Annotated in this window: 50 protein-coding genes and 1 tRNA gene (2 of these 51 only partly in view); 26 read left to right on the top strand and 25 right to left on the bottom strand. The window is 61.3% G+C overall.

Features of this window, described 5'->3' with window-relative positions; all coding sequences use genetic code 11:
- The 4 genes from AArcS_RS08955 to AArcS_RS08940 all read left to right on the top strand — a co-directional run.
- On the top strand, nt 1-217 hold the 3' portion of the coding sequence (locus tag AArcS_RS08955; protein ID WP_238477082.1) for a lipid II:glycine glycyltransferase FemX. The gene continues 788 nt to the left of window position 1, outside the view; 217 of the gene's 1,005 nt are visible here — the last part of the coding sequence; the start codon falls outside the window, past its left edge; it ends in the stop codon at nt 215-217.
- A 16-nt stretch (nt 218-233) separates the two neighbouring features.
- On the top strand, nt 234-1,241 hold the full coding sequence (locus AArcS_RS08950; RefSeq protein WP_238477081.1) for a glycosyltransferase: 1,008 nt from the start codon (nt 234-236) through the stop codon (nt 1,239-1,241).
- A 5-nt stretch (nt 1,242-1,246) separates the two neighbouring features.
- Nucleotides 1,247-3,076 carry a hypothetical protein gene (locus AArcS_RS08945; protein WP_238477080.1) on the top strand — a complete coding sequence of 610 codons (1,830 nt, stop codon included), beginning with the start codon at nt 1,247-1,249 and terminating at the stop codon, nt 3,074-3,076.
- An 85-nt stretch (nt 3,077-3,161) separates the two neighbouring features.
- Nucleotides 3,162-4,139: an NAD-dependent epimerase/dehydratase family protein gene (locus tag AArcS_RS08940; protein ID WP_238477079.1), complete on the top strand. Its 978-nt coding sequence runs from the start codon at nt 3,162-3,164 to the stop codon at nt 4,137-4,139.
- A 347-nt stretch (nt 4,140-4,486) separates the two neighbouring features.
- Here AArcS_RS08940 and AArcS_RS08935 read toward each other — a convergent pair.
- Together AArcS_RS08935 and AArcS_RS08930 are read right to left on the bottom strand one after the other, a co-directional pair.
- Nucleotides 4,487-4,567: transfer RNA gene (locus tag AArcS_RS08935), tRNA-OTHER, on the bottom strand.
- Between the two features lie 108 nt (nt 4,568-4,675).
- Nucleotides 4,676-5,674, bottom strand: coding sequence for a glycosyltransferase family 2 protein (locus AArcS_RS08930; protein WP_238477078.1), 999 nt, complete (start codon nt 5,672-5,674; stop codon nt 4,676-4,678).
- Between the two features lie 261 nt (nt 5,675-5,935).
- Here AArcS_RS08930 and AArcS_RS08925 point away from each other — a divergent pair, with 261 nt between their 5' ends.
- Nucleotides 5,936-7,183, top strand: a complete 1,248-nt coding sequence (locus AArcS_RS08925; RefSeq protein WP_238477077.1) for a CARDB domain-containing protein — start codon at nt 5,936-5,938, stop codon at nt 7,181-7,183.
- Between the two features lie 82 nt (nt 7,184-7,265).
- On the opposite strand, the gene AArcS_RS08920 is transcribed toward AArcS_RS08925, so the two are convergent.
- Genes AArcS_RS08920 through AArcS_RS08910 form a run of 3 tightly spaced genes read right to left on the bottom strand, consistent with a single transcriptional unit; the run spans nt 7,266 to nt 10,735 of the window.
- The gene (locus AArcS_RS08920) at nt 7,266-8,660 is read right to left on the bottom strand and encodes a nucleotide sugar dehydrogenase (RefSeq protein WP_238477076.1); all 1,395 of its coding nucleotides are present in this window, start codon (nt 8,658-8,660) and stop codon (nt 7,266-7,268) included.
- 2 nt (nt 8,661-8,662) lie between these two features.
- Nucleotides 8,663-9,628 (bottom strand): Gfo/Idh/MocA family protein, encoded by a 966-nt coding sequence (locus AArcS_RS08915; RefSeq protein ID WP_238477075.1) that lies wholly within the window; start codon nt 9,626-9,628, stop codon nt 8,663-8,665.
- Nucleotides 9,629-9,646: 18 nt separating this feature from the next.
- On the bottom strand, nt 9,647-10,735 hold the full coding sequence (locus tag AArcS_RS08910) for a DegT/DnrJ/EryC1/StrS family aminotransferase (protein ID WP_238477074.1): 1,089 nt from the start codon (nt 10,733-10,735) through the stop codon (nt 9,647-9,649).
- A 376-nt stretch (nt 10,736-11,111) separates the two neighbouring features.
- Here AArcS_RS08910 and AArcS_RS08905 point away from each other — a divergent pair, with 376 nt between their 5' ends.
- A complete protein-coding gene (locus tag AArcS_RS08905; RefSeq protein WP_238477073.1) occupies nt 11,112-11,657 on the top strand; it encodes a DUF7344 domain-containing protein in 546 nt (181 codons plus the stop codon).
- A 381-nt stretch (nt 11,658-12,038) separates the two neighbouring features.
- Here the strand turns inward: AArcS_RS08905 and AArcS_RS08900 are convergent, their stop codons facing one another.
- Complete coding sequence (locus tag AArcS_RS08900; RefSeq protein ID WP_238477072.1) at nt 12,039-13,046, bottom strand: DUF1616 domain-containing protein; 1,008 nt, start codon at nt 13,044-13,046, stop codon at nt 12,039-12,041.
- Nucleotides 13,047-13,605: 559 nt separating this feature from the next.
- Here AArcS_RS08900 and AArcS_RS08895 point away from each other — a divergent pair.
- From AArcS_RS08895 to AArcS_RS08885, 3 genes are all read left to right on the top strand, one after another.
- Entirely contained in the window at nt 13,606-13,884 is a 279-nt protein-coding gene (locus AArcS_RS08895) for a winged helix-turn-helix domain-containing protein (protein WP_238477071.1), read from the top strand.
- A gap of 963 nt (nt 13,885-14,847) precedes the next feature.
- Nucleotides 14,848-15,498, top strand: a complete 651-nt coding sequence (rdfA, locus tag AArcS_RS08890; protein WP_238477070.1) for a rod-determining factor RdfA — start codon at nt 14,848-14,850, stop codon at nt 15,496-15,498.
- A 130-nt stretch (nt 15,499-15,628) separates the two neighbouring features.
- Entirely contained in the window at nt 15,629-17,584 is a 1,956-nt protein-coding gene (locus tag AArcS_RS08885) for an archaea-specific SMC-related protein (RefSeq protein WP_238477069.1), read from the top strand.
- Nucleotides 17,585-17,934: 350 nt separating this feature from the next.
- Here the strand turns inward: AArcS_RS08885 and AArcS_RS16005 are convergent, their stop codons facing one another.
- The 3 genes from AArcS_RS16005 to AArcS_RS08875 form a co-directional block, all read right to left on the bottom strand.
- Entirely contained in the window at nt 17,935-18,084 is a 150-nt protein-coding gene (locus AArcS_RS16005) for a DUF7563 family protein (protein WP_434803498.1), read from the bottom strand.
- A 123-nt stretch (nt 18,085-18,207) separates the two neighbouring features.
- Nucleotides 18,208-19,467 carry a digeranylgeranylglycerophospholipid reductase gene (locus AArcS_RS08880; protein WP_238477068.1) on the bottom strand — a complete coding sequence of 420 codons (1,260 nt, stop codon included), beginning with the start codon at nt 19,465-19,467 and terminating at the stop codon, nt 18,208-18,210.
- A gap of 88 nt (nt 19,468-19,555) precedes the next feature.
- Nucleotides 19,556-20,335: a sulfite exporter TauE/SafE family protein gene (locus AArcS_RS08875; RefSeq protein WP_238477067.1), complete on the bottom strand. Its 780-nt coding sequence runs from the start codon at nt 20,333-20,335 to the stop codon at nt 19,556-19,558.
- Nucleotides 20,336-20,851: 516 nt separating this feature from the next.
- On the opposite strand from AArcS_RS08875, the gene AArcS_RS08870 reads away from it, so the two are divergent.
- The 4 genes from AArcS_RS08870 to AArcS_RS08855 all read left to right on the top strand — a co-directional run bounded on the left by AArcS_RS08870 (nt 20,852) and on the right by AArcS_RS08855 (nt 29,180).
- Nucleotides 20,852-23,521 (top strand): hypothetical protein, encoded by a 2,670-nt coding sequence (locus AArcS_RS08870; protein WP_238477066.1) that lies wholly within the window; start codon nt 20,852-20,854, stop codon nt 23,519-23,521.
- Nucleotides 23,518-26,367, top strand: a complete 2,850-nt coding sequence (locus tag AArcS_RS08865) for a UvrD-helicase domain-containing protein (protein WP_238477065.1) — start codon at nt 23,518-23,520, stop codon at nt 26,365-26,367. The genes AArcS_RS08870 and AArcS_RS08865 overlap by 4 nt, the downstream gene beginning before the upstream one ends.
- Before the next feature lie 65 nt (nt 26,368-26,432).
- Nucleotides 26,433-28,469: a S9 family peptidase gene (locus tag AArcS_RS08860; protein WP_238477064.1), complete on the top strand. Its 2,037-nt coding sequence runs from the start codon at nt 26,433-26,435 to the stop codon at nt 28,467-28,469.
- 51 nt (nt 28,470-28,520) lie between these two features.
- A complete protein-coding gene (locus AArcS_RS08855; protein ID WP_238477063.1) occupies nt 28,521-29,180 on the top strand; it encodes a queuosine precursor transporter in 660 nt (219 codons plus the stop codon).
- Between the two features lie 97 nt (nt 29,181-29,277).
- Here the strand turns inward: AArcS_RS08855 and AArcS_RS08850 are convergent, their stop codons facing one another.
- On the bottom strand, nt 29,278-29,814 hold the full coding sequence (locus AArcS_RS08850; protein ID WP_238477062.1) for a PH domain-containing protein: 537 nt from the start codon (nt 29,812-29,814) through the stop codon (nt 29,278-29,280).
- A 2-nt stretch (nt 29,815-29,816) separates the two neighbouring features.
- On the bottom strand, nt 29,817-30,632 hold the full coding sequence (locus AArcS_RS08845) for a hypothetical protein (RefSeq protein ID WP_238477061.1): 816 nt from the start codon (nt 30,630-30,632) through the stop codon (nt 29,817-29,819).
- 123 nt (nt 30,633-30,755) lie between these two features.
- On the opposite strand from AArcS_RS08845, the gene AArcS_RS08840 reads away from it, so the two are divergent.
- A complete protein-coding gene (locus AArcS_RS08840; protein WP_238477060.1) occupies nt 30,756-32,039 on the top strand; it encodes an outer membrane protein assembly factor BamB family protein in 1,284 nt (427 codons plus the stop codon).
- Here the strand turns inward: AArcS_RS08840 and AArcS_RS08835 are convergent, their stop codons facing one another.
- Nucleotides 32,040-33,302 carry an outer membrane protein assembly factor BamB family protein gene (locus AArcS_RS08835; protein WP_238477059.1) on the bottom strand — a complete coding sequence of 421 codons (1,263 nt, stop codon included), beginning with the start codon at nt 33,300-33,302 and terminating at the stop codon, nt 32,040-32,042.
- A gap of 124 nt (nt 33,303-33,426) precedes the next feature.
- Between AArcS_RS08835 and AArcS_RS08830 the strand changes: the two genes are divergently transcribed.
- The 4 genes from AArcS_RS08830 to AArcS_RS08815 all read left to right on the top strand — a co-directional run bounded on the left by AArcS_RS08830 (nt 33,427) and on the right by AArcS_RS08815 (nt 37,950).
- Nucleotides 33,427-34,647 carry an outer membrane protein assembly factor BamB family protein gene (locus AArcS_RS08830; protein WP_238477058.1) on the top strand — a complete coding sequence of 407 codons (1,221 nt, stop codon included), beginning with the start codon at nt 33,427-33,429 and terminating at the stop codon, nt 34,645-34,647.
- A gap of 47 nt (nt 34,648-34,694) precedes the next feature.
- Nucleotides 34,695-35,444, top strand: coding sequence for a pirin family protein (locus AArcS_RS08825; RefSeq protein ID WP_238477057.1), 750 nt, complete (start codon nt 34,695-34,697; stop codon nt 35,442-35,444).
- 100 nt (nt 35,445-35,544) lie between these two features.
- Complete coding sequence (gene hflX / locus AArcS_RS08820; RefSeq protein ID WP_238477056.1) at nt 35,545-36,843, top strand: GTPase HflX; 1,299 nt, start codon at nt 35,545-35,547, stop codon at nt 36,841-36,843.
- Nucleotides 36,844-36,882: 39 nt separating this feature from the next.
- Nucleotides 36,883-37,950 carry a CobW family GTP-binding protein gene (locus tag AArcS_RS08815; RefSeq protein WP_238477055.1) on the top strand — a complete coding sequence of 356 codons (1,068 nt, stop codon included), beginning with the start codon at nt 36,883-36,885 and terminating at the stop codon, nt 37,948-37,950.
- Between the two features lie 18 nt (nt 37,951-37,968).
- Here the strand turns inward: AArcS_RS08815 and AArcS_RS08810 are convergent, their stop codons facing one another.
- Nucleotides 37,969-38,121 carry a hypothetical protein gene (locus tag AArcS_RS08810; protein WP_238477054.1) on the bottom strand — a complete coding sequence of 51 codons (153 nt, stop codon included), beginning with the start codon at nt 38,119-38,121 and terminating at the stop codon, nt 37,969-37,971.
- 176 nt (nt 38,122-38,297) lie between these two features.
- Here AArcS_RS08810 and AArcS_RS08805 point away from each other — a divergent pair, with 176 nt between their 5' ends.
- Nucleotides 38,298-38,456 (top strand): hypothetical protein, encoded by a 159-nt coding sequence (locus AArcS_RS08805; protein WP_238477053.1) that lies wholly within the window; start codon nt 38,298-38,300, stop codon nt 38,454-38,456.
- 20 nt (nt 38,457-38,476) lie between these two features.
- Here the strand turns inward: AArcS_RS08805 and AArcS_RS08800 are convergent, their stop codons facing one another.
- From AArcS_RS08800 to fdhF, 3 genes are all read right to left on the bottom strand, one after another.
- Nucleotides 38,477-39,646: a glutathione-independent formaldehyde dehydrogenase gene (locus AArcS_RS08800; protein ID WP_238477052.1), complete on the bottom strand. Its 1,170-nt coding sequence runs from the start codon at nt 39,644-39,646 to the stop codon at nt 38,477-38,479.
- A gap of 135 nt (nt 39,647-39,781) precedes the next feature.
- Nucleotides 39,782-41,524 carry an aldehyde ferredoxin oxidoreductase family protein gene (locus AArcS_RS08795; protein ID WP_375139600.1) on the bottom strand — a complete coding sequence of 581 codons (1,743 nt, stop codon included), beginning with the start codon at nt 41,522-41,524 and terminating at the stop codon, nt 39,782-39,784.
- 1 nt (nt 41,525) lies between these two features.
- On the bottom strand, nt 41,526-43,658 hold the full coding sequence (gene fdhF / locus AArcS_RS08790; RefSeq protein WP_238477050.1) for a formate dehydrogenase subunit alpha: 2,133 nt from the start codon (nt 43,656-43,658) through the stop codon (nt 41,526-41,528).
- Between the two features lie 156 nt (nt 43,659-43,814).
- On the opposite strand from fdhF, the gene AArcS_RS08785 reads away from it, so the two are divergent.
- Together AArcS_RS08785 and AArcS_RS08780 are read left to right on the top strand one after the other, a co-directional pair.
- Entirely contained in the window at nt 43,815-44,372 is a 558-nt protein-coding gene (locus AArcS_RS08785; protein ID WP_238477049.1) for a hypothetical protein, read from the top strand.
- 47 nt (nt 44,373-44,419) lie between these two features.
- On the top strand, nt 44,420-45,034 hold the full coding sequence (locus tag AArcS_RS08780; protein ID WP_238477048.1) for a molybdenum cofactor guanylyltransferase: 615 nt from the start codon (nt 44,420-44,422) through the stop codon (nt 45,032-45,034).
- A 3-nt stretch (nt 45,035-45,037) separates the two neighbouring features.
- Here the strand turns inward: AArcS_RS08780 and yqeC are convergent, their stop codons facing one another.
- The 4 genes from yqeC to AArcS_RS08760 form a co-directional block, all read right to left on the bottom strand.
- Nucleotides 45,038-45,784 carry a selenium cofactor biosynthesis protein YqeC gene (gene yqeC, locus AArcS_RS08775; protein WP_238477047.1) on the bottom strand — a complete coding sequence of 249 codons (747 nt, stop codon included), beginning with the start codon at nt 45,782-45,784 and terminating at the stop codon, nt 45,038-45,040.
- Nucleotides 45,785-45,792: 8 nt separating this feature from the next.
- Nucleotides 45,793-46,308: a cyclic pyranopterin monophosphate synthase MoaC gene (gene moaC, locus AArcS_RS08770; protein WP_238477046.1), complete on the bottom strand. Its 516-nt coding sequence runs from the start codon at nt 46,306-46,308 to the stop codon at nt 45,793-45,795.
- Nucleotides 46,301-47,743, bottom strand: coding sequence for an NAD(P)H-hydrate dehydratase (locus AArcS_RS08765; RefSeq protein WP_238477045.1), 1,443 nt, complete (start codon nt 47,741-47,743; stop codon nt 46,301-46,303). The genes moaC and AArcS_RS08765 overlap by 8 nt, the downstream gene beginning before the upstream one ends.
- Nucleotides 47,744-47,935: 192 nt before the next feature.
- Complete coding sequence (locus AArcS_RS08760) at nt 47,936-48,214, bottom strand: acylphosphatase (RefSeq protein WP_238477044.1); 279 nt, start codon at nt 48,212-48,214, stop codon at nt 47,936-47,938.
- Nucleotides 48,215-48,297: 83 nt separating this feature from the next.
- Between AArcS_RS08760 and AArcS_RS08755 the strand changes: the two genes are divergently transcribed.
- Nucleotides 48,298-49,458 carry an HD domain-containing protein gene (locus tag AArcS_RS08755; RefSeq protein ID WP_375139658.1) on the top strand — a complete coding sequence of 387 codons (1,161 nt, stop codon included), beginning with the start codon at nt 48,298-48,300 and terminating at the stop codon, nt 49,456-49,458.
- An 18-nt stretch (nt 49,459-49,476) separates the two neighbouring features.
- Here the strand turns inward: AArcS_RS08755 and AArcS_RS08750 are convergent, their stop codons facing one another.
- Nucleotides 49,477-50,040: a P-loop nucleotide/nucleoside kinase family protein gene (locus AArcS_RS08750; protein WP_238477042.1), complete on the bottom strand. Its 564-nt coding sequence runs from the start codon at nt 50,038-50,040 to the stop codon at nt 49,477-49,479.
- A gap of 114 nt (nt 50,041-50,154) precedes the next feature.
- Between AArcS_RS08750 and AArcS_RS08745 the strand changes: the two genes are divergently transcribed.
- Nucleotides 50,155-50,700, top strand: a complete 546-nt coding sequence (locus AArcS_RS08745; RefSeq protein ID WP_238477041.1) for a hypothetical protein — start codon at nt 50,155-50,157, stop codon at nt 50,698-50,700.
- 67 nt (nt 50,701-50,767) lie between these two features.
- Nucleotides 50,768-51,589, top strand: coding sequence for an inositol monophosphatase family protein (locus AArcS_RS08740; RefSeq protein ID WP_238477040.1), 822 nt, complete (start codon nt 50,768-50,770; stop codon nt 51,587-51,589).
- A gap of 2 nt (nt 51,590-51,591) precedes the next feature.
- On the opposite strand, the gene AArcS_RS08735 is transcribed toward AArcS_RS08740, so the two are convergent.
- Entirely contained in the window at nt 51,592-52,014 is a 423-nt protein-coding gene (locus tag AArcS_RS08735; RefSeq protein WP_238477039.1) for a universal stress protein, read from the bottom strand.
- 133 nt (nt 52,015-52,147) lie between these two features.
- Between AArcS_RS08735 and AArcS_RS08730 the strand changes: the two genes are divergently transcribed.
- Together AArcS_RS08730 and AArcS_RS08725 are read left to right on the top strand one after the other, a co-directional pair.
- On the top strand, nt 52,148-53,212 hold the full coding sequence (locus AArcS_RS08730) for an NAD(P)/FAD-dependent oxidoreductase (protein ID WP_238477038.1): 1,065 nt from the start codon (nt 52,148-52,150) through the stop codon (nt 53,210-53,212).
- Nucleotides 53,213-53,363: 151 nt separating this feature from the next.
- Complete coding sequence (locus AArcS_RS08725; protein ID WP_238477037.1) at nt 53,364-54,389, top strand: NAD(P)H-dependent amine dehydrogenase family protein; 1,026 nt, start codon at nt 53,364-53,366, stop codon at nt 54,387-54,389.
- Nucleotides 54,390-54,454: 65 nt separating this feature from the next.
- On the opposite strand, the gene AArcS_RS08720 is transcribed toward AArcS_RS08725, so the two are convergent.
- From AArcS_RS08720 to mutS, 3 genes are all read right to left on the bottom strand, one after another.
- Complete coding sequence (locus tag AArcS_RS08720) at nt 54,455-54,754, bottom strand: hypothetical protein (RefSeq protein ID WP_238477036.1); 300 nt, start codon at nt 54,752-54,754, stop codon at nt 54,455-54,457.
- Complete coding sequence (locus tag AArcS_RS08715) at nt 54,751-54,993, bottom strand: hypothetical protein (protein ID WP_238477035.1); 243 nt, start codon at nt 54,991-54,993, stop codon at nt 54,751-54,753. The genes AArcS_RS08720 and AArcS_RS08715 overlap by 4 nt, the downstream gene beginning before the upstream one ends.
- A gap of 130 nt (nt 54,994-55,123) precedes the next feature.
- Nucleotides 55,124-57,671: the 3' portion of a DNA mismatch repair protein MutS gene (gene mutS, locus AArcS_RS08710; protein ID WP_238477034.1), read on the bottom strand. The gene runs 179 nt beyond the window's last position; only the last 2,548 of its 2,727 coding nucleotides appear in the window; the start codon falls outside the window, past its right edge; the stop codon is at nt 55,124-55,126.

The following is a 57,671-nucleotide window of genomic DNA, read 5'->3' as shown; positions in this document are numbered from 1 at the left end:
GATCAACAGCCTGCTTCACTGGCACGTCATCCGCGACATCATCGAGGATCCTCCGATCGATTCGATCACTGGCTACGATCTGATGGGGGCCAACACCGAGCGGCTCTGTCAGTACAAGAGCAAGTTCGGCGCGGAACTGGTACCGTACTACGTCACCGAATCCTCGGGCGCTGGGATGGAGGTGGCCAAACGTGCCTATCGGATGGTGGCAAAATGATTCGGAGGAGTACAATATGAGTCGCTACGCTGAGGTTGACGTCGTTGAGACGAGCGCGGAAACCGTTGAATCTACCCCGAACACCGATCTCTCGGTGTTGAACCTGGTGACGACCGAGGAGGCTCGCTTTTTCAAACAGCAGGTTTCGATCCTGGAGGAACTGGGTGTCTCGTCGACGACTGTCTCTGTGCCCGACGAGCGCGTCACCGGAGAGGGTGCGCTCGCGGGTCGGTCCACGGTCGATTACCTCCGATTTCTCCCCCGGGCGATCAGGGAGTCGTTCGGTGAGTACGATCTTATCCACGCGAACTACGGGCTCACCGCGCCCGCAGCAGTGCTCCAGCCGAACCTGCCGGTGGTTATCTCGCTGTGGGGGTCGGACCTGTACGGCCGGTTCGGCCCGATGAGCAAGCTCTGTGCCCGTCTGGCCGACGCGACGATCGTCATGTCCGAACAGATGGCCACGGAGCTGGGCGGTAATCCGTACGTTATCCCGCACGGGATCGACCTGGAACGGTTCCAGCCCGCCGACCAGCAGGCTGCTCAAGAGGACCTCGGCTGGGATCCGGGGCGAAAGCACGTCCTCTTCCCGTACGCAAGAGGCAAGTCGGTGAAAAACGCGCCACTGGCCGAGCGCGTCGTCGCCGCTGCGCGAGAACGACTCGACGAACCGATCGAACTTCAGTTCGTGACCGGGGTCTCCCACGATGAGATGTCGATGTACATGAACGCGGCGGACGCCCTCCTGTTAACCTCCGACCGGGAGGGGTCGCCGAACTCGGTCAAGGAAGCGATGGCCTGTAACCTGCCGGTCGTTGCGACGGACGTCGGGGACGTTCGCCAGCGACTGCGCGGCGTTCATCACTCATTCGTTGCTCACGATGACGCCGATCTTGTGGACTGTCTGGTCTCCGTGCTCGACGCCGACGTGGAATCGAACGGCCGAGACGTCATCGCGGAACTCCGAATCGAGCAAATGGGCGAGCGGCTGCTCTCCGTGTACCGTGACGTTCTCGACGAGTGATCCCAATGGCAACTACATCCAAACAGACCGACCCGGCCGACACGCGTACGAGGAAAGTGTTGCTGGTTCTCGGCTTTCTCGCGCTGACCATCGGCATCGTTGCGGCCCGAACCAGGCCTGCCACCGGCTACGAGATCTCATTCTATGCCAGCACGCCGACACTCTTCTGGATCGGTGTCGGTCTCGCGGGGATCATCGGTACTGTGGTTGGCTTCGGGTCACCGCAGTACAGGCGAGTGTGGCAGGGATCGATCCTTCTGACCGGTTCTGCCGTGCTCTCGGTAATTGCGTTGCCCATCTTCCGTGGGTTCCATTTTTATGGTCCCGGTGACGCGCTGAGCCATCTCGGCTGGGTCCGGATGATCGAATCGGGCGCACTCCATCCTGCAAGTTTACGATATCCTGCCGTCCATTCGATCGCTACGATGCTCTCGAACGGCGCAGCACTTCCGGATACACACGCACTGATGCTGACTACCGTCGTGTTCTTCGCGCTGTTCCTGTTGTTCGTTCCGCTGTGTGTCGCCTCGATCACGAACTCCGGGCCAGCGATCCTGATCGGAGTCCTCTCGGGGCTTCTGTTGTTGCCGATCAACAACGTCGGCGTCCACACGACGGCTCATCCGACCTCCCAGACGATCATGTTCGTGCCGGTCGTCCTGTACTTGCTCTTTGGCTACGTGCGCGACCGTGGAGAACGCTATCCGATGGGATCGGTCTCCGGTATCGGGTTACTGCTCGGACTCTCGGCTATCGCGACAATGTTGATCCATCCACAGCAGTCGCTGAACCTGCTCGGGGCTTTCTTGCTAATCTCCCTCGTCCAGTACGGCTACTCGACGTTTCGGGATCCGGAACACCCGATCAACCAACAGCGATTGCTGTACGACCAGACAGCGCTCTTTACGCTCCTGTTCCTGCTGTGGGTCCCACGCCTCGAACGTGTTCGTGTTGCCGTCGTCGATATTACGACCGGCCTCATCACGGGCGGGACGCCTGGCACAACCGTTGCTGGTCGAACGGTATCGCTGGCTGTCCTCGGGGGGAGTCTCGAGGAGATGTTCGTGAAGCTGTTCAGTATCAGCCTGCTCTATGTGATCGCTGCGGGCTTGCTGGTTCTCACGTTACTGGTCGGCAAGCTCAGGCGCGTCGGTCCGAACGGTCGTGCGTTCATCCAGTATCTTGTGGTCGCTGGGATCCCGGCAAGTGTCTTTTTCGTTCTTTTCCTGCTCGCCGACGCCTCCGATCAGTATTTCCGATACTTCGGGTTTGTGATGGCTCTCGTCACTATCCTGGGTGCCGTGGCAGTCACTATCTCGATCGATCGCTTCGGTGACCTCGGTGCGAAGCCAGTTCTCTCGACGGGACTCGGGCTGATCTTTGTCCTGTTCCTCGTCATGCAACTGATCTCATTTCACCCGTCACCGTACATTTACCAGCCGAGCAACCAGATCTCGGACGGACAGATGAGCGGCTACGAGACGGCGTTTGACGACCGTGAGGAGGACGTCCAGTTTGCTGGCATCCGTTCCGGCCCGCGACGGTACGTCGACGCGTACTACGGAACGAACTCCCCGACCGCCGAGACGTTCCCGGGGAGCCGTGAAGTGATTCCGGAAGAGGAATTCAACGATAATCTCGCAGGGGCCTACGACGAACGGACCTACATGCCAGTGGCCTCGGCGGACTACGACCGCGAGGTCGGTCTGTTTCAGGAACTTCGGTATTCCGAAGAGGGTTTCCAGCAACTGGAGCAGAATACGGAGGTCGACCGCGTACAGTCTAACGGCGAGTTCGAACTGTATCTGATCGACCCCGATAACACCGACGGGTAGTCCCCAGACACAGACTGGCGTGTTCCACGCCAGTCCGGCACGGTAGCACGTCCATAACAAACCACAGACGCAGCCTCGTAGGCGTATGGACGGATCTCACGACACTTCGAGCCGGGCGTCCCCATCGACAGAGGGCACCCCACCGTCGGTGATCGACGACCGGACCGTGCTCGTCACCGGCGGTGCGGGATTCATCGGTGGCCATATCGCGGCGAGACTGGCCGCGGAAAACGATGTTCGTGTTCTCGATAACCTCTCGACCGGCAGTACCGACCACCTCCCGGCCGAGGTCGAGTTCGTTCAGGGGGACCTCCGGGACAGTTCGGCGCTCGACTGGGCGACCGACGGCGTCGACGTGATCTTCCATCAGGCGGGACTGGTGAGCGTCGACGAGTCGATCGAGGAGCCGGTGCGCAGCCACCGTACGAACGCGACCGCGACCGTCGAACTGCTCGAACGTGCGCGTCAGGAGGACGCACGGATCGTCGTCGCCTCTAGCTGTGCTATCTACGGCGACCCCGAGCAGACGCCGATTGCGGAGGACGCCCCGAAACGTCCGAAGTCGCCGTACGCCGTCGACAAGCTCGCGATCGATCAATATACCAGAACGTTCGCTGAGCTATACGATATCGACGCCATACCGTTGCGGTATTTCAACGTCTACGGTCCGGGACAGACCGGCGGCGAGTACAGCGGCGTGATCACCGCATTTCTTGAACAGGCCCGATCCGGAGAGCCGATCACCGTCCACGGTGACGGTGAGCAGACCCGTGACTTCGTCCACGTCTCGGACGTCGTCGATGCTAACCTGGCTGCTGCAACGACCGACCACACCGGGCGGGCGTACAACGTCGGGACGGGAACGAGTACGTCTATCCGCAAACTGGCTGAACTCGTCCGTGACGTGGTCGGATCCCGCTCCGAAATCGTCCACCGCGACGCCAGACAGGGCGACGTCCGGCATAGTGAGGCGGATCTCTCGCGCGCTCGTGAACTCCTCAAGTACGAACCCACGATCTCGCTCGAAAACGGGCTCGCCGAGCTCGTCACAGGTAGTCGATAAGAACGGCACGCTCTTTTGTGGTGTTCTGACGTCGGTATTCCCCGTGGACGCCTGGCTCCTCACGTCCGTTCACCGAAGCGACGTGTCGCTTCGGGCCGTCACTCACCCTGTTCGTGACGACGCCGCACAAGCGGACGGGGTGGGATTCGAACCACGCCAGGACGTGCCCGCTACGCTGCGCGCGACCTGTCTACTTCGAATCCCACGTGGACGCTTGGCTCGTCGCCTTCGCTTCTCGCACAAGCGGACGGGGTGGGATTCGAACCGGAGCAAGACTCGCTTTGCTCGTCTTGCAGGGCTCGAATCCCACGAACCCGTGCCACTCCTCACGTCCGTTCGTCGTGTCACGGAAGGGGTGGGATTCGAACCACACGAAGCCGTAAGGCCCCCACCGAGATGGTGGTGCTCTGCCACTGAGCTACCCTTCCAGTACGTCGCGGCGACATGGCCCCGTGCCACAGCCGCTATCCGATCTGTTGGTCGATCGCTGTATTGTTATTCTGTGGATACTGTCCGTATCCTCTTCATACCGGCACTCAGCCGATCTCTCGCTCTTCTAACTCCTCGTTTTCCACCATATCGAAGATCATTGCGAGGACGAGCATCAGCGTACCAAGCAACACGACTGGGAGCGAACTCTCGCGGTCGTGCTTGCGACGACGAACCACCCCGACCACGTTCCGAAGCCCCCTGAAAATCCCCACGAAGCTCGCCGCCGCACCGATCCCGTAGAGCAGGACAAGCGGGTGGAAGTTCCGTGTTAGGTACTTGACGCGCAAGCGCCACAGGAAATTCGAGAGCAACATGAGCGAGACTCTCGGAATATACTCCAGGTACGAGATGTGGCTCTCCTCGTCAGCGTACCGGCTTGGTACCGGGACGTCCGCGACCCTGAGCTCCGCGGCGTTTAGGTTGACGAGCAGGTCGTTGCAGTACCCGTAGTACTCGTACATCTCGTCGATTTCGACGGTCTCCAGCGCGTGGAGCGAGATCGCGGTGTAGCCGTTCTGTGGATCGCCAATGGTCCAGTAGCCGCTGGCGATTTTGGTGAGGAATGAGAGGATAGCGTTCCCGACGAGTCGGAACGTCGGCATTTCTTCGCGGTGTTCGGGATGTATCAATCGGTTACCCTTGACGTACTCGGCACGCTCCTCGACGATCGGATCGAGCAAGCGATCCAGCATGTCGGGATCCATCTGTCCGTCGCCGCCGACGACCGTCGTGATGTCGACCTCGTCAGCTCTCGCGTGCTGGTAGCCGGTTTTGATCGCGCCGCCGACTCCCTGATTCTCCTCGTGCTGGATCGGAACGACGTGTCGGTCGAACTGGACACCGCCGTCCGCGAGCGCCTGCTCCGTGTTTGCGTTGCGTCGGTCCGCGTGTGCCTGTATCTCTGCCCACGTCCCGTCCGTTGAGCAGTCGTCGACCGCGTACACCCGATCGACGTACTCGGGGAGCGTATCGATGACATCGCCGACGAAGCCTTCCTCGTTGTACGCCGGGACGACGACGCCGATACTATGCTCTCGGTACATTCTGGTCGGTGGGGGGAACGGTAGTACGGACGATTCGGTTCATCGTACTCTCCACGAGGTGGGAGCGTCTCATTGTTATACTGACCTTGTTCCGGATATTGGCTCTCTGATTGCGAACAATCCGCCAGCAGCAGTTGTGGCTACGTCGGAATCCCCTCTGCGGGCAATTCGTCCATTTCAGGGCTCCGTACTCCGTATTGGAATGAGAATAACGATCCTACGAAAGGAAAGTAGCGCTATAACAAAGGTCGCAAAGCGGGAATGGACCGTAACGAACGAGAGATGGATACGAATACCTTCCAAGGACTGAGAACAGCCCTGATTGTCCTCGTCTGCATTGCCTGTGTCACCGCGCTCGCCCCGCCCGCGACCGCGGGGACGACAGGTGACGATGCTGACGATGACACCTACGTGGTCACTCAGGGCGACGAAGAGTTCGAGATCACACCAGTCGGTGACGGAACCCAGACCGCAGAGGAGTTCTACGACTACCGGACACCCGAGACCCACGACTACCCCGACTACCTGTATAGCTCGTACGGGACGACCGAGTACCAGAAGGACGACGCGAGCATCCTCATGCTCCACGAGGGCAGTGATGGGCTCAGCCTCGTTCTCGTCCACGATAAAGTGGATGGCGACACACGCGGTGGATCGCTCACGATGCAGATCGATGGATTGCCCGAAGATGGCGAATGGGTCGTCGAAGACGATGCCTACAGCGAAAGTCACTACGGAGGCCCGCTCGACACGTTCGACCACGACGACACGTCGAGCCGGATCACCTGGATCTGGACGGAAGGACGAACTGACGGTGGCGCGTTCAACGGTGGTCTCGACGATGGTGACTGGGAGATCACGATAGAGCCGTACTTCAACGAGGAGGCGGACTACCGCTATGAGGATCCCGAGGGATATGACGGACAGCTCGATGACTGGAAACTGATCTCAGGGGCCGGTGACTCTCACACGAGTACATCTCTACCGAGCCTCGACGAGCCGATCACGATCACTCCGGGTGGCGTGCCCGAGCTCTCTGTCTCCAGTCTCACTGCGTTCCCATCGACAGCCGAACCCGGTGAAACGGTCGAGATCAGTACCACCGTCACAAACGTTGGAAACGCCGACGGGGAGTTTGAGGTCGAGTTCACCGGTGAGGACGAACTGATCGACACAGAGACGGTTTCGCTCGAGGCAGGTGAGAGCACGCAATTAACGACAGAGGTGACATTCGAGGAGCCCGGTAGCTACGAACTGGGCGTTGAGGGGACGACTACGTCGGTACAGGTGCTTGAGGAACCCTCGAATGGGGTGGGAAGCGAGAACGGTACTGACACCAATGGTAACGAAACCACCGTCAACGGAAACCATTCCGAGGGGAACGGTGACGAAACCGGCACACAGGGCCAGACTGGCGACGACGGACTGCATGGCTTTGGCGTCCTCACGGGCATCGTCGCGCTGGCGGCCCTGATCGGTATCAGTTACGCTCGTCGGAATCAGTTGTAGACCGAGAGCAGCTCTCTCTGGTGAGCTTTTTATACAAAATCGAACAGGGGGCGGCTCACTGCAGCTTGGTTCGGGGGCTGTCTCAGTTCGACGACGAGACGCCGAACCGTGTGACATGGTGTGCACTAAGGCTCGCGTCGGCCGACCCATCGAGGCTCCCTCTGCCGTCGAGGACTACCAGTGGTGGATCGAACACGGACCAGTCGAACTCATCGAACACATCGTGGTCGGTTACTACCACCACGGCGTCGAGATCCATCTCGCGGACGTGATCTACCCCCGCGAAGTAGATGTCCTCGAATGCGGACGTATCCTCGACGAGCGGGTCGACACCGACAACCGTTGCCCCGAAGCGTGCCAATGTGTTCGACAGCTCGATTGACGGGGCGGCCCGCGTCTCGCCGACATTTGGATGATGGGATAGTCCGAGCAACAACACGACGGCGTCTTCAATGTGGGTATCGGTGGCCGCCAGTTCGCGGACGAGTGCGTTTGCGAGGTGTTCGGGCATCGACTCGTTGACCTCTCTGGCTGCTTCGATTAGCGGGGTCGACGACGCACACTCGTTGATGAGATAGTATGGCGTGTCCGGGAGATCGTACCCCCCGGTGCCCGGTCGCGGGTCGGGGACGTCACAGCGCGGGTGTGTGTTCGCAGCCTCGATTGCGCGAGGTATATCGGTGCCGAGTTCGTCGGCCAGTCCCGCCAGTTCGTTCGCCAGCCCGATCGTGACGTCCCGGTAGACGCTCTCGACGACGCGGGCGCACTCGGCCACTGTGCTGGTATTGACCGTGACGACCTCCGAAACCCGGAGTTCGTCGTACACCACCGCGGCGGCGAGGGTACTCTCGGCGTCGACGCCGCCGACGATCTTCGGGTAGCTACCGCGCATCTCGCGGAGGGATCTCCCCGGGGTAGCACGAGACGGACAGGCCGCAACCCCGAACTCGTCGGCGTCGAGATCGCTCCCGGCCAGCAGGATCGGCTGGACGATATCGCGGCACGTTCCGGGGGGGACGATCGATTCTACCAGTACGAGGTCCCCGGAATCCAGAGCGGGTGCGATGTCCCGGAGCAGCGTCCTGAGCTCGGAGAAGTCCGGCGCGTTATCCGACCTGATACCGGTTTCGACAGCGATAACGTGGACGCTCGCTTCCTTCGCGACCGCTCCTGTTCTGGTGGTCACCGAGAGCGCATCCGCAGTTGTGGCCGTTCGGACGAGCGAGGGAAGCCGTGGTTCGTCGTCGACAGGACACTCTCCATCATCGATACGAGCGACACGCTCTTGATCGTTGCCGACCCCCACAACGTGGCCTGTGGTACTGGCGTAGACCATCGACAGTGAGAGACCCAGTCGACCGAGGCCGTAAACGGCGACCGGTACCTCGCCGGACCGGAACGCCGCGCGCTGCTGATCGGGCGTCGCGCTGCTACGGTATAACCGCGAACACTGGGTATCCTGAAGTGTCTTCGACATCGCTACTGGATAACCCGTTCACCCCCGAGAGCGACGGTCTCGATCTCGCTTGCGACCCTGAGAGCCTCCAGCCCGTCCTCCCCGGTAACGACCGGTTCGGTTCCCGTCCGGATCGCCTCGGCGAAGGCAGCGAGCTCCTTTTTCAAGGGTTCACCGTTCTCGACAGTCGGATGCTCGACGATGTTCTCGTGCCGATACCGGAGGTCTCCGTTCTCTTCGATGTACTCCGGCAAGGAGTGACGGTGAATCTGAATCGACCGCGAGATGTAATCGACGTACACCTGACACTCACGGGCTGTAATCGTCATCTCACGGACCTTCTGCTGGGTAATTCGACTGGCCGTCAGGGTCCCAAGCACGTCGCCGAACTCGACCGTCGCGGTAACGTGCTGGTCGTCTGCGGTTGCACTCGCATGTGTGACATCTCCGTGCTCGTCGAGCAGGGACAGCAAGACGTCGATATCGTGAATCATCAGATCGAGCACAGGACTCGTTCCGATATCACGGTCAAGTGGCGGCCCCAGCCGTCTGGCGTCGACCGCGAGTACGTCGAGATCCGGAACGATATCGACGAGCGCCTGTATCGCCGGGTTGAACCGCTCGATATGGCCGACCTGCAGGACGAGGTCGTGTTCGCCAGCGAACTCTATTAGTTCCTGTCCGTACTCCGGTGAGTCGACGATCGGTTTCTCGACGAGAACGTGGGTCTCCCTCCTGAACGCCGTCATCGCCGTCTCGAAGTGATACTTCGTCGGGACGGCGATCGAGACGGCATCGACTCGATCGAGGAGTTTCTCGATCGAGAGTGCGGTCGTTTCGTAGTCCGATGCGACACTCGTCGCGGCCTCCAGATCCGCGTCAGCAACACCGACTAGCTCAGTCGTTGGGAGTTCCTGGTACACACGCGCGTGGTGTCGGCCCATGCTCCCAACGCCGATAACGCCGACGTCGATCGTATTCGTACTCATGATTGTGGTATCTAGCTGTTATTCGTAGCAGGACTGTACGACAGTGGTTATCGAACGCACGTCGTCGATCGAGAGTGCAGGGTGAACGGGCAGGGACAGCACTTCCCTTGCGGCTTGCTCAGCAACTGGCGCGTCCGTTTCGACGTGGTCGTAGGCTGGCTGTTCGTGGATCGGTGTCGGATAGTAGACACCGGTACCGATCCCCGCGTTATCGAGATATGACCTGAGGCGGTCCCGATTCTTGCACCGGATCGTATACTGGTGATACGCGTGTCTTGCATACGCAGGTTCAAAGGGCGTCGCGACCGCGGGTTGGCTCCGGAGTCGTTCGGTCAGTATTCGGGCGTTCTCCCGGCGCTTTGCGACGTACTCGGGCAGTTTCTCGAGCTGAGCGAGCCCGATCGCCGCCCCGATGCTCGTCATCCGGAAGTTGTGACCGAGTTCGACGTGTTCGTAGGTATCGCTCCGTCCGTGGTTGACGAACTGGGCGGCACGCTCGGCAACGTCCTCTCGGTCAGTCGTGATCATCCCTCCCTCACCGGTCGTCATGTTCTTCGTCGGGTAAAACGAGAAGCAGGCTGCATCGCCGAACGACCCGACCCGTTCCCCGTTGTAGGTAGCTCCATGTGCCTGTGCGGCGTCCTCAACGAGCAGTAGATCGTGCTCGTCCGCGAGCGCTGCCAGCGGCTCGATGTTTGCGGGCAACCCGTAGAGATGAACGGCGAGGATCGCGTCGATCGTCTCGCCCTCCGCGTCGAGCAGCTCTGTGACTGCGTCCGGATCGAGGTTGTACGTTTCGGGATCGATGTCGGCAAAGACCGGCTCCGCTCCGGCCAGTCGGATCGCGTTCGCACTTGCCACGAACGAGAACGGCGTCGTGACGACCCGATCCCCCTGACCGATTTCGAGTGCCTCGAACGCCGCATGCAGGGCGGTCGTCCCGTTCGAGGTTGCCACCGCGTGCTCGACATCACAATAGTCGGCGAACGCCGATTCGAACTGCCTGACGGTCGGTCCATCGGCGACCATTCCACTGTCGATCACGTCGGCGACTCGTTCTGCCTCGACCCTGCCGAGATCGGGGTCTGCAATCGATATGTTCGCCATTACGGCACCTCACTGCACACTGTCGGTTTGCTGTTTGTTCTGTGCAATACTGGATTATTGAAAATCGAGATGATGGTCTGTAGCATTATTACTCCGGTCTCGGGAACTATGACATAGTTGCCTACCTGCTACCTTTGTTATAGACGGGTTGTACGTCAGGTAGCGCGTGTTTTCCCGGCAGACGGTGGATCAGCGGGCACCGAACTCCCTGGGATCGATCGGGAAATCGCTTCGTATCCTGCCTGCCCCGGTCAAAGACTGCATATTTTCCATCGGTTCGTTTAGCCAGTCTGTAACAAAGTAACGAATAGCTGACCTGCAACTGTAGAGGGTCAAAAGCGCATGCGGGGGATATGACCAGTATGAGACGAAACTAATGTCCAGAGCTGACCGTGACGAGTTGTCACAAGATGTAGTGTTTGATCTGCTGAGTAGTCCACGGCGTCGATTCGTGCTGTACTACCTGAACCAGGTCGATGAACCCGTAACTATCGGCGATCTCGCCGACGAGGTTGCGGCCTGGGAGAACGAGGTCGACGTCGAGGAGTTATCGAGCCAGCAGCGAAAGCGCGTCTACGTCTCCCTGTATCAGACACACGTTCCGAAGATGGATGATGCCGGGATCATCGAGTACGACTCCGATTCCGGAGACGTTGTGCTGTCCGATCAGGCCGTCGATATCAGCGCGTATCTATCGCGGGACGAGGAAGAACAACCGTGGCAACAGTACTATCTCGCGATTGCGATCGTCGGCGGCCTCTTTTACGGTGCGGTGGCACTGGGTCTCATCGGGGGGGTCTCGCAGTTCGCAGCCGGGCTGATCATCATTCTTGCGTTCGCAGTCACAGCGATTGGCCACCTGATCACCACACAGCGACGTGGGGACGGACTGTCCTCGGAACTGATCGACAAGCGGAAGTAGCCTGTTCTCTGCTCGGCACGAACTACTGAGTGTCTTCACTGACGGCTCCCCGATTCTTCTCAGGTCCAGAACAACCGGGGTGTCCCTCCTCGGAGGGGGCGATCGACCCCAGGGAGCAGGAAGCCTCCTGCGGGACCTCGGCCGGAGCAGTAGTCGGAGGGCGGAGGCATGCGAAAGCACAGAACAGGCTCACAGCCAGTGCCCGATCAGATTTCGTCCGACGAAGCCCCCACCGAGATCGGTCTGTAGACGTTTTGTGATCCTCCAATTGACGAGACCCAAAAGCAGTCTGGAATCACGTGTTCGTCAGACAGGGTGAAACAGAAGAGTAATTCACGGGTGAACCTAGTCGGATGCGACGGGGCTTGATCCCGAGGCGATTTACGCGCCGTCGACGGTAATCCAGAGGTGGTCGTCTGCTGTCTCGGAATCGGCGTCCTCTGGTGCATCGCCTTCATAGAGGTAGTAGTTGAGCCGGATGTTCTCGCCCGCCATGGGTGGCGAGATCGTGGTCTCCTGTGTCGCGCGCTCGCCAGGCTCCGGAGTGAGCTGTACCCGACCGAGTTCGGCCTCTTCAAGTACGGCTAACTCGTCGCCGTCCTCCTCGACATGCTGGGCCTCGATGACGACCGTGTACGTCGACGATTCCGTGCCGTCGCTGGTGACGCCGACGATCATCTCGGCGCTCTCACCGGGCGGGATTGCCTCCGGATACTCTCCGGCGACGAGCTCTCCGTCGTCGGTTTCGGTGAGTAGCTGGACCCCGGTCGAGCCCACTTCCGGCTGGGGTGCGGCCAGTCCGTATGCGACCGTCCCCATCGCTACGACGACGCTTATCAGAAGAACGACGTTGAGAACGCCGTCGACAGGGCTATCCTCCGGGAACAATCCGGTATCCGCTGAAGCGCCTGGATACACAAACCGTTCTTCTTCAGGGAGCTGGACGCGCCGGACGACCGCGCCGATCATTACGATGACGATAAACCCGGCGAGAGAGATCAGCACCGGTCCAGTGGAGAACCCCAATGGCGTTGTCGCCAGAACGAGACCGAACAACGGCAAGAGTACGACGCTTATCGCGACTGCCAGGGCAAGCCGCTCGTACCACCCGGGGACACCGGTCCCGACCAGTCCAACCGAAGACGTTTCATCCTCAGGTCCCGCCTGTGTTTCGTCCGCCATTCCAGGAAACACGAGCGAGACGAGCGCGTACCCTGGCAAGACGAGGAGGATGGGAAGTCCGAGGATGGTTCGAATGACTCCGCTGATGTCGGCAACGTAAAGCAGTGCCCCAATCACGGCGACGTAGCCGATGACGAACGTCGCATCTGCAGAGCCAGCGGTAACTAGCTCTCGGGCCTGCTGGATGGCTGATCTGTTCTCACTCATCGACGATACCACAACCGAGTACAGGCCACTAGGTCGGTTCTACACTCTCGCTGTACTGAACTGGCTCCCCACATTGATCGCTCGTCTGCGAAAGTGGTGATATTGGTTTTTTGTTATTCCCCTCCTATGATCGTATTGCCGTTCAGAGTACGCAGCTATGCGCTGGTTGCCCGTTGTTCGATCGACTCCCTCCTTGTTCACGTGGTGGTTCACGGTCAGCACTGGTTGAGGAAATCGGTGTCGTTGTGATGGGGTGGTCGGTGCACATCTGGATCGTTCGACATAGACTCAGTATCGTTCACGCCACGAAAATACCCAAAACCAATGTAGTGAACTGATCGGTATTGCTTGGCTACGCAACAGTACTCCGCCAGTATACGAGCGTATACAGTACATAAAATTCACCGAAGAATAGTATACTCAGCTTATATTAGGGATGTAGTAAACGGATATAGTTTTACGAATCTTAAAATATGATTTATTGGGGAATTCAGTTTTGACGATAGACATGTATTAAGACGCATGGCGTAGACCAAGCGATAGCAAGCGAGATCCAATTATGAACGATGAATGGGACGAGATCGGCTTCGTTATCAGCTCGCGGTATCGTGTGGAAGTACTTCGGAGATTGTCAGAGGGTCCGGCAACACCGACCCAGATAGCCAGCGACTCGGGGGCTGGGATTGCCCACATTTCACGGGCACTCAGCAGTTTGCGTGAGCGAACACTGGTGGATCTGCTCGTTTCGGAGGATCGGAAAAAGGGCCGTGTCTACGGGATTACGGAGGCCGGAGAAGAGATCTGGGAACAGATCCAGGCCGAGAATATGGTCGAGTGATCGGCGACAAGTCAAGCAGATCGCTGTTTTGAACTACTGACTCTGACAGCTTGAGCGTTCCTGGACTAGCCCCTGGCCCTCTCTGCCACTGGCGTCCGTATGGCCTATCGCTCGCTCCGCTTGAGGCCCAGCTTCCACTAGGTACAACAGTGGAGTTCCGTATCGGTGCTGTGGCCTGCCATGCAACGGCTCTGGTGGCGCGTACTGCGAGACGAGGCTATCGACAGTGAACGCGCAGTTCCGGACTCGACGCGCTCTGGACGACGGCACGCGCCCCTCTCTCGGATGATCGATAGCGACACTTCGGGCCGGTGATGCCCGCTCCTGTCACCGGACTCCGCATGAGTCCGGTACGGATGCTTGATCCAGATCTGCACGCGTATCCGGGCTGGAGCCAGCGCTATGAGTGAATACGCCTATCTCTGGAGGCTCGCTACTCGTCGTCTTCCTCGTCGTCGTCCGGTGCCAGCATCTCGGGGTCCCGTTTGTATTTCGGCGTCGCCGCGAACTCTGCAATACGCTCTCGCTCGCTCTCTGATAGCCACTTCGGCATGAGACGTAAGTTCAGGTTAGCCGTATTTACATCTGACGGGAAGTGTTGGCGATTCATCACTTGTATCTATCATTAGGAATCTGCGTGGGGAGAGTCGATAGTGTACCCCTCCGCAGTCTTTCGATTTGTCCACCTCCGAACCGTGACGTGAACTATCGCTGAAACGAGCCTCGAACGTGTGCGTTCCCGGCTGTCTCTCGACCAGTGGTCGACCGGGTAGTATCAGGCACCTACTGTCGAGAGCCGTAGCATTACCGGCCGAACCCTCACTGCTGGTTGCACGGTAGGAACGTTTTTCCAGAACGTAACACGATATTACCGGTCGAATACTGGTCCCGGTTTGTCCACGCAACGGCCGGTGCTGTCCACTGAGAAGAAAGTATTTAATCGCCACTGCGCTAGTTCGAAACGTGAGCACATCCGACGAGCGGTTCGAAGACGTAGCGTGTAACTGTAAGGTCGGCCGGGTTCTCAAGGAGTACGATCTTACAGCGTTAAACGACGAGCTGGTGGCCTACTGGACCGGGCGCGGCGAGGAGCGGTACAGTTTACGCGAGCTGGCGACGTACGTCAACCGATCGACCCTCCGCGCGGCGATGGACGAAGCCGGTGTCGCCTACAAGGATGGTGAGGTCGAGAACACCTACCGCCTGTTGACCGACGACGATGTCAGCAGTGGGATGCGAACGGAGACGCGCCGCGAACTCGAACACGATTCCGTGCCGATCGAGCAGGTCGAGAGCGATTTCGTCTCCCACCAGACCGTCCATAACCATCTGACGGACTGTCTCGACGCGTCGATGGTGACGCCGGACGACGAGGAACGCGTCGAGAGCGCCCGGGACAAGATCAGGGCACTTCAGAACCGCACCGTCGCGGTAACCGACGATACGATCGACAGGCTCGACCGGTCGGACGTGATCGATCTCGGTGAGTACGACGTACTGGTCGATGTCTCGATCATCTGCACCGACTGCGGACGCCAGTACACGGCGGGTGACCTGCTCGAACGCGGCGGCTGTGAGTGTCAGTCGGACAGCCCGCCGGAGCGTCATGAGTGACTGCGTTCCGGGATCGCACGTCCGCTCGCAGAGGTTTACAGGTGTACTTGTGTAATATCTGGGTGGCGAGACCGTTTCTAACCGCCGGGATGAACAACAAATAAGTAGCACGGCGGACTTGTTTCAGACAATGGAATCAGGTACTACTGTAGACGAGGTCCCCAAAACCGTCACTGTCCGGGCCGAGAATATCGGCGGGATCGACGAAACTTCGGTGACGCTTGATCGAGGGATAACGGCACTCACAGGTCGGAACGCGACGAATCGGACATCTCTGCTACAGGCGATCATGGCGGCGCTCGGCAGTGACCAGGTGTCGCTCAAGGCGGATGCCGATACCGGGCATGCAAGCATCAAGATCGGCGACGATGTCTACGACCGGTCGCTCGAACGGAGCGGTACCGCGATCGTGACTGACGGCGATCCGTATCTGAAGGATAGCGAGATTGCGGATCTGTTCGCCTTCCTGCTGGAATCAAACGAAGCTCGCCGTGCCGTGGCACGTGGAGACGATCTCCGAGAACTGATCATGCGTCCCGTCGACACGACCGCAATCCAGTCGGAGATCGACGAACGCACCGAGGAGAAGCGACGGATCGACGACCGACTTTCGGAGCTGGACGATATTTCCGCGAAGCTCCCTGGACTTGAAGAGCAACGAACTCGCCTCGACGCCGAAATAGAGGAGTTAGAGTCTGAGCTCGCCGACATCGAGGCGAATATCGACGATGTCGACGCCGACGTGGAGACATCGCGCGCCGAAAAACAGGAGCTCGAATCGAAGCTCGACGAGCTGCAGTCGGTTCGGTCGGAACGCGAACGCACGAGACGGCGGATCGACACCGAGCGAGAGAGCATCAACGCGTTGGAATCGGAGCACGAGGAGCTCGAATCGGAGCTGGCCGAACTTCCGGAGGATCGAGACGCCGAACTACAGCAACTGCGAAGTGAGATCGAGATGCTGGAGGGTCGAAAGGAGTCGCTGACGGCGGAGATCAGCCAGCTACAGAATACGATCCAGTTCAACGAGGAACGGCTAGCGGACGCACAGGCTGGCGAGCTAGACGCCGGTAGTTCGGACACCGACAGTGACCTCACGGATCAGCTCCTTTCCGAGCAGGATTCGGTCGTCTGCTGGACCTGTGGCTCCGAAGTCGCACGCGAGCAGATCGAGACGACAGTCGAACAGCTTCAGTCTCGCCGGAAGGAGAAATTGAAGGAACGGACCGACGTGTCCGACCAGCTGCGCGAGCGACGTCAAGAAGCCGACCAGCTGGAATCCACGCGGTCGGAAGTCGACGAGCTAGAACGCCGGATCGAACAGGTCGAGGACGAAATCGAGGACCGAACCGATCGACTGGAGGACTACGAGGAGCAACTGGACGAACTGGCGGACGCTGTCGAACAACTCGAATCCGAGGTCGAAGAGCTGGAGTCGGAAAGCTACGAGGAAGTTCTCGACAAGCACAGAGAAGCCAACTCGATCGAGTTCGAGATCGAACAAAAAGAACAGAAGCGACGTGAGATCACCGAGGAAATCGAAGACATAGAGTCCCGGCTGGACGAACGTGATAGCCTCGAAACGAGACGCGATGAGGTCGCGGAGGCGCTCACTGAACTCCGAACCCGGATCGACAGAATCGAGGCCGACGCAGTCGAGGCGTTCAACGAGCACATGGAACGGCTGCTGGAGCTTCTGGGGTACGACAACCTCGATCGCATCTGGATCCAGCGAAACGAACGGGAGGTTCGTGAAGGTCGTCGAAAAGTGACGAAGAGCACGTTCGACCTCAAGATCATCCGGACAACGGACGATGGCACGGCCTACGAGGACGATATCAACCACCTCAGCGAGAGCGAGCGGGAGGTGACCGGCCTGGTCTTCGCGCTCGCTGGCTACCTCGTTCATGACGTGTACGAGACGGTTCCGTTCATGCTGCTGGACTCGCTGGAGGCCATCGACTCGAACCGTATCGCGGATCTCATCGCGTACTTCCGCGAGTACGCGCCGTACCTCGTCGTTGCCTTGCTATTCGAGGACGCCGACGCACTCGATATCGATCACGAGCGCGTTACCGATATCTGAGGGCTGCTCAGGTTTCTGGAGGCCGGACTTCGACCTGTTCACCTCGTATCCGTCGATGATCTGGCACGTACGAAGTGCCCGTCTTGCGTAGTCCACAGACCGGTTTCGGTAGCCGATTTGAGTGGCATATATCGTGGGAACACATTGTAGAACTTCTAAACATTGTAGAAGAGGTATAGTATCTTGTAGTCTCTAACTACTGTATTCCGTCTACTATCTCACCAGTGATAAAGCAACAAGTTCCTATCAGTAGAGGAACTAATGACAGGTGGTGGTAGTGCTGTCGGGGATTGTCCCAGCCTTCGAAAGCAGAGCGGCTTCTCCCTCTGGATAGCGCCAGCAGGAACCACTCAGGTCGAGGGATTTGCGACGACGCCGCCCTCTCGGACGGCCGTCCGATCACAACAGCTCATACACCCCTGTACGTTGTCCTGGTTGTCCCCGAATACTCGAACGAAGTTCTGCGTGACGAAGCCGCCGCAGTTGTCACATCGTGGCATGGTTCATCCATCCAATGTTCTCAGTACGGTATAGTTACTCACAGTATACCTGACGTTATATGTCTATTAAAACAGGGTAGAACACATCTACGGCCGTTTTGACTGGCTGGACAGGTCTGATGATCAGGCGGGGTTCCACCTGTTCGAGGGGTCACGGAGGCGTCGTTTTGCCCACGAGAGTAGCTCCGGAATATCGCTGAGATGAAGGAGTTTACGTATCGCAGCTTTGTCGCCATCGTTTGCTCTAGAGAGTGTTTCGTCGTCCAGACGGTTGAGATCCGTCATGAGCCGATCGTAGCGGTCGTTCGGCGCGAGATACAGGATTTCGGTCATCAGCAATCTAGATTTCATTTTCGGTGCGACCTGCTCGTGCCACAGGTCCTCATACACTGAGAGCCGGTCCGCTGAGGTGTCCGGTTGTGCCGGTGTGAGCGCGTGGTCCACGGCGATCGCCGCTGCCCGGCCCGACTGCATACACTTGTTGATGCCTTCGCCCCAGAGCGGGTCGATCGTTGGTACTGTATCACCGATCGCCATGAAGCTATCAGTATGCATCCTGCCGGGCATCTGGATGTGTGCGGAGCCACGCAGTACCTCACCGCCCTCGATCTTGCTCGCATTCTCGAAGCGGGGATCGGTGTCGAGCCAGTGTTGCATGTAGCCGTCGATCGTCATCCCGCTTTTGGCCTTCTCCCGATGGCGCTCGTTCTGGATGTAGCAGACGCCGACCTTCGCGGTATCCTCGCCGGTGTGGAAGATCCACGAGTAGCCGCCAGGCGCGATATCGTGATCCAGTCGGAGCATCATCGCGTCGTGGAGGTCACCATACCCCTCGTGGTCGAGGTCGATCCCCTCCATGTGGTAGTCGATCCCGATCGCCTGGTTCTCGCGTTCGAGCGTGCTCACGCCGAGTTCGGATGCCAGCGGCGCGCTCGGGCCGGTCGCGTCGATGACGATCTCGGCGTTCACTTCTCTGTCGCCGTTGAATCGCACGCCGACGATTTCGTCGCCTTCCATTACCGGTCCGGCGACTCGCGCGTCGAAGCGAAACTCCGCGCCGTTCTCCCGTGCCTCCGCGACCAGCCAGCGCTTGAACGCCGCAAAGTCGAGGACAGCACCGGAGAGGTCGCGTGTGAAGTGGTCGTTCGGCGACTCCAGTACGACAGAATCGGTGTACTGCTGGACGACATCGCCGGGGACGCCGAACGCCGACATCATCGACGGGAAGGTGCCAGCGGTGGATTTGTTGCTCTGACGGGGGAACTCCGATTCAGGTTCGGTTTCAAGCACGAGAACGTCGTAATCCCGTGCGGCGAGATCCCGGGCACACTGCCCGCCTGCGGGACCTGCGCCAGCGATCACGATGTCGTACTCGTCGTTCATATGCTGTGATTGGGTGTCCCCATTATCAATGTTTCTTAACAGGTTCTCTCACGCCAGATATGCTACAACAATGCCGCAAGTAAATTCCTCACGCGATCCCTGCCCCGCCCAGCAGCAGGCGAATTCCGATAATCGTCAGCAAGCCGAGCACGACCCGGCGGCGCAGACTCTCACCGAGCCGATGACGGAGTCGCGTGCCGATCAGGACGCCAGCAACGGCAGGGACGGCCGCCGCGACAGATGCCAGAAAGACGAGACTGTCGGGGTAGAGTCCGAGCGCTCCGGCCGCTCCCACACGCACGGCGTTGAGGCCCAGAAAGAGCATCGCCGTGACGCCGACAAACAGGCCATGTGAGAGGTTACAGCTCTTGAGATACGCGATCAGCTGGACGCCGACGTTGGTCGCACCAAAGAGGACGCCGGAGGCGAGACCGACACCCGCCATACTGCCCGTAGATTCGACGAAGCACGCCTCTTTCGCCCGGCCGACCGCAGGGATCGACACCACTTGCTGGAGGCTCCCCACGAACGCAAGCGTCACGAGTCCGAGACCAATCCGTAGCGGCGCGTCCGGCAGGGTGTCGAGAGCGACCAGTCCCACGATCATCCCCGCGAGAGCGGCGACCAGCAGCGGTGCGAACCGCCGTCCACAGGTTCGTAGCTGGTCGCCCGAGAGCTCGCCGACGAGCGAGAGATTCACCCCGAGTATGGGGACAATCATGAACACGACCGCAGTCGCGGGATCAATGACAGTCGCAAGCGCCATCGTGGCAACGACGGCGAAGCCAAAGCCCGCGAGTCCGTTCACCGCACCGGCGAGGACGATCACGGCGAGGAGGGCTGCCACGGAGGCCAGCGAGTCGATCATTATTCGTTCGTCTCGTAGCAGGTACATATCCCTGTGGTGGTTGTGTGTGGTGGATGCTCACAGACCGACGGTCGATCGTCGAATGACTGATCCAGAGATTCGGCTCAGTTATATATTTGAGATATGGACTATGTCAATATATGACAATATGTTGGTGATTTTTGTAGCACCTCACGTGGAGAGATCGATGCGATACAGCACCGGTAACAGGTGAGGGTTAAACGCCTCTAGTATTATAAACTACTCAGTGTTTGACCAGCTACATACTGGGAGACACCGGACTATTTGACACTCTAACCGTATGTAGCGGCTTGAAAACGTCTCCCATCGAGATTCCACTTCATTGACTGTTTCGTTATCCCGTTCCGGATCACAGACTGAGCTCATTTATCATACATCTAAACATACTCGTATCTTGTTCTTTGTGCAGGCTGTTCCTTGTTTCGGCACGACTTCGATCCCATACCAGTCTACGTTAACCCCGAATTTATTATGCATGACGCGCCGAGTAGTACCGTGTCTTTCCCGCTGGCGAAACCCGTCGATCGATTGTACGAGGAGGTCGCAGAGTTCGGCCTCGTGGTTGTACCGGATGCACCGCTTGCAAGCGCGCTGAACCGTCGCCTCGACCGTCCGCATCTCGGGACGTTTGCGACCACGCCACGCCGACTTGCGGCCGGTCGCCGCGAGACTGCCGAGGACCGACTCGCCTTTCTCTCGGTGATCGAGGAAACCGATATCGGCTGGAAACCCGCCGCTCACGCGATTGGTGACATCCTCCAGTGCTGGGAGCATCAGGGCACCCGGGATGCGATCCTGACCTACGAGTCTCATATCAACGACGTGACGCGGGACGTACTCGATCGCGTCGGCGCGCTGGAGACGACCTCGAAACGCCTGACCGAGTATCGGATCGAGAGCGAGAACGTCGCGGTCGTCGGTATCGACCAGTTGACGCCGCTGGAGCGGTCCGTCCTGCCGGACTCTTACGAGTCAATCGACCCGCTGAGCGACGACGCCTTCGAGCTCCCGCCGTTCCGAGTGTTCGAGACCACGACTGCCATCGTCGAGACGGTTGTCGAGGCCGCACAGTCCGGCGATCCGGAGGACATCGCAGTCGTCCTCGATGCCGGTAGCGAGTACTCGCCGCTCGTCGAATCGGCGCTGTCGGCGGCTGACGTTCAGTTCTACGGTGGGCCGGGATTCGCAGACGATTCTGATCATCGGGCGTTCGTCCAGCTACTGCGAACGCTCCACGGAAGCTCCAGCGTGCGCGTGGGTGATGTCCGTCCCGTACTTTCTCGGCTCGGCGTCGACGTCTCCCGCGAGCACAACGAGAAGCGACTGTTGGAACTGGACGAATCGGCTGCCGATCTGTCGTGGCTTCGCTCGCTTGCAGCGGATGCCCACGAGTACACACTCGTCGACGTGCTCGCGGAGTACGAGGACCGGGCCGACTGTTCGCTGTCCGCGTTCCGGACCGAACTGGAGCGGCTCGGACTGGCAGACTCCCCGGCGACCGAGGCGAACGTCGATCAGCTGACCTTCTACCTCTCGACCTACGAGGTGCCGGTAGACCGCGAAAACGAGGGCGTCCTGCTCGCCGACGCGAAGTCGGCGGCCTACGTGGACCGACCCACGGTCTTTTTCCTCGGAATGGACGACCGCTGGACGCATTCGGCACCGCGGCGACCGTGGGTCGACCGAAAGGACCAGTTCACGCGGAACATCCGGGACTTCCAGTTGCTGCTCCAGAGCGGCATCGAGCAGCACTACCTCGTGCAGGACGCGGCGGGTGGCTCCCCAGTGACTCCGTGTCTGTACTTCGAGGAACTGCTCGACCGGGAGTACGAGCGGTTCTCGGATCTGGAGAGTGTGGCCTGCGGACGGGTACGCGACGACGGAACGCAACCGGCGGAGGCGAACAACGGTACGGACGGCTTCGACCGTGACCGACTCGTCGATGGCTCCGAACCCACCGCATCGACGCGACTGCTGGAGGTCGACGCCGTCAGTCAGTCTTCCCTCGGAACCTACGTCAACTCGCCGCGGGACTACTGTTTCGACAAACTGCTTTCCTCGCCCGACAGGGAGTATTTTGCTGAAGGGAACCTGTTTCACGACTTCGCGGAGTTCTACGTGAACTACCCCGACTTAGTCGACGAGTCGGTCCGCAAGGCGGTCGTGGACCTGCTAGTCGAGGAGACCCGCCCGTTCCGCCGAAGCGTTGATGAGGCGCGAAAGCGGACCGAGTATCGTGTCGGCGTCGACACGCTCATCGCATATCTGGACGACGTCAGACCCAGGGATACCGCTTTCCTGTCGCCCTCGGATAGCTGGGGAACGAACGCCATCGCCGAGCACTTTGGGAAGTCGATCGATTCGCCCCTGACCGAGCGATGGTTCGAGGACGAGGGGCTGGGGGTCAGGGGGAAGATCGATCTGGTCGCCGATCCCACACACCTCATCGACTTCAAAAGCGGCAGCCGAAAGGGGGCAACAGCGGTCGTGGGCAACGCCGCGATCGACCCGCCCAGCGACACGCCCGACTTCCAGTCACGGCTGTATCTCACTTACTGGCGCTCGCAGTATCCCGACCGACAGCTATCCTTTACGTTCGTCCACTTCCTCGAACTGCTGGATGAGGTCGTGACAGGCGAGCTCGCGCTGGATGACGTCGACGTCGAACGCGGTGACCTCGACGACGCGCTGACCACGATCACGTACTACCCGATGTACTTCTCCGAGTACGCGAGCTCCCGGTCGACGTTCGAGGCGCTCCGGGACGACGGAGCGAAGAAGTGTCAAAAGACCCTCTCGCAGGTCGAATATCGGGACTACGCCGCAGTCTTCGAGCAGGTCCCGATCCACCACACGACGGATAGCGACGAACTCATCGAGTCGGCCTTCGGCGAGAGCTTCATCGACCGAATGCAAGCGATTGTCGGGGAATACAAGTACGTGATCAAGGGCTGTAAACAGGCGATGCGGGAACTGACGCGGATCAGAGGCAGGAACTACTTCGAGGGGGATCTGGACGCGTTCGAGACGTTCCTCGACGAACACCTCGCGGAGCTATCCCGTCGCCACGTCGGCGAGGAGCGGTTTCCGGTCGTCGGTCCCGGCGAGGAGCCAAACGAGCGGTATCTGAACCACCGCGATCTGCTGCTGGAGGGTGAGCGATGAGCGAGTTCGCGCCGAACCCCGGTCAACGAGAACTGATCGACAGCACCGAGGGGACCTACCTCGTCGACGCCGGGGCCGGGACGGGAAAGACGTTCTCGATCACGCGCCGGTACGCCGGAATCGTCGACGGGGAGGGCGTCGAACCCGACGATGTATTGCTCGTCACGTTCACGAACAACGCCGCCGCGGAGATGCGAGAGCGCATCGTCGACCGCTCTGCGTACGGGACACGCGAACTGAAAGACGCGCCGATCCAGACGTTTCACTCCCTGTGTCACGACCTGCTGCTCGAACACGGCCACGACGCGCCGGAACTGCTGGGTATCGACGACCATATCACTGACTCGACACGGCTGCTCGACGACGAGTTCGTCGAGCGCAGTCGGTTCGGCGAGTTCGTCGACTGCTTCAGCGACGATCGTCCGGAGTACGACGACGTCTTCGCCGCGCTCTCGGAGCCGAGAGACCTGCTCGACCTGCTCCACGAACTCGCGGCGAAGGGCGTCTTCCCGACGGCCACGGGATGGTACAGGGACGGCGAGCGCCACCTCGATGGTGACTTCGCGGCGTTCAAAGATATCTTCGACGAGCGCAACGAGCCGCGAAACGGGGGCAACAAGCAATCTGCGCTCCGCTCCGTACTGTACAGCTACGGCGACTCCGGCACGTATCTGCCGGACGCACCGTCCAAATCAGAGATTCGCGGCGAGGGCAAGCAGGTGCCCGACGTGCTCGCCAATCACGCGTTCCACGAGGACCGCGAGCGACTCAAATCGTTCGTTCACGACGTCTACTGGGGCTATCTCCGTTTTTCGCTCCGCCGGAACTACCTGAACTTCGGCTTCCTGCAGCTGCTCGCATACGTGTTGCTCTGTGAGAATCACGCGTTGCGCGAGCGCATCGCCTTCGAGTACGTGATGATCGACGAGTTCCAGGATACGAGCGAGATCCAGTTCAAACTCGGGTTGCTCTGTGCAGGCACCGAGAATTTCTGTGTCGTCGGGGACTGGAAACAGAGCATCTACGGGTTCCAGTACGCCGACGTCGAAAACATCGTCGCGTTCGAGGATCGACTGGAGCGTTTCGCCGCGGAGTTGAACCGCGACCACGACCGGGTCGGCTTCGAACAGCCGGATGTGGAGACGATCTCGCTCGTCGAGAACTACCGATCGACCGATGTGATCCTCGACCTCGCAGAGGATGGACTGGTCGCTCCGGCGACGAGCACGGAAGACGTGGATGCGGAGTCGATCCTCGAGGACGTCACGTCGCTCGACGCCGTTTCCGACTACGACCACTCCCGGATCGAGGCCTTTCAGAGCGAGGACGAACAGGAGGCGCTCCTCTCGCGGATCCATGATATCGTCGGGGACGAACGGTTTCCCGTCGAGGGCGAGGACGGCGAACTCCGAGCGCCGGAGTACGGTGACATGGCGGTGCTGACGCGCCGCCGCGAGTTCGGCCGCGAACTGCTGGCGGCGGCCACCGAGAATGGCCTCCCCATGGCCTACGAGGGCGGCGTCGAGATCTATCGGACCGACCCGGCGAAACTGCTGCTCGCGTGGCTGCGGGTTCTGGAGTACGATGCGGACCGTGGGTGGGCCCCGCTGCTCGAACGTGTGGGCTACTCGCTGCCCGAGATCGACGCCATGCTATCCTCGGGGACTTACCCCCAGAACCTGGTCGGGTTCGCCGACGAACTACGCGACCGCGAGACGGTGGGTGCGATTGCCCGACACGTCTTCGAGCGCTACGGCTACGACGGTCCGGTCGCCGACGCTATCTTGCATGCCGTCCAATCCGTCCACGACGCGACGACGATGAGCCGCGGCGACCTGCTCCGGTACATCGAGCGCGGCATCGAGACCGGGACGACCCGCGAAGTCCACGTTGGGGCAGGGACGGACGCCGTCACCGTCCAGACGATCCACGCGACGAAGGGGCTCGAACATCCCATCGTGATTCTTGCGGACATGAATCAACACTCGTTCCCGCCATCCGGCGGCGGGACGAGCGATATCACGTTCGGTGATCCGGTGGGGCTCCGACAGCGGACGGTCTTCGACGCCGAGGCGTACGACCGGCCACACGTCTTCCGAAACTGGCGCTCGGACGTCCTGAATCGGACACTCCCACGGGACTACGACGAGGAGCGCCGTCTGCTCTACGTAGCGATTACACGCGCCGAGCACCACGTCCTCTTTTCGGCGGGCGAGACACCCAGTTCCTTCCTCGAATCGCTCCCGGTCGAGGTCGAAGAGATCGACCCGGAGCTGTCCGACGTATCGGCAGCCTCCGGTGAGAAACCGGGGTTCACACCAGACGTACGGGGTCGTGACGGGCCGGCAGCAGAAACCCCTCACACCATCATGCGCGACGATGTCTTCGAGGGCGTGGATGATGGGCGTGGTGTCGAGTTCGGTAGTCGGGTCCACGAGTTCGCAGAAGCCTACGCGCTCGGTGAGTCAGTCACCCCACGCAACGACGATGAGCGTGCAGTCGCAGCGTTTCTCGATGATCTGGACGGCACGCTGGTCGTCGAGGAGGACGTCCACCTGCCGCTTCGTATCGACGGCGAGACGATAACGATCACCGGCGTCGTCGATCTGGTCCACGTCGCCGACGACCGTGTCGACGTGATCGATTACAAGACCGACCGTGGCCGCCACGCCGAGGACGAGTACCGAAAACAGTTGAACGTGTATCATCACGTCCTCGAAGCTTCCTACCCCGACCGTGAGGTTACGACGAGTATTTTCTACACGGACGGGGGCGAGCGCGTCCCCGTGGAACCGCTCTCGGAGACGGAGTTAGAAGGTGTCGTCTCGGCGGCGCGCGAACGTTGAGGCGACAGTCGCTCCACGGTAGACCGTGCAGAACACACTTTTTACTCGTCTCCCAAGTGGCTGTCATGAACCGTATCACCGCTGCGGACTACCACGATATCGTGCAGGTCGAAGAGCCACGGGTCGCGCCCGACGGTGACCGGGTAGCCTTCGTCAGGAAGGTTCCGAAGGACGACGAATCCTACGAGGCGACGATCTACGTCGTTCCGACGGGAGGAGGCGAGCCGAGGCGCTTCACGATCGAGGAGGGCGTTGACAGCGAGCCGCGGTTCAGTCCGAGCGGTGATCGGCTGGCCTTCGTCTCGACGCGCGGGGAGGACGACGACCGGCCACAGCTGTGGGTGCTACCGACCGACGGTGGCGAGGCGAGACAGGTGACCGCGGTTGCGGGCGGCGTTGGATCGATCGCCTGGCGACCGGACGGAAGCGCGATTGCCTTCGTCCAGCAGGCCAGCGCCGAGGATCGGCAGGAAGAACGCGATCTCGAAGCGCCGGATAACTGGGAGCCCGATCCGCCGGATCCCCGCGTGATCGATCGGACGGTCTACCGGTCGATGCAGCAGTACTTCGACGGCAAGCGCAGTCACGTCTACCTCGCGGACCTCGAAAGCGACGAGGTCAGTCGCCTCACCGACGGCGACCGCGATTTCGCCGCGCCCGAGTGGGGGGACGCGAACACGCTATACTACACCGAGAGCGTCGGCGACGACCCTGACGACTCGCTGGAGTACGGCATCATCGAACACGATGTCGAAAAGGGGGCATCCGCGACGGTTCACACGGCGGCGGGCTGGGCGACACACCTCGCCGCGACGGCGGATGGTCGGGTCGCGTACCCACACACTGATCCGGACCGGGCCACGCTCAACCAGAGCGAACTACACGTCGTCGATACCGACGCCGAGCGCGTCACGACGCCGACAGCGGATCTCGATCGGACGCTCGGGCTCGCCGCTGCACCGCAGTGGGGACCCGAGGAGGAGCAGTTGTACTTCACGACACCCGACGAGGGGGCCGTCACGCTGTGGGCAGCCGGGTGGGAGGACACCGGGCCCGAACGAGTATTGCGTGAAGACGGAGCGAGTATCGATGGTGTCGACGTCGGCGCGGATGTCGTCGCGCTGGTCAAAAGCGAGTGGGACCATCCGGGCGACGTGTTCGCCATTACGCTCGGCGGCGCGGAACAACACCGTCTCACCCGTGTCAATACCGAATATCTGGACGAACGAGGGGTCAGTCAGCCCGAACCCGTACGGTACGAGGGGCCGGACGGACAGGAGCTGGAGGGCTGGCTGCTCACGCCGCCGGATTTTGACCCATCCGAGCAGTACCCGCTGATCGTCGAGGTGCATGGTGGTCCCCACGCGATGTGGACGACCAGCGGGACGATGTTCCACGAGTTCCAGACGCTCGCCGCGCGGGGCTACGTCGTCTTCTGGTCGAACCCCCGCGGGTCGGCAGGCTACGGCGAGGCGTTCATGTCGGCGATCGGCCGCGACTGGGGCACAACGACCATGGAGGACGTGCTGGCGGGGGTCGACCACGTCACGGATCGCGAGTACGTCGATGGCTCGCAGGTGTTCCTGACTGGCGGAAGCTTCGGCGGGTTCATGACCGGCTGGATGGTCGGCAACACCGATCGGTTCGAGGCCGCTGTCGCCCAGCGCGGGGTCTACGATCTGACGGGTTTTTACGGCTCGACGGATGGAGCGTACAAACTCGTCGAGGGGGACTTCGGAACGACGCCGAACGAGGAGCCGGAGTTCCTGTGGGAACAGTCACCGGTAGCCCACGCGGACGACGTCGAGACGCCGACGCTCGTGGTCCACAGTGACGACGACTACCGGACCCCCGCCAGCACTGCGGAGCTGTTCTACCGGCTCCTGCGGAAACACGGCGTCGACACCCGGTTCGTCCGGTATCCCGACGAGGGGCACGAACTATCGCGCAGCGGCCAGCCTGCCCACGTCGTCGACCGGATCGAACGGATCGTCCGCTGGTTCGACGGTTACTCGGAGTATCACGACGTTCCCCCGGCGCTCGAACGGGACGACGACGCGGAGCTTTCGGCGGGCGAGGGCGCTGACGACACGGGTGGATAACCTTCGGGCCTTATCGAAGGATTCTTTCGGTAGCACTGGTTCAGCAGTGCTATGAACATCGACGATACGAAGGCGATCTTCACCGCGATCTTCGCGGGGTCGGTCGTCCTTGCGAACGTGCTGGCTGCGAAGCTAACGTGGCTCGAACTGCCACTGATCGGCGGCGTGGCGATCCCCGCGGGCTTTGTCGCCTTCGGGCTGGCGTATCTGGCATCTGACTTGCTGGTAGAATATCACGGCCGGGAGTATGCCGCCGCGGTGGTCAATGGGACTGTGTTGACGCTGGTGCTCTCGTACGCGCTCGTCTTCATGGCGATCTGGATGCCGGCAGCACCGTTCTTCGAGGGGCAGGACGCGTTTGCCCAGACGCTCGGTGACTCGGCGTCGATCATTCTCGCGTCTGTCGTCGCCCTGGCGCTGGCACAGCACCTCGACGTCCGATTGTTCTCGGAGATCAAACAGCGAACGGCGGGCCGATATCGGTGGCTCCGCAACTGTGGTTCGACCGCCGTCAGTCAGGGCGTAGACACCGTCGTGTTCATCACGCTGGGGTTCGCCATCTTCCCCGCGATGGGGCTTGGCGGAGACCCGCAGTGGGGCTGGGCGCTCGCCTCGATCGTCCTCGGTCAGTACATCGTGAAGCTACTCGTCGCGCTGATCGATACCGTACCGTTCTACGCGGTAACTGAAGTGGTGGATCGGACGGCGTGATATTTTTCCCGACATGAATAGCATGGCACACGGTGAATCAATAGAGGGGGCTCCACGCGTTCTTCGTGATCTGGTAGTTGATCGACCTGTGCAGTGCTCAGTCCGCCGATGAGTCGCGGTACGTCCGGATTCGATCGCTAACTTCTGTGGGATCTGGAACGTTTTTGAACGAGACGTAACCGAGGCTACTGTTGGTCCCTCCAGTGAGTACCGATATCGACCCGACGCCGAAGGTTCGCTGGATTGCATCCTGTTCGAACTCCTGTCCACGGACCTGATCCATCGGGATTGATCGGGATTTCGTCTGTAGCCAGAGTGAGAATTCATGACGAAGTTCCGTCGGTGTGACGGTGTATGTCGTCCGAGTAAGCAGGAAAATAATGATAAGGTGCCGGGTGAGGAATAGCCCTGTGAGCGCCGCAATTCCCAGGCCTACGACGGTTGCAACGCCCTGATCTTCGAGTCCGAAAACGTTTAGCAGCGAGACAAGCGTGAGTACACCGCCAACGAGGACTGTAATTGCTGCCCAGATCGCGGGCGGTTTGATCGTCGGACGTGTCCTGTAGCGCTCCGTGGGCTGGTCGTCGTCTGTACTGTTTGCCGCTTCGGATTGTGATGTCTGTTGTTGTGTCATGACTAAACCGTGGTGAGTGAAAGTGCGCCACCGTACAGTGCAACCAGTACGGATCCGAGGACGAACAACGCGGGTGAAACGACTACGAGAACGACCGTGAGCAGCGCAGTCGTCCGGTTGGCATCGTGATTGATCTGCGCACCGAGATACAGCGAGTAGAGGTAGTAGGCAATGGAGACAAACAGCAAGGCGAGTGTGGAGACACCGGCCCGGGTTGCATCTGCGAGCGACACCGGTTCCGGACGCCCCGTTGCCAGTTCCAGATCGCTACCGACCGCGTCGATGATCGTATAAACAAACTCCGCTTGCAGCCAGATCAGCCACTCTTCGGCGACGACAATAGACTCAGCCATCGTAATGTACCAGGTCACGCTAAAAATCGCTGCAAGATAGATTCCAGTACTGTACACGACAGTGTTAATCGACTGCAGGTAGCCGTTGGAACTGCGTGTCACCCAGACTGCGAGATGGAACATGACAAAGGTAAGTATCGAAAACAAGAACAGATACGAACAGTTCTGGACAAACGCCATCACGTACGACCAGAGCAGTTCTGGGCCAATCCCAATTCCCGCAGCGACGCTCTCGACGATCGCCGGTGATTCACCCGGATCACCGACCTGACCGAACCCCGCGAGTGTCAGTGGGACGGCATACAACACCAGATTTACCAGATAGAACAGACTCAACTGGATCGCCCGTTTGAACTGCCGCCAACGTGTCCGATCGAACTCTGTAACGCTCCCCGAGACGATCCGTGCAGGGTCAAAGACAGCAAAGAGTGCGTATTTGACGACCCCCAGCGGCTTCGACAGCATCCAGTTTAATCACTCCAATAACTATATTTAAATATATCGCAACTGTCGTGGTCGCATACTGTTCATCTGGTTGTCCTGTTTGCATCAGTGAATTTTTTATTCCTGAGTTGTACTGTCAGTTCAATGGACCGACGATCATCGCGGCCCAAAACAGAGCACAGACGGCGGGAGTTCCTGGGAGTCGCAACGATTCCCCTCCTCGGTGGGGTTGCGGGCTGTATGCAACCGCTGTTGGAGGAATCCGAAGCAGATCAGAATGACGGGGGGCCCAGTGATGACGGCTCAGATGATGACTCGGACGGCGCGAACGGCGATGATGAGAGTGGTGACGATCTAGAGGACGTATCGGGCTTCGAGGTGGTCTGGGAAGAAGCGTTTCTGGAAGGGGCTGAATCACTCGACGATCACGTGCGTTTCGACCGTTCTCCTATGCAGGTATTTGAGGACTTGCTCTATGCAGTGACCCGGGAGGGTGCCCTCGTGGGAGTCGATCCAGACGCCCTGCAGATCGAGACGGTTCTGGAGGGTGCTGTTGAGCCGACTACTGGCTCTCTGGACGGTTTTTTGTTTGAGGACGATCGGATCTACGTCCAGTCCACTCACTCGGTTGAAGATAACGGAGTCGTGTGTCAGCTCTCATCCGAGGGCGAGCTCCGCTGGACCCACGAGATGCACGAGGATATGACAACCATTGGTGCGGTCGCGACGGATGGTGATCAGGTGTTCGTCGGATCACACACGACTGGTGATGTCGATGGGGGCTCCCGGTTCGAGGTGCTCAACTCGAATGGTCAGGAAGTCTTCACAGAGATGTGGCCCGAAGAGGAGTCAGTAAACGCCTTCACTGACTTTTTCGTACACGATGGGATCGTATACATGGGCGAGTTGAATAACCAGCTGGCATACGATATTGATGCCGGTGAGATCGTTGATCCGGAAGAGGAGTTCGGAATGTCGATCGGACAAGATCACACTGTAGTGAACGGAACGGTCTATACCGTCGACGGCGGGCTCCGTGGATATGACTTGGACTCCGGTGAGGAACTCATCTCTGCGGATGTCGGTGGCTCCGAACCGCCAGTCGTTGTTGATGAACATATCCTCGTAGCTGGGGAAACGGGGATGTACGCCTACAACCGGGAGACGGGTGAGGAACTCTGGCACCACCGGCTGACCGGTGATCCCGAGCACCCACCTGCCGTGATCGATGGGGTCGCATACCTGCTTGACAATGCTGACGTACTGTCTGCACTGCACATCGAGACCGGCGAGGTACTCTACGACGATCAGTTCGTAGATAGTTCCACAGACGAGGAGTTCTCGACAAGTCACCTGGAACCGTACGACACCCAGCTCGTATTCGTCGATGCAGACGGGCTCAAATCGGTCGAGCCACAGTTTCCCTGATTACTCGGTGATCACGGAGTACGATTTGAGCCGCTCTCCTGCGAGCACCAGTTCGGATCCGATCGAAACGGTCTGGTCTGCTCTGGAAACTGGTGCGTCGTCGTCGTACAGGAGGTCGCCCGTTTCTACGTCCACAGCGTATAGCATCTCGTGGTCATCGACACCAAACGCGACGCCGTCGATCACTGCTGGAGAGTCCTCGATCCCGTCGGTTGTTCTGGCGTACCATAGCTCTTCACCGGTCGATCGGTCGTGTCCATAGAGCCCGGTCGAATTGCCGATAATCACACGGTCATCCAGAACCGCTGGAGGTCGTGTATGCCGCTCGACGCTAACATCGTAGAGCTCCTCTCTGGCGTCTAGATCGAGTGCCCGCAGATTGCTCGATGGTGCTGCATACAGGATGTCGTCGACCAGCGTAAAATTGCGGCCTGGCGAGATGCCGAACTCCTCTTGCGTATTCAACAGGGTCCTGGCTTCCATATCGAATACCAGTGGTGGCCCAAGCGTCCCGATGTACAGAAAGCGGTCGTGCGTGACAAAGTCCTGGAAACTGTTGAGATCGTCGTCAGGTGGCCAGTATTCGTAGAACTCGGAGTTGCCCTGCTGGTTGAGAACGGTAAAACTGCCCTCCGCATCGGACCCAGACGTCGATGCTCCGATGTAGACCCACCCGCTGGTGACTTCGATTGCATTGATCCAGTGGTCGGGGTCTTCCAGTTCGTAGGTCCACTCTCGCTCCGTCGACGAACCGTACTTGTGAACTCGACTGGCGACCTCGTCGTCGTCGAACTCCGTCGTAACGTACAGTTCGTCATCGAAGACCGTGCAGTCGAGGACCCGCTCTCGGAACTCACCATGCTCACCGTATTCAACCAACTCCAGGTCGAAGACGCGTTGCTGTGTACCGGTACTGGGGTCGAACTCGACAATACTCGTTTGACTGGTGATATACAGTGTCTCGTCGACCGAGCGGATGAACCTCGGATGGAACGGCTCGTCGAACGCGTCGATTTCTGAGCCGCGCCACGTTTCCTCCAGTGAGACTGACTCGGGGCCAGCCGGATCGTCATCCGTCGAATCACCGTCTGATTCGCCGTTCGATCCACCAGTAGATCCGTCGGTAGGGTCACCGTCATCACTGTCCCCCTCCAACAGGGGCTGCATACACCCAGCCAGTGCCCCCATGGAGAGTGCTCCCGCGCTGCTCAGGACGGCACGTCGACCGATCCGCTGGGGACCCTGTCTCTCCGGGGGTGACATTACTGTACTGTCTTCACTCAGTAATAATAAGTATGACGACACTCCAGACGGTCCGATTCTGTTATCCTTCGTCTCTGTCGAAACTCTCCGATGACTTTATTTTCTGAAAATTAAATTACTAATCATGGACGGTCTGAACACGGGGCGACGGACTCTACTCGCTGTCGTTGGGGGAGTAACTGGTCTTGGGGCTGCTGGCTGTTTACAGCTTGAAGAGGGCGACGACGAATCTCCAGCCGACGGGTCGGATGAGTCTGATAGCGGGGATGAGGATACAGCCGATTCCGAGGATTCCGTCTCGTTCGAGGTGGCGTGGACTGGTACCGACGTGGACGGGCTCGATGCGTTCATTGAAGAGAACGATATCAGAACGAACCCGGAAATCAGACCTCATGGAGTGGTCGATGAATCGGTCTACGTTATCGGTGGAAACTCGGGCGCTTTAGCGGCCATCAACCCGGATACTCGGGCAGTTGAAACACGGTACGATTCCGAAACCAGAGAGTGGGACGGAGTGACCAGCACACATCTTACTGACGACTCGGTTTATATGGCGGGACCGACAGATGACGGCGGGAAAATCGTGAAGCTAACACCCGGTGACGATCTGGTCTGGTCGCGCACGGCAGTGAACGAGCACGAATCGGTCTCACAGTTCGCAGTCTGTGACGAGTATCTGTTTGCTTGTAGCCGGAATCGGACACAGGACACCACGATGGCCTTCGAAGTATTCGATACGAATGGCGACCAGGTATTCGTCGAGACGTGGGACGAAGATTCGATTGTGAATAACTTCCGAGATTTGGCGGTCACCGAGAATTTCGTCTTCATCGGCGAGCTCAACACCGCCTATGTATACGATATCGACGGCCAGGAGTTGCTCGAATCTGCCGATCTGTTCGGAGTCGAACACGGCCGCCACTTCACCATCGAGGATTCGGTCCTGTACTCCGTCGGGAGATACGAGACGAAAGCGATCGACCTCGAAACGAACGAGCTCCTGTTCGACGCTGAACCCGGTGGCGTTGTGGATCCCGTCCTCTCCGAGACATCGCTCCTCGTCGGCGACGAAACCGGGCTCTACAGCTACGACCGTACGACTGGCGAGGAAAACTGGCACCATCGGACCACAAACGAGGTCTCCGGCGGGCCAGTGGTGCTGGATGGAATCGCATACGCACTCGACGACAGCGACCTGCTGTACGCGGTTCGGATCGACGACGGAACGGTACTCCACGATGGGGAGGTCCCGTTCGATGGGCGGACACCACTGCTTTCAACTGACGATTCGCTCGTCTTCACCGATCAAGACGGGCTAGTTATTGTGGAACCAACGGTTTCCTGACTGCTCTCGACAACGAAGTTTTCTACCCGCGCCTCCGAATACCATCTATGAACTCCCAGTCCACGGCAACCCTCTACAGAGCCCCTCGAACCGACGTCTCGCAGAATCAGGGCAAGTTCCGGACGCATTTCAATTTCCCCGGCTGGAACCACCCCGACCACGACGACCACGGCTACGGCCCCCTTGCCACCGTCGTCGAGTCGTTCATGGATCCCGACACGCTCATTCGGATGCACCAGCACCGCAACGAGGAGATCATCTCGTGGGTGCCCGACGGCGTCATGCGCCATGACGACGGCGAGGGGAACAAACTCGTCACCGACGCTGAGAACATGCTGGTGATGAACGCCGGGAGCGGCTTCTGGCACGAAGAACGCACGCTTGCTGACGATCCACCGCTTCGTATGCTCCAGATATTCGTTCGGCCGCCCAGTCTGGAGCTGCCGCCGAAGATTCAACACGAACCGATCCCAGATCACGTCGCAAACGAGTGGCGGCATCTGTTTGGACCCGAGGGATCCGACGCGCCGCTGTTCGTGCGGAACGAGGTCGATTTCTACGACATCCGGCTGAGCGAGGGGGAAACCGTTGATCTCCCGTCCGCGTCCGGGCGGGACACCTATTTCTACGTGTTCGAGGGCGAGGTGACGGCTGGCGATACCAGTTTCAGTGAGGCGGAAAGCGGCCTGCTCGTCGACGGAGAGCCCGCGATTACGGCGGTAGCCGATTCGATACTGGTGGCGTTCGTGATCGACCCGGATGCGCCCGTAACTCGTCAGGGGACGATCGGTCGGTAGGTGAGGGGAGTCGTGATTCTCTGGTCAGGGGCGACCACCGGACCCGCATTTAATAGGTATCGAGCGCCTATCGGTAGCCACAGCTGACAGGCCCACTCACATGAACGCGATAATCGCCAAACGCGTCGATTCCGGTACGCCCGACACGTCCGAGATCAGCGACCTCGCCCGCGCGGCGGGCTATACTGTCGTCGGTGAGGTCACACAGACACGGACAGAAGACCCCGCGCTGGGGATGGGAGAGGGGAAAGTCGAGGAGCTGGCAGTCCTGTCCGAGCAGCTTGACGCGGAGGCAGTAATCTTCGACAATCGCCTCGATCCGTACCAGACGTACAATCTGGGGCAGAAACTTCCGACCGGCGTCGAGGTCATCGACCGGTTCACACTGATTCTGGATATCTTCGGCCAGCGCGCCCAGACGCGCAAGGCCCAATTACAGGTCGAACTCGCGGAGCTTCGCTACGAACTCCCGCGAGCCGAGGCGAAGACTAGTCTGGCGAAACGCGAGGAACGCCCCGGCTTCATGGGCCTTGGCGAGTACGACGAGAGCCGCGAGCAGGACATCAAAAAGCAGATCAGCAACATCCGCGACGAGCTCGAACGGATCGAAAAGACCGAGGAACACCGCCGCCAGCAGCGCCGGGAGTCGGGGTTCGATCTGGTCGCGCTGGCTGGCTACACGAACGCGGGCAAGTCGACGTTGATGCGTCAGCTCGCGACCGATCTGGACGTCGACGAGAACGAGGAGCTCCATCCCGATCTCGATTCCACCGCGAAGTCAGAGGACCGCCTCTTTACTACTCTCGGAACGACGACCCGGAAAATGGAGGCACGGCGGCGTGACGTCCTGCTCACCGACACGGTCGGATTCATCAGTGATCTGCCCCACTGGCTCGTCGAGTCGTTCAAGTCGACGCTGGATCAGGTCTACCGGGCCGACCTCATCCTGCTGGTCGTCGATGTCAGCGATCCCGTCGAGGAGATCCGCGAGAAACTGGTGACGAGTCACGACACGCTCTACGAGCGCAACGAAGCGCCGATCGTCACGGTGTTGAACAAGATCGACAAAGTCGACGCCGAGGAGCTCGACGAGAAACGTGCAGCGCTGTCCGCGCTCGCCCCCAATCCGGTCGCAGTAAGCGGGCAGGAGGGCGAGAATGTCGACGCATTGATCGACCGGATCGACGCCGAGTTGCCCGACTGGGAGCACGAACGGCTCGTCCTGCCGATGACCGAAGAGACGATGAGCGTCGTCTCCTGGATCCACGACAACGCACAGGTCAACGACGTGAACTACGGGGACGACGACGTTCTCGTCGACTTCGAGGCACGACCGACCGTCGTCGAGCAGTCGCGGTCGAAAGCCAGCGATCTCACGCCGGCCGCCGAGTCGGCCTGACGGTCGGGTTTTTTGCGACCCCGACATACATCTATACGTATGGGGGAGAACGACACGATACCGGTGACAGTCGTCTGCGGCTATCTCGGCGCGGGGAAGACGACGCTAATCAACCACCTGCTGTCGAACCCGGGTGACCACGACATAGCAGTAATCGTCAACGACATGGGAGAAGTCAACGTCGACGCCGATTTGCTCACCCGGGAGAGCGACGAGGAGGGGGTCGTCGACCTCTCGAACGGCTGTATTTGCTGTGAGCTGGGCGACGATCTGGCGACCGAAACAGAGCGACTGGCCGAATCCCGCGAGTTCGACGTGCTCGTCGTCGAGGCCTCCGGGATCAGCGAGCCGATCCCGATCGCGCAAACGATGGTCGAGGATACGGCCGATCGCCTCGAACTGGACACGATGGTAACCGTACTGGATAGTTTCGGGTTCTGGAACGAGTTCGACCCGGAGAATCGCCAGCCCGATTCGGACGTCGAACGGCCGCTCTCGACGGTGTTCATCGATGGCATCGAGTTCTGTGATGTACTGTTACTCAACAAGACGGATCTGCTCTCGGACGATGCACTCGGCGAGATCGAAGCGACGGTCCGGGAGTTACAGCCGCGAGCCCACATCGAGCGAACGGAGTACTCGAGGGTCGATCCGGACCTGGTTCTCGATACTGGTCGATTCGACTTCGAGGAGGCTCGCCAGTCACAGGGCTGGAAGCGCAGTCTCGCTCACGACCACGACGAGCAGGAACACTCGCCCGCGGAAGCCCACGGCGTCACCTCGTTTGTCTACCGCGAGACGCAGCCGCTTCACCCCGAGCGATTTGCCAACTGGCTCGATGACTGGACGGGCGAGGTGATCCGGGCGAAGGGGATCTGTCGGATCGCGGGTCGCGAGGAAGAGGTAATCGGCCTCAGTCAGGCCGGCCCATCCGTCGAGGCAGGACCGATCGGTCGGTGGGATCCCGAGCGGGACGACCCTCGAACCGAGCTGGTTTTCATTGGTCGTTCGCTCGATGAGACGGCTATTCGTGAGGGACTCGACAGCTGTCTGGTCGACGCGAGAGCGGGAGAGTGGGATCCGGCAGCAGACCCGTTCCCGCTGTAATCGAGGGTGAATCCCAGCTCACCCTTCGAACGCCTCCCGAAGCTCGTCCCAGCCCTCGTGAAAACCGTGTGTCGACTGCGTTTCACCTGCGATGGCCGACTGGTAGACCTCGTCGTATTCGAGTAACTGCGACCACCCCTCGTGGAAAGCGGCGCTGCAGTACTGGCACATACGCGTGCGTTCGACGGGCGCGTAGATAGGGTTTGTCCCGATCGGTGACCTGTGGCTGGTCTTGCCCGGTTCCTGCTCTATCGTTCGTGTCCCCCGGGTGACGAGACGGGCCAACAAGTACTTATCCCTGTACTGGCGAGGAACAGCAACGACTTTAGCAGTCGGATAGCACAGGGATGAACTCGGCAACGTACATCGAACAGGACGAACAGTGGGTTGAACACGGCTGTAGCGAATGTGAATGGGCAATCTTCGCCGAATCCTTCCCCGAGGCGATCAGCGCATATCACTCTCATCTGCGAGAACACCATCCCGACGCTTGGTTGCAGGCATAAAAAACGATACCGGGGTCGCCCTACGGTTCGAGCAGGACCTTGATGACGCCCTCTTCACGCGCGTCGAACCGTTCGTACATCTCGGGAGCTTCTTCTAGATCGACTCTGTGAGAGACTACCCAGGACGGATCGGCGCGTCCCTCGATAATCAGATCGCGTAGCTGCCGGTTGTACTGCTTGACGTTACACTGACCGGTACCGAGTTTGAGACCCTTCTCGAAGAGCTTGCCGAAGTCGATACCGAGGCGTCCCTGCGCAGCCATATCGTCGGGAGCACCGGGGTCCTCTGGCACGTACAGTCCCGGAATGCCGAGCTGTCCGGTCGGGCGGACTACCTGGATCAGCTGGTTGAGCACGACAGCCGGGTTCTCCTTGGCCGGGTCGTAGGCGTAGTCTTCAGTATCCGTATCGACGTCTTTGGGATCGGTTGCCTGATAGCCGACCGCGTCGACGCCCTTGTCGACCTCGCCACCGTGGGCGTCGATGATCTGTTCGACTGGATCGCCCTCGGTGAAGTCGATGCCCCTCGCGTCACAGTGTTTCTCGGCGAGTTCGAGGCGACTCGGGACCTGATCGACGACGTAGATCTCCGAGGCGCCTTTGATACTGGCGCTGTAGGCGGCCATCAGTCCGACCGGACCGGCACCGAAGATCGCGACGGACTCGCCGGGCTGGAGGTTCGCCAGTTCGGTTCCATGCCAGCCGGTCGGGAAGATATCCGCGAGCAGCGCAAACGAGTCCTCGTGGGTGCGCCCCTCCGGCAGTTTCAGCGCATTGAAGTCCGCATACGGGACGCGGAGCTTTTCTGCCTGTCCTCCTTTGTACGGCCCCATCGCGACGTAGCCGTACGCTCCGCCGGCAAAGCCGGGATTGACGTTCGTACAGAAGCCGGTGAAGCCATCCTCGCAGTTCTGACAGAACCCACACGCGACGTTGAACGGGAGGACGATACGGTCGCCCTCTTCCAGTGTACTGACTGCTTCGCCGACTTCGGTCACGACCCCCATGTTCTCGTGTCCGAAGACGATGCCCGGCTCGGCTGCAGTCCGGCCCTCGTACATGTGCAGGTCGGACCCACAGATGGCCGAAGTCGTGATGTCGATCACCACGTCGTTTGGGTGTTGAATTTCCGGTTCCTCTACCTCTTCGATCGTGACGTCGTACTCCCCCTGGTATACGACTGCGTTCATTGACATATGGTAACTCCCCCCCGCAGTCGATATTTCCACAGATCGACTATTATACTTAATTACGGAAACCTGAGAGTACCATTCATCATTTATTAATAACCACAAATATTTAATAATATACCGATGGTAAATTTGCTACTCATCGGTGTCGAGCGAGTCCGATAGGCGATCGGTCTGGTCGATATCTGACATCTCCAGCCGATCCACCAACGCTGGCGTCGGTTGACCACTGGCCCCCCAGCCGCGGTACTCGTAGTAGTGATCCAGCATCGCCTCGAACGAGTCTCGGTCGACTCCCTCCTGCCCGGCGAGCGGTTGTGGAAGCACGTCGTCGGTCCGGCCGAAGCCTTCGCGGACGTTGAACAGTCGGGTAAGTGTCCAGATACGCTCGCCGACGGTTCGCAGGTCGGTATCGGGCGCTACGCCGACAGCCTCAAGCCATTCCGCGCCGAGATCGTCAAAGACCGGGGCAACGAACTCGTCGATGACGAGACTCCAGAGCACCGATCGCCGGTCCTGCTCCACAGCGACCTCCCTTGCGACGCGTTCGGGCGTCCAGTCAGCCGCGAATACCTCTCGTTCGATCGGGAGCGCCCGGCGGTGGCACGCTCCCCGATCGCTGGTCGCATACGCGAGCGCCATGCTCGGTGCGCCGCGAGGGTCGTACCCGGGCAGTGCCATCGCCTTGACTGTGGGAACCAGTTCGTCTCCCCCGAACCCCTCCGCTGCGGCGTCGACGCCGTCCGCCAGCGCATCACCGAGCGGAGTTTCACGCAGTACGATCTCTTCAAGCAGTTCGCGTGCTCCGTCGGGATCGCCGAACTCGATCTTCCGGTCGACGATGCCGCGCTCGCTCGCGTGGATCGTCCACGCCACGGCGCTTCCGGCGTCGATGAGGTCGAGACCGAGTTCGTCACAGCGCGCGCCCAGTTCGACGACGGCGTCGAACTCGTCGATACCGAGGCCCGCGCCGAGTGATATCGCGGTCCCGCCACGGGGAACGTGCTCGCCGGACTCCGTCTCGACGCGGAAGTCGCCGGGCGAAGCCTCGTTCGGGCGTTCGCGGTCTGTTGCGCGCTCGCGGATCGCCTCGATTCCCAGCGCACCGGCGTCTTCGACGCCGCGTGTTTGCCACCCCTCCCCGGCGAGCGCACCGACCGCGTCGGCGAACTCGATAGTTTCGACAGTGCCGCTCGTCCGGTGCCAGCTCGTTGCCGAGTCCGTCTCGAAGCGGCGCTCGTAGCGCTCCCGAAGAGTCTCTAGTCCGCTCGGCGGATCACCGCGCGCGACGACAGCCTTCAGGCGCTTTGCACCCATTACCGCGCCTGCACCGCCCCGTCCGGCGTGATGCTCCCCGGCGTCCGAGGCGATCGTGGCGTAGGCCACACGGTTCTCCCCTGCCGGGCCGATACAGGCGACCGATCCGTCGTAGCCCTTGGCGGTTTCGACTGTATCTGTACCCCAGTTGTCGGTCGAGGCGACCGATGCCTTTCCGGCTTCGACGTCGATCCTGACCGGCTCGCTCGCCGCCCCCTCGATCAGAAGCCCAATATGCTCGTCAAGCGCGCCAGCCAGCACCGCCGGAAACTCGCCGCCGGCGTACGAGTCCAGAAAGGTACCGGTCAGTGGCGACTTCGTCACTGCGGCGTACCGCGCATCGCCCGGTACGAGCCCGGTAAGCGGACCAAGCATAAACAGGAGCGCGTTCTCGGGACCAAGCGGGTCGGTTCCCGGCTCCAGCTCTTCGTAGAGATAGCGCGCCCCGAGACCTTTTCCGCCGATGTACTTGCGAAGCCAGGGCTCGGGGACACGCTCGCTTGTCGTGGTCCGGGTCGTGAGGTCCACCCGGAGGAGCCGGTCGGGAGCGCTCACTATCACGTCAGTCGTCCGCTGGCGCTCCTTCCGCGGGCTCGATCCCGACGTCGATCTCGGCGGCGGCCGCCTTGTACTCGGGGATCTTCGCGCGCTCGTCGAGGACGTCGTTCGTCAGGACGTTCGCGGAGGCTTCGGCGAAGTGTGGCGTCGTCCATACCGACCCCTCCTTGATGTCCGTGGTGACCTGTGCTTTGAGCGTGATCTCGCCACGCCGGGATTTCAGCGTGACGTACTCGCCGTCCTCGATATCGTAGCGCTCGGCGTCGTTGGGGTGAACGTCGACGAAGTTCTCGGGGTGCTGACGCATGAGCGTGGGCGACCGTCGGCTCATCGTCCCCGTGTTGTAGTGCTCTTCGAGCCGCGCCGTCGTCAGCGTCAGTGGGTACTCGTCGTCGGGTACCTCCTTTGGCGGCTGGTGGACGACGCCCTCGATCTGCCCGAGGCCGTTCTCGGTGTCGAACGAGTCCTCGTAGAGGAACGGATCGCCCTCGTCGCCGATCTCGTAGCATGGCCAGTGCAGGCCCTCTTCGCCGAGCAACTCGTAGGTCATGCCGTAGTAGCTCGGACAGACCTGCCGGAGCTCCTCGAACACCGCCTCGACGTCCTCGAAGCGGAACGCTTCCTCGCCGAACAGTCGACTCCCGATCTCCATCAGGATCTCCAGATCGTGTTTCGTGTTCTCATGTACTTTGTCGACGCCACGCATTCGCTGGACGCGCCGGTCGGTGTTCGTGACCGTCCCGCCGCGTTCGGCCCAGGTCGTCGCCGGAAGGATCACGTCGGCGAACTCCGCCGTTTCGGTCATGAAGATATCCTGGACGACCATGAACTCCAGCTCCTCGAAGCGTTCTCTGACCTCGTTGGCGTCCGGCTCGGACATTACCGGGTTCTCCCCCATGATGTAGAGGCCGTGGATGGAGCTCCCCGCCGCATTCGAGATTTCGACGTTCGTGAGTCCGGGCTCGTCGGGAATCTCGAAGCCCCAGACGTCCTCGACGCTTTCGCGGGCCTCGTCGTCGTCGACGAGCTGATAGCCGGGAAGCACGTTCGGCATCGCGCCGACATCACAGGTCCCTTGCACGTTGTTCTGGCCGCGCAGGGGGTTCACGCCGGTTCCCGGTCGCCCGAGGTTCCCCGTGATCAGCGCGAGGTTGATCTCGTTTTGTACGTTGTCGACGCCACAGGCGTGCTGGCTCATCCCCATCCCGGTGAAGATGGCGGCGTTGTCCGCCTTCGCGTACTTTTCGGCGGCGCGTTCGATCTCTTCCAGTGGGATTCCACACTGTTCGGCGGCTTCCTCTTTGTCGAACTCCGCGAGCGTCTCTTTCAGATCGTCGAACCCCTCGGTGCGTTCGGCGATGAACTCCTCGTCGATCCAGCCATCGTCGGGATTCTCCTCGTGCTTTTCGAGGATCGTCTTGAGGACGATGTTCAGGAGCGGAATGTCCGTTCCCGGATTTAACTGGAGATGCTGATGACGGTCGGTGTCCTCGATCTCGAAGGATCTGGTCGTCTTGTTGGCGTGTGGGTCCACCTGAATGACGGTTGCGCCCTCCAGCACGGCCTGGCGGAAGTACTGGCTGTTGGCGATCGGATGCTGCTCGCCGGGGTTTGCACCCTGGATCCACAATAGATCGGCCTCCTCGCGCAGGTCGCGCATGCTGTTTGTCATCGCACCCGCGCCCAGACTCGTCCGGAGCGCCCAGACCGTCGATGCGTGACACATCCGCGTGCAGTTATCGATATTGTTGGTGCCGTAGCGCCGGGCAAGTTTCTGGAGCAGATAGTTCTCCTCGTTCATCACCTTTGAGGAGCCAAAAAAGCCCATTGCGTCGGGCTGGTACGTCTCGCTGATGCGCTCCATCTCTTCGGTGATCCGGTCGTACGCCTCCTCCCATGACGCCTCCCGGAACTCGTCTCCCTCTCGGATCAGCGGCTCCGTGAGGCGGTCCTCGTGGTCGACGACCTCGGTCGCCGCGCCGCCCTTGATGCAGATGCGCCCCTCGTTGACCGGGGCCTTGCCCCACGGCATGAAGCGGACATCCCCCGGTTCCTCGCCTTGCTGTACTTTGATCCCGCAGCCGACGCCGCAGTACGGACAGATCGTCTTGACTGGTTCTGATTGCTCACTTGCCATGATCGGAATCCCTCCCACACGGTGTGGACCGTGCTAGGAAATGACGTTCGGAACCGGTATCAATGTAATCCACGCGATCCGAACGGTTCACCGATCGGAGGGAATTACTCAAGTCGGGGCTAACGCTCACAACGGAGGCGTACGATATCACACACAATGGAGCTAACCCCCGCGCTGGTGGAACGGCTTGCGGCGGAGTACGAACGGGAGGCACCGTTTCACACCGTCGAACAGGAGTCCATCGAGACGCTTCCCGCCGCGTTCGAGTCGGGCGAGTTCGGTCGCCGGGACGCCAGCTGGGTCGTCGAGTGGTACTACCGCCGGGAGATGGGCGCACTCTCGAACCGCGAGCGTCGCGAGCGCGAGGACGCCTTCGAGGGGAACGACCGTCGTGAGATCAAGCGCGCTATCGTCGACGCCGCGACTGCGGATTCGCTCGACGACGCGCTGGATAGACTCACCCAACTCGACGGCATCGACGTCCCCGTGGCGTCGGCGTTTCTCTTTTTTATTGATCCCGAACGCTACCTCGTCGTCGGCGAGCGGGAGTGGAACGCGCTGTCCGATGCCGGGGAGTTGCACGATCCGTACCCGAATCCACCGACACGGGCGGAGTACGAACGGTATCTCAATACCTGTCGTTCCATCGCCGAACGCCTGGACTGTGACCTCCCGACGCTGTATCGTGCGCTCCGGCAGCTATCACAGGAGTGAACACCGGCACCCACAGGGACTTTGATCCGCCCCCTCGAAGTACGAGCATGTCCACCGCCGTCATCCTCGCGGGTGGCCGATCAACGCGCTTTGGTAACCGCGACAAGGCCGTCGCCGACCTCGCGGGGACGCCGATCATCCGCCGGGTCGCCGAGTCCGTCGACGAGGCGGTCGACGCGGTAGTCATTAATTGCCGTGCCGATCAGCGAGCGGCAATCGAATCGGCGATGGAGGGCTCCCGGACGCCGATCCGCTATGCCGAGGACGAACGGCCCGACGAGGGTCCGGTCGCCGGGATGCTAGCGGGACTCCGTGCCGTCGATACCGAGTACGCGTTCGTCGTCGCCTGCGACATGCCATTCGTCCAGCCGTTGCTCATCGAGTACCTGTTCGAGCGCGCGGTGGGCCACGACGCCGCCGTTCCACGGCTCGATGACGGCTGGTTCCAGACGACACAGGCCGTCTACCGCGCCGCGGCGATGGCCGACGCCTGCCAGGCGACGCTTGACGCTGGTGAGCGGAAAGTCACCGCCGCGCTCGACCGGATCGAGTACATTACCGTGGGAGAGGCGGCGATCCGCGAACATGCATCCCTGCGGACGTTCGAGAACATCAACACTCGCGAAGAACTCGCCGAGGCTGCCGCGGCCTTCGAGACCTAGACGTCAGCGGTACAGCTCCCGAACCGGCTCGTCGGCGATCAGCGAAGTGAGCGCCACCGCGTCGATCTGCGGCTCCGCGACGACGCGCTCGGCAATCTCACGAGCGGTATCGTAATCCTCCGCGTCGTCGACCATGTTGACGACGGCGACCACGGTCGCATCTTCGGGCACGTCTTTCAGCCCGCCCGCCTCGCTCGTCAGGACGCGAGCGACGTCCTGGGGTCGAATCTCGTCGCCGACCGAGCGATCGGTGATCGCGGCCACGCGTTCGGGCCGGTGGATGTACTCCCCGGTGAGCGGCTTGCCGACCGCCTGTACGCTGGCGATCGGGAGCACGGTATCGACGGTGCTCGGAAGCTGTGGCTCGTGCTCGTCGGGTGCTTTTAGCAGTCGAGTCCGCGCGCCGTCGGCTTTCACGAGCACCGACTCGGCGATGTTGGCCTCCGCGAGCGCGTCGACCGTTTCTGGAGTGTAGCCGAGATACCGGTCCTCGCGCTCGCGTTCGGGGACGAGACCGAGCGGCCACGCGCTCGCCTCTCGGGCCGCCACAACCGGGTCCTCGGTGACGATAACTTCGGCCATCTGTCGGTCGAAGATGGGGATCCGCACGGTGGCGGTGACGATGGCCTGGTCGAGTCGGCTCGCCAGCGCGTACAGCGTCGTCTTCTTGCCGCCCGCACCGACGACGGCGACGAGTCCGGTGCGGGCGTCGAGCGCGTCGGCCAGCGGTGGTGGGTCGGGCGTTTCCATCCTCGCCCTCAGAGTCGCTCCTTGCGTTTCTGTACTACTCGGACGTTCTCGATCCGGGTGTCGGGATACTGGCCCTCGGCGTCTTTTTCCGCGGCTTTCACCATGTCCCAGACGACGTTGAGTCCAGTCGTCACGCCTTCGAGGGCCTCCATCTCACAGCCGGTCTTTCCGGTCGTCTCGACGCCGACCGTCAGCTCCACGTACTCGTCGCCGACCTCGAACTCCACGTCGACGTTCGAGACGGGGATCTGGTGGCACATCGGGATCGTCTCCCAGGTGTGTTTGACCGCCTGAATCGCGCCGATCCGCGCGGTGGCCAGCACGTCACCCTTCTCGACGTCGTTCGCACGGATCGCCTCGACGGTCGAGGGCTGAAGGGTGATCTCGCCCGTAGCGACCGCCCGGCGATCGCTGTCGGGCTTGTCCCCGACGTCGACCATCTGCGCCTCGCCGGAGTCGTCGACGTGGGTTAGATCCCCGGTCGGGCGCTCGCCCGTCTCGCCCTCCGGTCGTTCCTCACTCATCCCGATCACCCCAGAGCGCCTCGGCGACACGCGGCGGGAGGTCGGTCGCGACCAGCCCGTAACCGTGTTCTTCGACCGCGAAATCACCGGCGCGGCCGTTCGCGTACGCCGCGATCCCCGCCGCCTGCACGGGGTCGTCGAGGGCCGTGACGAGCGCGGCGGTGATCCCGGCGAGGACATCGCCCGTCCCGCCGACCGTCATTCCGGGGTTGCCTGTCCGGTTCACACGCGTTCGCTCGCCGTCGCTTACCACGTCGTATGCGCCCTTCACCAGCAGGGTCGCGCCGACCTCCGTGGCGAAGGACTCGACGGCGTCAGCCCGGTCGCGCCAGTCGTCCTCGCGCGGGCCACCCATCGCCGTCAGTTCGCCCTGGTGTGGGGTGCAGACGAGGTCGGCGTCGGTCTCGACCTCGGGAACGATCCGGAGCGGATCGGCGTCGACGACCGCCTGTCCGGCGTAGGATTCAAGGAACCCGGCCACTGCGTCGAGGCTTCCCTCGGCGTCGCCAAGTCCGGGGCCGACGAGCACGGCGTCGGCGTCCTCGGCCAGCGCGAGCAAGGTGTCGACGTGGACCGGTGCGAGCCGGTCGCCGGGCAGCGCCTCGACGATCAGGTTCTCGGAGTAGCCCGCGACCGCGTCGGCGACGGACTCGGGCGTCGCAACGTAGACCAGATCCGCACCGGCCCGGAACGCCGCCTGCGCCGAAAGCGCTGGCGCACCGGAGTAGGGACCGCCACCGATCACCAGTACGGTGCCGTGATCGCCCTTGTGAGACTGGGGATCGCGAGACAGGGCGAGCAGGTCGCCGCGCTCGACGAACAGCTCGGCGGCGTCGGGAATGCCGATATCCGCGACCGTCACGTCGGCGTCGACCCCCTCCAGGCCGGGTTTGTCGTCGTGAAACGTCACGACGTGGTCGGCTTCGACCGCGACGCCCGCCGCCTCGCCGGTATCGGCGTCGATCCCAGAGGGTACATCGACCGAGACGACCGTTGCGTCACTCGCGTTGATCGCCTCGGCGGCGCTCGCGGCGGGCTCTCTGAGCGCTCCCGTGACGCCCGTGCCGAGCATCGCGTCGATTACGACATCGGCGTCTGGCAGCGATAGCTGGGTCGAGTCCCGAACCTCCTCGATATCGTACTCGCCCCGTTCGAGTGCCCCCCAGTTCTCGCGGGCGATGTCGGTGGTGATCGTCTCGGCCCGGCCCAGCAGGTGAACCGAGAGGTCGTATGCGTCCAGAAACCGTGCGGCGACGAAGGCATCCCCCCCATTATTTCCCCGTCCGGCGACGACGGCGATTCGCGCGCCCGGTTCGGCGATATCTCGTATTGCCTGTGCGACCGCGTTACCGCTCGACTCCATGAGCTGTTTCCGCGGGACGCCGAGCGCCTCTGCGTTCACGTCCACCGCGGCCATGCGCTCGCTCGTGATCATATCGGTGATTTCGGCGGCCGACGACAAAACGATGCTGGAGATGGGGTCGATGCTGTTTGACTGCCGAGTTACTTACTTCGAATACTGTAGTGTCACACTACAACTTCTGTAACTATACACTTCGAAAACTGTATCCGTGGTGTGTAGCCGTCTTTACGGCATCTCACCGCCGAAAGCCGTCTTTACGCCATCTCACCGCCGAATACGGAACCCGTCTTCTCCCTGTGGTTCCTCGTACTCCGCGTCGACGTCCTCGACGCTCGCGGCGGGGCTGCCGGTGTGACACCACTCGACCATCTCCTCGACGGCGTCCTCGGGGCCCTCGAAGACTGCCTCGACGCGGCCGTCGTCGAGGTTGCGGACCCAGCCGTCGACACCCTTCCCTTCGGCGGTTTCCTTTGTCGTCGCCCGGTAGAAGACGCCCTGGACGCGGCCCGAGACGAACACGTGTGCGCGGGTTGGTTCCGTCATAAGCGGACATGGGACAGCGGCGATCAAAAAAGGGCCGGGAGCAAGCCGAAAACGAATTGGAGTGGGGGCCCTTCGACCCGACAATGAAGCCGATCAAGGATAGCGTCCACGACTACATCGCGCTCGATCCAGTCGCCGAGGCGCTGATCGACACGCCGTCCGTCCAGCGGCTTCGCAACGTCAAACAGCTTTCTACCGTTCGGCTGGTCTACCCGGCTGCCAATCACACGCGCTTCGAGCACAGCCTCGGCGTCTACCACCTCGCCGACACCGCGATCGAGTATCTCGACGTCGACGCCGACACCGCGGACCACCTCCGCGCCGCCGCCCTGCTGCACGACGTGGGCCACGGGCCCTACGGCCACCAGACCGAGGACGTAATTCACCGCCGGACCGGCCGAGATCACGACGAGGTCGGCTGGCTCCTGACCGACCCGGATCGGCCGGTCTGTCAGGCGCTGGAACGGCTCGAACTCGATCCCGAGCGCGTCGCTACGCTCATCGAGGGAGAGGGACATATCGGGGCGCTCGTTTCCGGTGAACTCGACGTCGACCGGATGGATTACCTCACCCGGGACGCCCACCACACCGGCGTTCCGTACGGCGCGATCGATCACGGGCGGCTGGTCCGGGAGCTCCGACTGGAGAACGGCCGGCTCGTGCTCGGCGAGGGGAACGTCGCCACGGCCGAGTCGATGCTTTACTCGCGGGCGCTGATGAACGCCGTCGTCTATCGCCACCACGTCTCCCGGATCGCGGGCGCGATGCTCGACCGGGCCTGCGAGCGGTATCTAGACCGATCCGACGCCGAGATCGGCGAGTTCCGGCGGATGGCCGATCACGATCTGCTGGTCGCACTCGCCGAGCACGTCCCGGCGCTCGGGCAGCGACTCGAACACCGCGACCTCTACAAGCGCGCCGTCTGGACGGGGATCGAGAACGTCCCGCCGGGGACCGCCGACGTGGGCTACGAGGAACAGCGACGGGCCGAGCACGAAATCGCCGAGGCGGCAGGGATCGACCCGGGCGATGTGATCGTCGACATCCCGGATCGACCGCGTCTCAAGGAGTCCTCCACGAGCGTCGTCGTCGACGGCGTCGTCCAGCGCCTCGAAGACGCGTCGGAGCTAGTCCGGGGCATCCGAATGGCCGAGCGTGCCCGCTGGCGACTCGGCGTCTACTGTCCCGAAGAACGGACCGAACAGGTGGGCGAGGCCGCGCGTGACGTGCTGGATCTGCGCTAGATCCCGGGAAACGAGTGGCTAGCTTTCGGGGAACGTCCGGGCCACCTGCTCGCGGGTCGCCGCTGCCGACCCGGAGTTGTCGATCGCGACGTGGTACATCTCGATCGGGTGGAACTCCTCGCGGAACTGCCGGTACACCTCGACATCGGCGTCGCTCATCCCCTCCCCCCGGTCGGCGATCCGCTCCTCGGCGACCGATCGCTCGCAGACGACTTCGAGGAGCCGAAACGCCGCCTCCGATTCCGCGGCGATCTCCCTGACAGCGCGTCGGCGCTTGCGCTCTGCGAAGGTACCATCGAGGACGATCGACTCGCCCCTTTTCACTGCGGTCTCGGTGCGCTCGAACAGCTCCCGGTAGACGCTCGCGATCTCCTCGTCGGTGTACTGGGGGTCGTCGTACAGCTCCTTGCGGACCACGTCGGTCCGGAGCCGCCTCGCGTCGATGCGCTCCGCGACGAACTCCGCGACGGTGGATTTCCCCACGCCCGGGAGCCCACAGAGGACGACGAGCCACGGCTGGTCAGTGTCATCTGGCTCATCCGATCGGGGTCTCGCATCGACGTCGAGTGGGGTTCCGGCCATGCTGTGGTCCAACCCGTATTCGGGTCCTGCCGACAGGTGGGGCCACCGGGGGCAAAACAGCTTCGACTGCGCTCGATGGGTACGCTTTAGTTGGCACCCTCCGATCCCGTCGGTATGCCGAACTTCGAGGGAACGAGCGCCATTGAGACGTACTCCGGGCTCGCCATCGATCCGCTCAACCCGGAGCCGTCGATGATCCGCATCGAAGACGTCGCACACGGGCTGGCGAACACCTGTCGGTACGCCGGGCAATGTCGGTTCTACTACTCGGTTGCGACCCACGCCGTCTACGTGAGCCGGGAACTCGCAGATCACGACCCGATCGTCCAGCTGTACGGGCTCTTTCACGACGCGAGCGAGGCCTACATCACCGATGTCCCGCGCCCGGTAAAACGGGAGCTCCCGGAGTACGATCGGATCGAGCGCGACATGCTCGCTGCCGTCTGGGAGCGCCTCGACGTCCCGGCCCCCACCGACGAGCAGTGGGCTGCTGTGATGGACGCGGACGATCGGCTGTTCCGGTACGAGGCCGAGACGCTGCTCTCGGAGTTCTCCCCGGAGCCGGTGCCCGATCTCTCCCACGAGCTTTCGCCGGGCCGTCCCGGAGCGGCACGGCAACTGTTTCTCGACCGGGCGGCGCGACTTCGCGAGCGCGTCTGAACGCGGGCCGCTCATCCGGTCGAAAAAAAGCACCACGGCTAAACCCCCGGCGTCTGAACCAACAACGATGGACCGAACACCGAACGATGAGATCATCGATCGCGAACGTCTGGTCGAGATCACCCGCGAGAGCGCGGCGGCGGGAAGCGCTGTCGCTGCGGAAGCGTTCAGAGGATCGCTCGACGTCGAGGTAAAATCCGGCAAGACCGACCTGGTCACCGAGGCCGATCGAAACGCGGAAGCCGCCGTCGAGGCGCGGATCCGGGAGGCCATGCCCGACGCCACGATCTACGGCGAGGAGAGCGCGACCGGCACGTTGCCGGACGCGGGGACGGTCTGGATCATCGATCCGATCGACGGGACGAACAACTTCGTCCGGGAGAACCGGCGGTGGGCAACGAGTGTCGCCTGTCTCGTTGACGGCGAGCCGGTCGCTGCGGTCAACGACATGCCCGCGATGGGTGACACGTACGTCGGGACGCCCGCAGGAGTCCGGCGGAACGGCGAACCGGTGTCGGTCAGCGACCGGACCGACCCGGAGACGTTTCAGGTCGTCCCGACGATCTGGTGGCCGCGCGATCGGCGCGACGAGTACGCGGCCGCGACGGACGCGATCGTCCGCCGGTTCGGGGATCTCAGACGGGTCGGCTGCGCGCAGGCAGCACTCTCTTTGGTCGCCGCCGGATCGATCGAGGGCGTGATTACGAACGTCGAGACAAACGCCTGGGACACCGTCGCGGGCGTCGCAATGATCGAGTGGGCTGGCGGTCTGGTTACCGATCTCGATGGCGAACCGTGGACTCCACGAAGTCGCGGGGTCGTCGCATCGAACGGCAACGCGCACGAGGAACTCCTGTCTGCGGCTGGAGAGATCGACGGAGCACGGTGATCTTACAACACCGAGCGATCCAGATCCTCGGGCACGACTGTCACCGGCACCTCGACGCCATCAGCGACCACGAGCGCGGTATGTCCCTCGGTGAACTTCCCCAGCCATGACTTCGAGCGATGGCCGATAACGACGTGGTTGATCGAGACGTCGTCCGCGAGATCCGCGAGCTGTCGGCCGACGGCAGCGCTGGTTCGCAGTCCCGACCGGTTGATGTGCTCGATCGCTACCTCGAACGCGACGTCTTTCCCCTCGAACTGCTCCCGGAGGTCGTCCCGAACCTGTCGTTCATCTGCATTTGCGTATTCGTTTTCCGTGAGGTGAACGACGTACAGCTCCTCGTCGAGACACGACCCCAGTTTGCTGGCGACATCGACGACGCCCGCAGAGACTTCGTCGTCGGCAACTGCGACGAGAACTGTCATATCGGCTTTTGTAACCGATCGGATTTGTAGTTACCGACGGTTCCCAGTTGGGTGCACGTCTGGCGGTCTCGGCTGTCCGAGAGGCCGTTCCGGAGAACGCAGCTTTATACCGGTCTACCCGCTAGAGCGGGTAATGAGTACGAGCGAGGGCGACGAGTACGAACTCGCGGTTGTGGGGGGCGGCCCCGCCGGACTGACGACCGCACTGTACGGTGCCCGACTGGGTCACGAGACCGTTGTAATCGACCGCGGTGGTGGCCGGGCGGCCATGATGACAGACACGCACAACGTGATCGGCGTGACCGAGGCAACCTCCGGCAATGAGTTCCTCGAAACTGCCCGCGAGCAGGTACGGTCATACGGTGCCGACTTCGAGCGGGGCTTTGTCACCGACGCCGAGCAGACCGATGATGGACAGTTCCGCCTCTCGACGGGAGACGGAGAGATTCTCGCGGAGCGGGTCACACTTGCGACCGGGTTCTCCGACGAGCGTCCCGACCCGCCCCTTCCCCGGACTGGCCGCGGTCTGCACTGGTGTCTCCACTGTGACGCGTACATGTTCGTCGATGAACCGGTCTACGTGATGGGTCATAGTACTTCGGCGGCCTACGTCGCAATGATCATGCTCAACGTCACCGACGAGGTCGACCTGCTGACTCGGGGCGAGGAGCCGACCTGGAGCGAGGAGACAGCAACGATGCTGGAAAATCACCCCATCGACGTCGTCCACGAGGACGTGGTTGGCATCGAGAAGGATTCCGATTCGGGCTGGCTGGACGCCTTCGAGTTCGAGGACGGAACGCGACGGGAGTACCGCGGTGGCTTCCCGATGTATGGGTCCGATTACAACACCGATCTCGCCGAGTCGCTGGGCTGTGAACTCACCGAGGACGGAACGATCGACGTCGACGACCACGGCCGGACGAGCGTCGAGGGGGTCTTCGCGGTCGGCGACGTGACGCCGGGACACAACCAGATCCCGGTCGCGATGGGGCAGGGGGCGAAGGCGGGAATCGCGATTCACAAGGAGCTCCGGGAGTTCCCACGGTCGGCCGACGAGATCGAACGTGAGGGGCCTGTAACTGAAGCGGACGTCCCCGCTATCTCACCAGACCTGCTCGCTACTGCGATCGCCCACGAGGGCCACGCGGGCGGCCCGCGAGACGCCCCGACTCCGCAGACAGCTGACGACGACTAAGGCGGCCGACTTCTCCGGCTACTGTCCCGGTTTCGGCGTATCGAAGTCATCCAGCATGTCGAGGATCGTGCCGAGACGGAGGCAGTTCATAAATAGTCTCATAGTGAGGCTGTCCACTATCGGTTGTTCTTGCCGTAGGAGTGACTGTACCATGAGCAAAATTCGAGCAATCGTGTACGGGGTCGGATCAACCGGACAGGATCTCGCCGAGTACATGCTGCACAACGGAGTGGAAATCGTTGGTGCTATCGACGCTGACGAGGACAAGGTGGGCCGGGACCTGGGAGAAATCATCGGCTTCGATCGGGAGCTTGGGGTCGAAGTACGTGACGACCCAGAGGCTGTGTTCGATGACACGCGTGCCGATATCGCGACCGTTGCGATAGCTACCCCACTGAAATCGGTAGCGCCCCATCTCGAGCGGTGTGCCAGACACGGCGTGAATGCGATTACGTCCTCGGAAGAAGCCCTGTACCCCTGGACTACGGCTCCGGAGCTGGCATCGAAACTCGATAGAGTCGCACAGGACAATGAGGTGACGATCACCGGCGCTGGGTATCAAGATATCTTCTGGGTGAACCTCGTGACCATGTTGACCGGGGCGTCACTGGAAATAGACACGATTCGGGGACTCGGTCGGTTCAACCTGGACGATTACGGTCCAGTACTCGCAGAACACTACTACGCCGGCGAGAGGCTCGAAGACGTTCAGGCAGAAATCGACGCCGGAGATGCGCCGCCGAGCTTCTTCCGGATGAACATCGAATCACAGATCGCAGCTCTCGGAGTGAGTCTGACATCCGTCACTCAGGACATCGAACCAGTGGTCGCCGAGACGGACGTCGAGAGCGATGCTCTTGGAAGGACCATTCCGGAAGGCGACGTCGTCGGGGTTCGATTCGTTGTAGAGGCAAGCACCGATCACGGTATCGACTTCGTGGGCGAGGAGGTAGCGAAAGTATACGAGCCTGGCGAAACTGATATCAACGAGTGGACGATCGAGGGGACCCCCGAGATCCACGTCCGGAACGAGGATACCCCCACAGCGATCGGAACTAGCACACAGATCGTCAATCGGATCCCCGACATCTTGCAGGCGGACCCCGGCTACGTAACTGTCGACGAGCTGCCTGCTCCGCGATACAGGCCCCTCTCACTGGAGAACTACGTCGAGTAACACCGTCTCACCGACTGGTTTTTCTTACTTCTGCCGATTCACCTCGGTGACAGTCACCTCCCCGGTTACTGACCCGGTTTCGGCGTATCGAAGTAATCCAGCATATCGAGGATAGCGCCGAGAAGGAAGCTGATGACGGCGACGACCAGGACGGCTGCCGTCAGGAGGTTCGAGATCGGTTCCGGGAGCGTCAGCTGAAATGCGGCGACGAACACACAGGTGATAATTCCGACGGTCAGCAGAAAGGAGCCAGCGTTGGGGTCTTCTCCCGTAATAAAGACGATATCCTCGAAAAAGGTCGAGCCGCCACTGACCTCGTCCTCGGAAAACTGTTCTTCGGGCTCGGATGCGGCTTCGTCGGTCATGACTCTGCTGCGGCCGCGTTCTTCTGTTGAACCGCTCTGTGGACGACCCCGACCAGATGTGAGACCCACAGACCAGCGGTGAAGCCAAATAGCGTCCCGACGAGCGCGACCTGTGTCAACTCGGCGAGCGGTGCGACGGCCGCGAGCAGACACAGTCCTCCGAACAGGATCATCAACGCGTACTGGACGCGGGTGTCCATATCGATCTTTCCGAGCGACTGCGAAAGGCCTGTGCTCATTACTGCTAATCCTTAGCATCCACAGAATCATAAGCGTACAGGCCGGTTCGACGGGAATCAGCCACCCTTTCCACACGAAGACGCCGAATCTACCCAATAACACCCCAGGGACCCGGATCGGATACCGGAATCAGTTCGATGACGATCCGCTGTCGAGTTCGCGCTGTAACTCGTCGAGGAGTTGCAATGCCTCCAGTGGCGTCGTGTCGGCGAGGTTCACGTCTCGGAGCGTCGCGAGAACTGTGGCGTCGGCATGTCCGCCATCTCCGATCGTAGCCGACTCGCCGATTGCAATGGAACTGCCGTCGGTTGCGACCGGTTCGCCCGCCGAATCGTTCGAATTTCCGCGTTGCTCCTCGTCGAGTAACTCCCGTGCACGCTCGACGACTCCAGCGTCGACTCCGGCCAGACTGGCGACCTCGACACCGTACGACGCCGTCGCCGAGCCCTCGGAGAGTTGATGGTCGAACGAGACCTCACTTCCCGTCCGTCTCGCCGCGAAGTGACGGTTCACGACACCCGGGAGTTCTCGGGCGAGCTCTGTGAGCTCGTGGTGATGTGTGGCAAAGAGGGTTGTCGCCCCGATCCGGTCGTGGACGTGCTCTGTGACCGCCTGTGCGATGGCGAGGCCATCCGTCGTGCTGGTCCCCCGACCGACCTCGTCGAGCAGGACGAGCGAGTGCTCCGTCGCTGAATCGAGGATCTCCGCGAGTTCGGTCATCTCGACCATGAATGTCGATTTCCCACTGGCGATATCGTCGCTCGCCCCGACGCGGGTGAACACCCGATCGACGAGTCGCACGTCCGCGTGTTCGGCCGGGACGAAACTCCCGATCTGTGCGAGAACCACGATCAACGCGACCTGTCGCATGTACGTCGACTTGCCGGACATGTTGGGACCGGTCAGGATCGTGACGACCGCGTCCTCGTCGAGGCGGGCATCGTTCGGAACGAACTGTTCCTCGGTGCGTTCGACGACCGGATGACGACCCCCCTCGACGTGGATGCCGTCGCCGCCTAACTCGGGACGGTTGTAATCGTGCTGGGCTGCGACCGTGGCCAGCGAGACGAGCGCGTCGAGTTCGGCGATCCGCTCGGCGACTGCCTGTACCCGTGCGGACTCGGTAGCCACATCGGAGCGCACCTCGGTAAACAACCGATACTCCAGATCGTCGGCGCGCTCTCCGGCGCTGATGATCTCGTCCTCGCGGGATTTGAGTTCGGGCGTAACGAATCGTTCGGAGTTTTTCAGGGTCTGTCGGCGCTGGTAGTTGTCGGGTACTGCATCGAGATTCGGGTTCGTCACCTCGATGTAGTAACCATGCACCGAGGTGTGGCCGACTTTCAGAGAGTCAATCCCGGTGCGCTCGCGCTCGCGGGCTTCGAGGTCGTCGATCCACGCTTTCCCCTCGCGTTCAGTCGCCCGGAGCCCGTCGAGGTCGTCGCTGTACCCTTCTCTGATCAGTCCCCCGTCGGTGACTTCGGTTGGTGGATCGGGGCGGATCGACGTCCCGATCAGTTCGCGCACGTCCTCGAGTTCGTCGAGGTCCGCACGAAGGTCGACCAGTGCGTCGGTTTCCGCGTTGTCGAGGGCTGCCCGGAGATCGGGTACGATGTCGAGCGTGTCCTTGAGCGAGCGAAGGTCGCGGGCGTTTGCGCGGCCCCGTGCGACCCGAGAGATCAGGCGCTCGATGTCGTAAACGTCACGGAGCAGGTCACTCAGTTCCTCGCGGGTCCGGAGGTCGCCGACGAGTTCCCCGACGGCGTCGTGACGCCGTTCGATGGCTTCCCGGTCGATCAGCGGTCGCCGGAGCCAGTCTTTCAGTTCCCGGCTTCCGAGCGCACAGGCAGTCTCGTCGAGCACGTCGACCAGTGCGGGGCCTGCCTGATCGTGAGCAGTCCGGCGCTCGAACAGTTCGAGGCTCCGGATCGCCACCCTGTCGAGCACCATGTACTCCTGTGGATCGTACCGGGTGAGGTGGTTGATGTAGTCGAGCGTGGCGTCCTCGCTCGCTTCGGCGTCGTCTCTGGGTCCTGCTCCCTCGTCGGCATCTTCGGCTGCGTGTCGGGCGAACGTGTCCGGGGCCAGTTCGGTGTGTTTCCCGCCACGGGTGTACTCGGCGTACGAAAGCAGTGCACCGCAGGCGCGGACTTCCACGTCCCCCGCGAGCAGGCGGTCGGTGTCACCGAAGTAGGCACAAACTTGCTCGCGGGCCCGACCGTGGTCGAAGGTCCGCTCGTCGTGGGGCGTAACCATACAGCTATCGGGGAACGGATCGGCGGCCGCGTTCGGCCCGACGATCGCTTCCTGGGGATCGAACCGACTGATCTCGTCACGGAGTGCAGCCGCAGAGCTGACGGCAGTCGCGTAGAAATCGCCGGTCGAAACGTCGAGCAGCGCGAGACCGTACTCCCCACCGTCCGCGGTCAGCGCGGCGACGAAGTTGTTGTCGTCGGTCCGGAGCAGTTCGTCCTCGGTTAACGTCCCGGGCGTCACGATCCGGGTCACTGCGCGGTCGACGACGCCCGATACCTGCGATGGTTCCTCGACCTGATCAGCGACCGCGACCCGGTAGCCCGCATCCAGTAGCGTTTCGATGTACGATTCGGCGTTGTCGATCGGAATCCCGGCCATCGGGTAGGTACCGGTCGAATCCTCGCGTCTGGTCAACGTTATT

The sequence above is a fragment of the Natranaeroarchaeum sulfidigenes genome, assembly GCF_017094485.1.
GTDB classification, from domain to species: Archaea; Halobacteriota; Halobacteria; order Halobacteriales; family Natronoarchaeaceae; genus Natranaeroarchaeum; species Natranaeroarchaeum sulfidigenes.
This window is presented reverse-complemented; position numbering and strand designations above follow the sequence as displayed.

Coding starts and splice junctions, on each gene's coding strand:
- AArcS_RS08950 (WP_238477081.1), top strand. CDS start 234: ATGAGTCGCTACGCTGAGGTTGACGTCGTTGAGACGAGCGCGGAAACC.
- AArcS_RS08945 (WP_238477080.1), top strand. CDS start 1,247: ATGGCAACTACATCCAAACAGACCGACCCGGCCGACACGCGTACGAGG.
- AArcS_RS08940 (WP_238477079.1), top strand. CDS start 3,162: ATGGACGGATCTCACGACACTTCGAGCCGGGCGTCCCCATCGACAGAG.
- AArcS_RS08930 (WP_238477078.1), bottom strand. CDS start 5,674: ATGTACCGAGAGCATAGTATCGGCGTCGTCGTCCCGGCGTACAACGAG.
- AArcS_RS08925 (WP_238477077.1), top strand. CDS start 5,936: ATGGACCGTAACGAACGAGAGATGGATACGAATACCTTCCAAGGACTG.
- AArcS_RS08920 (WP_238477076.1), bottom strand. CDS start 8,660: ATGTCGAAGACACTTCAGGATACCCAGTGTTCGCGGTTATACCGTAGC.
- AArcS_RS08915 (WP_238477075.1), bottom strand. CDS start 9,628: ATGAGTACGAATACGATCGACGTCGGCGTTATCGGCGTTGGGAGCATG.
- AArcS_RS08910 (WP_238477074.1), bottom strand. CDS start 10,735: ATGGCGAACATATCGATTGCAGACCCCGATCTCGGCAGGGTCGAGGCA.
- AArcS_RS08905 (WP_238477073.1), top strand. CDS start 11,112: ATGTCCAGAGCTGACCGTGACGAGTTGTCACAAGATGTAGTGTTTGAT.
- AArcS_RS08900 (WP_238477072.1), bottom strand. CDS start 13,046: ATGAGTGAGAACAGATCAGCCATCCAGCAGGCCCGAGAGCTAGTTACC.
- AArcS_RS08895 (WP_238477071.1), top strand. CDS start 13,606: ATGAACGATGAATGGGACGAGATCGGCTTCGTTATCAGCTCGCGGTAT.
- AArcS_RS08885 (WP_238477069.1), top strand. CDS start 15,629: ATGGAATCAGGTACTACTGTAGACGAGGTCCCCAAAACCGTCACTGTC.
- AArcS_RS16005 (WP_434803498.1), bottom strand. CDS start 18,084: ATGCCACGATGTGACAACTGCGGCGGCTTCGTCACGCAGAACTTCGTT.
- AArcS_RS08880 (WP_238477068.1), bottom strand. CDS start 19,467: ATGAACGACGAGTACGACATCGTGATCGCTGGCGCAGGTCCCGCAGGC.
- AArcS_RS08875 (WP_238477067.1), bottom strand. CDS start 20,335: ATGATCGACTCGCTGGCCTCCGTGGCAGCCCTCCTCGCCGTGATCGTC.
- AArcS_RS08865 (WP_238477065.1), top strand. CDS start 23,518: ATGAGCGAGTTCGCGCCGAACCCCGGTCAACGAGAACTGATCGACAGC.
- AArcS_RS08860 (WP_238477064.1), top strand. CDS start 26,433: ATGAACCGTATCACCGCTGCGGACTACCACGATATCGTGCAGGTCGAA.
- AArcS_RS08855 (WP_238477063.1), top strand. CDS start 28,521: ATGAACATCGACGATACGAAGGCGATCTTCACCGCGATCTTCGCGGGG.
- AArcS_RS08850 (WP_238477062.1), bottom strand. CDS start 29,814: ATGACACAACAACAGACATCACAATCCGAAGCGGCAAACAGTACAGAC.
- AArcS_RS08845 (WP_238477061.1), bottom strand. CDS start 30,632: ATGCTGTCGAAGCCGCTGGGGGTCGTCAAATACGCACTCTTTGCTGTC.
- AArcS_RS08840 (WP_238477060.1), top strand. CDS start 30,756: ATGGACCGACGATCATCGCGGCCCAAAACAGAGCACAGACGGCGGGAG.
- AArcS_RS08835 (WP_238477059.1), bottom strand. CDS start 33,302: ATGTCACCCCCGGAGAGACAGGGTCCCCAGCGGATCGGTCGACGTGCC.
- AArcS_RS08830 (WP_238477058.1), top strand. CDS start 33,427: ATGGACGGTCTGAACACGGGGCGACGGACTCTACTCGCTGTCGTTGGG.
- AArcS_RS08825 (WP_238477057.1), top strand. CDS start 34,695: ATGAACTCCCAGTCCACGGCAACCCTCTACAGAGCCCCTCGAACCGAC.
- hflX (WP_238477056.1), top strand. CDS start 35,545: ATGAACGCGATAATCGCCAAACGCGTCGATTCCGGTACGCCCGACACG.
- AArcS_RS08815 (WP_238477055.1), top strand. CDS start 36,883: ATGGGGGAGAACGACACGATACCGGTGACAGTCGTCTGCGGCTATCTC.
- AArcS_RS08810 (WP_238477054.1), bottom strand. CDS start 38,121: ATGTGCCAGTACTGCAGCGCCGCTTTCCACGAGGGGTGGTCGCAGTTA.
- AArcS_RS08805 (WP_238477053.1), top strand. CDS start 38,298: ATGAACTCGGCAACGTACATCGAACAGGACGAACAGTGGGTTGAACAC.
- AArcS_RS08800 (WP_238477052.1), bottom strand. CDS start 39,646: ATGAACGCAGTCGTATACCAGGGGGAGTACGACGTCACGATCGAAGAG.
- fdhF (WP_238477050.1), bottom strand. CDS start 43,658: ATGGCAAGTGAGCAATCAGAACCAGTCAAGACGATCTGTCCGTACTGC.
- AArcS_RS08785 (WP_238477049.1), top strand. CDS start 43,815: ATGGAGCTAACCCCCGCGCTGGTGGAACGGCTTGCGGCGGAGTACGAA.
- AArcS_RS08780 (WP_238477048.1), top strand. CDS start 44,420: ATGTCCACCGCCGTCATCCTCGCGGGTGGCCGATCAACGCGCTTTGGT.
- yqeC (WP_238477047.1), bottom strand. CDS start 45,784: ATGGAAACGCCCGACCCACCACCGCTGGCCGACGCGCTCGACGCCCGC.
- moaC (WP_238477046.1), bottom strand. CDS start 46,308: ATGAGTGAGGAACGACCGGAGGGCGAGACGGGCGAGCGCCCGACCGGG.
- AArcS_RS08765 (WP_238477045.1), bottom strand. CDS start 47,743: ATGATCACGAGCGAGCGCATGGCCGCGGTGGACGTGAACGCAGAGGCG.
- AArcS_RS08760 (WP_238477044.1), bottom strand. CDS start 48,214: ATGACGGAACCAACCCGCGCACACGTGTTCGTCTCGGGCCGCGTCCAG.
- AArcS_RS08755 (WP_375139658.1), top strand. CDS start 48,298: ATGAAGCCGATCAAGGATAGCGTCCACGACTACATCGCGCTCGATCCA.
- AArcS_RS08750 (WP_238477042.1), bottom strand. CDS start 50,040: ATGGCCGGAACCCCACTCGACGTCGATGCGAGACCCCGATCGGATGAG.
- AArcS_RS08745 (WP_238477041.1), top strand. CDS start 50,155: ATGCCGAACTTCGAGGGAACGAGCGCCATTGAGACGTACTCCGGGCTC.
- AArcS_RS08740 (WP_238477040.1), top strand. CDS start 50,768: ATGGACCGAACACCGAACGATGAGATCATCGATCGCGAACGTCTGGTC.
- AArcS_RS08735 (WP_238477039.1), bottom strand. CDS start 52,014: ATGACAGTTCTCGTCGCAGTTGCCGACGACGAAGTCTCTGCGGGCGTC.
- AArcS_RS08730 (WP_238477038.1), top strand. CDS start 52,148: ATGAGTACGAGCGAGGGCGACGAGTACGAACTCGCGGTTGTGGGGGGC.
- AArcS_RS08725 (WP_238477037.1), top strand. CDS start 53,364: ATGAGCAAAATTCGAGCAATCGTGTACGGGGTCGGATCAACCGGACAG.
- AArcS_RS08720 (WP_238477036.1), bottom strand. CDS start 54,754: ATGACCGACGAAGCCGCATCCGAGCCCGAAGAACAGTTTTCCGAGGAC.
- AArcS_RS08715 (WP_238477035.1), bottom strand. CDS start 54,993: ATGAGCACAGGCCTTTCGCAGTCGCTCGGAAAGATCGATATGGACACC.